Origin of the sequence: Streptosporangium amethystogenes, from assembly GCF_000721075.1 — a bacterium.
Classification (GTDB): domain Bacteria; phylum Actinomycetota; class Actinomycetes; order Streptosporangiales; family Streptosporangiaceae; genus Streptosporangium; species Streptosporangium amethystogenes.
Genome location: NZ_JOEQ01000046.1, coordinates 1 through 47,968, shown reverse-complemented (window position 1 = coordinate 47,968; position 47,968 = coordinate 1). Strand labels below are relative to the sequence as shown.

Here is a 47,968-nt window from a genome sequence, read left to right as displayed (position 1 = left end):
CAGGGCGCGCGGGTCACGATCACCGCCGGCAGGCTGAGCGTCACCGACGGCCCGTTCGCCGAGGCGAAGGAACTGATCAGCTACGCGCTCTACCAGGTCAGCTCGAAGGAGGAGGCCGTCGAGTGGACCTCCCGTTTCCTGGAGATCCACCGGGATCACTGGGCGGGCTGGGAGGGTGAGGCCGACGTGCTGCGCGTCTTCGGCCCCGAGGACTTCGCCGCTCCCGCCTGATCCCACCGCCGTGCACGAACCCCCGGCCAGGAACCCCTGGCCGGGGGTTCGTGCGTGCCTGGCACCTTCGCGTCCGGACGTAGCCACGGGCCGGACGCGTGCACCGGGAGTCGTCAGCGGGGTCGCCGGCGTCGGCGGCAGCCGAGGTCAGGCGTCCTCCGGAAAGGAGCGCGCGGCCGTGACCTTCGCTCGGGGCCACGGGATCCGGCTGATACCGTCTCCCAGATCGGAAAGGCGGGCAATGGGTTTTGGTGAGTTGATCGTGCCCAGCGGACTGGAACAGGTCATCGGTCCGGAGGAGCTCTTCTTCTCCACGACGGACCGGCGCGGGCTGATCCGCAGCGGGAACTCGGTCTTTGTCCGGACCTCCCGGTTCTCCCTGGACGAGCTCACCGGGGCATCGCACAGCATCGTGCGCCACCCCGACATGCCGGCCGGGATCTTCCAACTGCTGTGGGACCGCATGCTCGCCGGGCGCCCGGCGGGAGCCTATGTGCGGAACCTGGCCAAGGACGGCAGTCACTACTGGGTTTTCGCCACCATGACACCCTCGGCAGAGGGTTTCCTGTCGGTTCGGATGGCACCGCGGGCCGGACTGTTCGAGGAGGTCAAGCGCATATACAAGTATGTCGCCGACGCCGAACTCGAAGCGGCCGAGCACGACCGGATGAACCGGCGTGACGTGGCGCTGGTCGGCAGGGAGCAGATCGAGCGGCTGCTGGGAGAGCTCGGATTCGGCTCGCACGACGACTTCCTCACCGAGGCGCTGACCGCCGAGGTGGCGGCGCGCGGCCGGTTGGCTTCCGCGGCCTATGCCCGGCCCCGGGCGCGGGGACCGATCGCGGAGGTGCTGGCCGGGGTCGGAGCGCTGGAAACGCTGCTGACCGACCTGGTGGAGCGGCTGGAGAGCTACCGGGTGTTCAGTGACCGGCTCATACGGTCGTCCACCCAGGTGCTCGACGTCGCCCGCCGGCTTGACGAGGTGGTCGCCAGAGCCCAGGTCGCCTCCGAGACGGTCGCCGACACCGTACCGGTGCTGAGCAACGTCGCCAGGGTGATGGCCACGCCGACGCGCACCGCGATGGTCACCCTGGAGCGGCTGGTGCCCAGACTCGCCGCGCTGCGCTCGTACGTCACGGACCTGCGCTTCCGGATCGTGCTGGCGAGCCTGCACAACAACATGGTCGCCGCGTTCGCCGCCGAGGTCGCGGACGGTATCGCACCGCTCACCTCGCTGAGCGAGGTGCCCCAGCTCTGCGATGCCGTGCAGGAGAGCGTGCTGGAGATGTCGGCCAGGGCACAGCAGGTGAACCGGACACTGTGCGAGATCGTCGCCGAGATCACCGAGGCGGGCGCGCGGCTCACGGAGTTTCGCTGGTTCCTCGGGAAGTGGCGGATGCTCGTCCTGCGTCACCGGGTCGAGGGCGCACTCGCCGATCTGGTGCGGCCGATCGACGACGAGTTCGCCGCGATCTGGGACGGCCTGGACATGCTGCAGGAGCTGGGCAGGGAGTTCGAGGCCTCGGCCGTGCCGTTCAATGTCCAGGAGCTGGAGGCGCAGCTGGCCCGGATCAGGGCCGCGGCCACCGAGTACCGCGACGCGTGCTGAGCCGGGTCCGGCCGTGAGGTTCGCGCTGATCCTCGTGAAGTAGGGCGTATGGGCCACAATTGGTCTCGTGCAGTTCGGGATCCTGGGGTCGTTGGAGGTGCGGACGGAGGAGGGGGAACCCGTCTCCGTCGGCGGCCCCCGCTCGCGCGCGCTGCTGGCGCTGCTCCTGCTCGACGCGGGCCGGCCGGTCAGTGTGGACCGGTTGATAGACGGTCAGTACGGTGACGATCCGCCGGCCGGTGCGGCCAACGCGATCCAGGCCCAGGTGTCCCGGCTCCGCCGCGGCCTGCCTCCCGGCCTGATCACGTTTCACCAGGCCGGATACCGGCTCGCGGTCGACCCCGATGACGTCGATGCGCACCGGTTCGAGCGGCTCGCACGCGAGGGGCACAGGTTACTGATCGCAGGCCGGCATGAGCATGCCACGAGGGTGCTCAGTGAAGGGCTGGCGCTGTGGCGAGGGCCCGCGCCGGTCGGCATGCCGCAGGCGGCCCGGTTGGAAGAGCTACGGCTGGCGGCGCGGGAGGACCTGGTCGAGGCCGAGCTCGCGCTCCCGGAGGGCACCTCGATAGCCGAGTTGCGGCAGTTGGCGGCCGAGAACCCGTTGCGCGAGCGGCTGTGGGGCCAGCTCATGCGGGCGCTGCACGCCTCCGGGCAGCCGGCCGCGGCGCTGGCCGTCTTCGACGAGGCTAGGCGATTGCTGGCGGACGAGCTCGGCGCCGACCCGTCGCCGGAACTGGCGGCGCTTCACCTGGCGATCCTGCGCGGCGCGGAGCGGCCCGGGCAGCCGGTACGGCACCGGCTGCCCGGGCAGCTCACCGGCTTCGTGGGTCGCGAGGCCGAGCTGGACCGGATCGACTCGCTGCGGGACTCCCGCCTGGTCACCCTGACCGGTACGGGCGGCACCGGCAAGACGAGGCTGGCCATCGAGGCGGCCCGCCGCCGGACGCGGGACGTGTGCTTCGTCGATCTGTCCACGCTCGACGACGGAGATCAGATCCCCCTGACGGTACTCGGCGCGCTCGGTCTGCGCGAGGCGCGGCTGCGGCCACCGGTGCCGGGTCGGCTCGACGCCACGGACCGGCTCGTGGCGGCCCTGGCAGACGAGGAGCTCCTGCTCGTCCTGGACAACTGCGAGCACCTGATCGCGCCGGCCGCGGCGCTCGTCCGGCGGCTGCTCGACGCCTGCCCGGGGCTGGCCGTGCTGGCCACCAGCCGCGAGCCGCTCGGGATCACCGGTGAGATGCTCGTCCCGCTCTCGCCGCTGGCCGTACCGCCCCCCGGCACGGACCTGGACAACGCCCTCGGCTATCCCTCGATACGGCTGTTCATGGAGCGGGCCGCCGCGGTACGTCCCGGCTCCGTCATGAGAGGCTCCGTCATGAGAGCCGAGGTCGTCGAGATCTGCGTCATGCTGGACGGGCTGCCGCTGGCCATCGAGCTGGCGGCGGCGAGGCTGAGGTCGTTCACGGTCGAGGAGATCGTCGCGCGGCTGAAGGAGCACGGCCGGTTCGCGCTGCTGTCACGCGGTGATCGCACCGCGGCGGCACGGCACCGGACGCTGTACGCGGTGGTGGACTGGAGCTGGAGCCTGCTCAGCCCCGAGGAGCAGGCGCTGGCCGCGCGGTTCTCGGTGTTCTCCGGCAGTTCGTCCCTGGAGGCCGTCGAACGGGTCTGCGGATCCGGCGAGGTGCTGGCCGACCTGGTGGACAAGTCACTCATCGAGGTGGACGACGGCCGTTACCGGATGCTCGACACGATCCGCCTGTTCTGTGCGGAGCGGCTGGCCGAGGCGGGGGAGCGGGAGCGGGCGCGCGCCGAGCACGCCGCCTACTTCCTGGAGCTGGCACAGCGCGCCGACCCGTGGTTGCGCAGGGCCGAGCAGCTCGAATGGCTGGCCCTGCTCTCCGCCGAGCAGAGCAACCTGCGGGCCGCGCTGGGCCGTGCCGTACCGGATGACCCTGAGATGGCGCTGCGGCTGATCGCGGCCCTGGCGGCGTACCAGTGGCTGAGCGGGCGGCGGGAACAGGCGGTCTCGTCGGCGCTCCGGCTGCTCGAACGGTTCGGCACCGAGCCGCCCGAAGGGCTGGAGGAGGAGTACGTCCTGTGCGTGTTGCAGGCCGTACCGCATGTCCTGCCGGAGCAGTGGGCGAGGGCCGAGGAGGTCCTGCGGTCGCTGGACCGGGAGTTGCACCATCCCTTCACGTCCGTGCTGTGGGGCATGGTCGCGGGGCCGCCGGCTCCAGGATCCGTCCTGATGTGGGAGCCGCTGCTCGGCTCCGACCCGTGGAGCCGAGCCGTGACCATGCTCGGGACGTCCCTGATGCACCTGCTTGACGGCCACGTGGCCGATGCCGAGGGAGAGCTGGAGTCGACGCTGGCGAGCTTCCGTTCCGTGGGCGAGCGCTGGGGGATGGCACAGGGGCTCGAATGGCTGGGAATGATCGCCGGCTGGCGGGGGGACTGGGCACGGGCCAGGCGGCTCTGGGGGGAGGCCCTGGATCTGCACGAACAGCTCGGCGCTCTGGACGAGATGGTGGACGTGCTCTGCCGGAGGGCCGACGGGCTGCTGCGCGAGGGCGATGTTCCCGCGGCCCGCGCCGACCTGCGGCGTGCCACCGAGCTGGCGCGCGGGACGAGCGCGTCGCGCCGATCGTCGCCGATCGAGCTGGGCTGGGGGGAACTCGCCCGGCGGTGCCGCGATCACACACGGGCGCGCGAACACTACGCGGCGGCGCTGGACGTCGTCGGCTCAGGCGGCTATGTCACCGAGAGCATCGCGTCGCTCGTGTTCACCGCGCTGGGACGGCTGGCCGAGGCGGAAGGCGACCGCGCGGAGGCCGGGCGCCGTCACGGCGAGGCGCTCGCGCTGACACGCATGCCACCGGTGGTGACGATGGATCTCGCCCATGTCACCGAGGGGTACGCGGGGCTCGCCCTGCTCGAAGGCGCGGCGGAGCGGGCCGCGTTCCTGCTCGGTGTGGGGGTGGCGTTGCGCGGTGCGGTCGTCGCCGGCGACCCTGACGTCGCGCGGGTCGCCGTGGGCGCCACCGAGCTCATCGGTGCGGAGGCCTTCGCCGCGGCGTTCGCCAGGGGCGCCGCGCTGAACCGGGACGACGCGCTGACGGCCGTCTCCTGACCGTCAGCCGGCTGTCTGTGGCCTGTCAACGCTCCCGGCGAGGCTAGGAGGCATGAGGAACAGCAACGTCCTGATCTCCGGCGCCAGTATCGGCGGCCCCGCTCTCGCCTACTGGCTCAACCGCTACGGCCACACCGTGACCGTGGTCGAGAAGGCTCCGGCCCTGCGCCTCGGGGGCCAGGCGGTCGACTTCAAGGGCGAGACCCACCTGTCGGTGCTGGAGCGGATGGGCATCCTGGAAGACGTACGGCGGTTGCAGACCGGCGGGACCGACCAGGAGATCGTTGACGCGAACGGCCGCAGGCTGGCGGTGATGCCCGGCGAGTTCACCGGTGGCGAGCTGGAGATCCCGCGCGGGGAGTTGTCCCGGCTGCTGTACGACAGGACGCTCGCCGCCGGGTGCCGGTACGTCTTCGGCGACTCCATCACCTCGCTCACCGAGACCGAGGGCGGCGTCCACGTCACGTTCGAGCGCGGTGCTCCGCGGACCTTCGACCTGGTGGTGGGCGCGGACGGCATCCACTCCAACGTTCGCCGGCTGGCCTTCGGCCCCGAGTCCGACCATGTCCGCTTCCTGGGTCACTACTACGCCCTGGCCGACCTTCCACAGCGCTTCGGGAAGACCGCGAAAATGTACAACGAGCCCGGCAGGATGGTCGCCGTCGGAGGGCCCGGAGCCGATGCCTTCTTCGCCTTCGCCTCGCCGCGGCTCGACTACGACCGCTACGACGTGGCGGCGATGAAGCGGATCGTGATCGACGCCTATGCCGGGATGGGCTGGCAGACCAGCGAGGTCCTCGACGCGGTACGGCAGGCGGACGACTTCTACCTCGACTCGATCAGCCAGGTCCGGATGGAGCACTACGCCAGGGGCCGCGTCGTGCTGCTCGGTGACGCCGCCTACGGCAACACGCTGGGCGGTTTCGGCACCGGCCTGGCCATGGTCGGCGCGTACGTGCTGGCCGGAGAGCTCGCGGCGGCGGACGGGGACCACCGGGTCGCCTTCCGGCGCTACGAGGAGGGGTTCCGCGGTTATGCCAGGATCGCCAAGAACGGCAACGCCGGCCCCTTCCTCGCCCCCGGCACCCCGGGCCGGATCCGGATGCGCAACTGGACTTTTCGCTACGGATTCCTGCTGAAGCTGATGCTGTGGCTGACCGACAGGTTCGCGACCAACATAACCCTCAAGGACTACCCGTCGATGGTGCGCCGCTGACCCGGCGCACGTCAGGTGGAGGGTGCCGGGGCGCCCTCGCGGTCGAGCGGCGCGTACATCGCGCTCCGCCTGTCGAAGAGTCCCACCGTGGCGAAGTAGATGTTGGCGATCACCATGAGTGTGATCGACGTGCCGGCGTACAGTGCGCTGCCGAGCGCGGGGACGGCGTCGACCGGCAGCGTGTAGGCCATGACCACGCGCGCCGCGGAGTCGAGGAGGGTGCCGGCGCCCCACAGGACGGTCGTGACCCGCCAGGCCCTGCGGAAGCGGGGGAGCCGTTCCCACAGCACGTCCCACGGCTCGCCGGTGCCGCGGACCGGGAACCTGTGCTCCAGCAGCGGCCGGCTGAACAGGAAGGTGAGCGGCATCCCGGCCCGCAGGCTGGCCAGGAACCAGAGCCCGACGGCGGCCGTCAGCCACCCTTCCCTGGCGAGCAGGAACCGCTCGCTGCCGCTGATCAGCGAGGCCCCCACGCCCAGCACCATCATGGCCGTCATGAAGACGGAGAGCCCGTCGACCCTGCGTTCCCTGACCAGCAGGTAGGCGCCCATGGCCGCGGGCACCACGGCCGTGACGAGCAGGGACAGGTAGACGCTCATCCCGGCCGAGCGCAGCACGTAGTACAGGACGGCCGGTACGAGCAGGTCGACCAGCAGGCGCAGCAGCGTGCGCCGCCTGCCCGGGGCGCTCACGGCCCGCTCCTGGTCGCGAGATCGAACAGCGTCACCAGCTCCTCGGCACAGGCGGCGAGGTCGAGATCGGGTCTGGCCTCCAGCAGGAACGGCAGGCCGTCCAGGGCGCGTTGCACGGTCGCCGCCATGACGAAGGTGTCGAAGTCGCGGAACTCGCCGCCGCGCTGCCCGTCGCGCAGGATGCGCACCAGGTGGCCGAGGACCTCGTTCTCGTCGCCCCCGTCATAGGAGCGGCTCGCGCCGTCCTCGTCGCGGAAGTTGAGGAAGATCTCCATCATCGCCCGCATCCGTGCGCGGTTGTCCGCGACGTAGGCGACCAGCGCGGTGATGTAGGTGCGCAGCGCGTCACGGGCACAGGTCACGTCGGCCATCCGCCCGGCCATGAACCGTCCGATGTGATCGTAGAACTCGGCGACGGCCGCGCTCATCAGCTCGTCCTTGCCGGCGAAGTGGTACGAGATCAGGCGGGTGCTGCTCAGGCCCGCCCGTTCGGCGATGCGGGCGAAGGACGTCTGGCCGTAGCCGAGCTCGGCGATCGTCTCGATGGTCGCCGCGATGATCTGGGAGCGCCTGGCCGCGCCGGTGAAGGAGTGCTCGGCGGGTGTTTCCCTGCCCTTCCTTACTTGCATGAGTAAAAAATACGTCATGCGAGTAATTCGGGCAAGTGTGCCGAGCCCGGTAAGGCCGGCTGTCCCGTCCGATTCGCGCGCCGCTCGCCGGCCGGTGAGCGGCACGCGGTCCGTGCGCGCCCGCGCCGTGTCCGGGGCCCTCGGAACGACGGGACCGAGAGGTGTCGCGGGTGCGGGCGAGATGGTTGGATCGGGAGGCATGGTGGTTGGTGATCCTCATCGGGTGGTCGAGGCGGTCTGGCGGATCGAGTCCACGCGGGTGATCGCGGGGCTTGCCCGGATGGTGCGCGATGTCGGCCTGGCCGAGGAACTCGCGCAGGACGCCCTGGTCCTCGCACTTGAGCAGTGGCCGAGATCCGGCATACCTGATAATCCCGGAGCCTGGCTCATGTTGACCGCCAAGCACCGGGCGATCGACATGATCCGCCGCAGGACCCGCTACGAGCACAAGCTCGAAGAGGTCGGCAGGGACGTGGAGATCCGTCAGGAGGCGGCCGAGGCCGAGCTGGACGACGCCCTCGACGACCACATCGGTGACGACGTGCTGCGCCTGCTCTTCACCGCCTGCCATCCGGTGCTGTCCACCGAGGGACGTCTGGCGCTCACCCTGCGCCTGCTCGGCGGCCTGACCACCGAGGAGATCGCGCGCGCCTTCCTGGTGCCGGAACCGACGGTCGGGCAGCGGATCTTCCGGGCCAAGCGCACCCTCGCCGAGAAACGGGTGCGCATCGAGATGCCGGCCCCGGCCGAGCTGGGCGAGCGCCTCGCGTCGGTGCTGGAGGTCGTCTATCTCATCTTCAACGAGGGCTACTCGGCGACCGCCGGTGACGACTGGACGCGTCCCTCGCTCTGCGAGGAGGCACTGCGCCTGGGCCGGATCCTGGTGGGTCTGATGCCGCGGGAGGCCGAGGCTCACGGCCTTGTCGCCCTGATGGAGATCCAGGCGTCGCGCCTCCGGGCCAGGACGGGGCCGGACGGTGAGCCGGTCCTGCTTCCCGACCAGGACCGGAGGCTGTGGGACCGGCTGCTGATCCGCCGGGGGCTGGAGGCGCTCGAACGTGCCGAGAAGCTCGGCACGCTCGGTCCCTACGGCCTGCAGGCCGCGATCGCGGCCTGCCACGCCCGCGCGCGGTCCACCGACGACACCGACTGGGAACGGATGGCCGCCCTCTACCGGGTGCTCGTCCACCTCACCCCCTCGCCCGTGGTGGAGTTGAACCGCGCGGTCGCGGTGAGCAGGGCGTACGGCCCGGCGCGGGGCCTGGAGATCGTGGACGGGCTGGCGGCGGAGCGCGCGCTGAGGGACTATCCGCAACTGCCCGCCGTACGGGGTGATCTGCTCGCGAGACTGGGCCGCCTCGACGAGGCACGCGCGGAGTTCGAACGGGCCGCCGAGCTCACCCGCAACGAGCGCGAGCGGACCCTCTTCCTGGCCCGGGCGGCCGCCACCCACGAATGAGCGAAAGCGGTACCGCCGGCCGGAGGCGCCGGTGGCCAGGATGATCTTCTCTGAGCCGGGCGTCTCTCCTCCGGCTAGGATGTGGAGCACCGCTCCAATAATGATCGGAGCGGTGCTCCCTTTGTCGGCGGCTGGAGAGCACATCGCATGGCCGAGGTGATGCGCGCCGATGCGCGCCGCAATTACGAGCAGTTGCTGGCCGTAGCCAGGGAGGCCTTCGCCGAGCACGGGACCGACGCCTCACTCCGGGACGTCGCCCGCCGGGCGGGCGTCGGCATCGGCACCCTCTACCGGCACTTCCCCACTCGGGAGGCCCTGCTCGAAGCCCTCATGAGCAGTGGCTTCGACGCCCTCCAGAGCAGGGCGGAAGAGCTGCTGGCCGCGTCCTCGCCCCGTGACGCGCTGCTCGTCTGGCTGCGCGAGCTGGCCGTCGGCTCGACCACCTACCAGGGTCTTCCGGCGTCGGTCATGGCCGCGCTGCGGGAGGAGGGCTCCGAACTGCACGCCTCCTGTCACGCGATGCGCGCCTCCGGGGGCCGGCTTCTCGCGCGGGCCCAGGAGTCCGGTGCGGTCCGCGCCGACCTCGTCATCGGCGAACTCCTGGCCCTGGTGGCGGGCATCGCCTGGGCGAGCGAGCAGTCGACCGGCCACGACCTGATCGAGCGTCTGCTCACCCTGTCCGCCACAGGCTTCGCCGCGGACCGGTCGCCGGGCTCCGCTCCGGCCTGACCGGGGGCGTCCGTGCGCGGACGATCGAGTCTTCGGGGCAGGGAGGGGCCTACCTGGGGGCGTCCCAGGTGTTCGACGGGCTCTGGCCGGTCGGCACGGTCGGGCTGAACCGTACGGGCAGGGCCTCCAGGCTGCGAACCCACAGCGAAGGGCGCCACCGTAGCGCGTCCGGTTTCACGGTGAGATAGACGTCGGGCAACCGGTCGAGGAGCACCTCCACGGCCGTCTTGGCGATGATCTCGCCGAGCTCGGGCGCGGGGAAGGGGCAACCGTACTCGCCGTGGCTGAAGGACATGTGCGCCCGGTTGGCGCCGGAGCCGGCATGGGCGGCCGGTTGCACCTGCGGATCGGCGTTGGCCGCGGCGACGCCGAGCACCAGCAGGTCGCCCCGGCGAATGCGCCGCCCGGCCAGCTCGCAGTCCTGCACGGCCCAGCGTGAGGGCAGGTTCGGCGAGGGCGGATCCTTCCACAGCACCTCGTTCAGCGCCTCGCCGACGCTGCTGCGGCCACCCTGCAGGTTCATCGAGAAGTGGTCGTCCACCAGCATCAGCCGCAGGGTGTTGCCGATCCAGTTGGCGCTGCTGTCGTGGGAGGCGATCATCAACACGATCAGGTCCTGGACGATCACCTCGTCGGTGAGCCGCGCGGCGTGTGCCAGCAGGTGCGAGGTGATGTCGTGGCCCGGCCGGGTGCGCTTGTCGGTTATGAGCCGGCCTATTTTGTCCAGAATTCGGGGAAGCGCCGAAGCGGCCTCCTCGCTCCCGCCCAGCACGTGGTTGACGTCCTTGACCAGGTCCGGCAGGTCGGTCTCCGACAGCCCGAACAGCCGGGTGACGACCTGAGCCGGAATCCGGTAGGCGTACTGGGAGATCAGGTCGGTCTGGCCGTCCCCTGAGAACTCGTCGATCGCGAGGTCGGCGACCTGCTCGCAGATCAGGGCCAGCTCGGTGCGGTCGACGGTGTCCAGCGCGTCGCTGATGGCGCCACTCCGCCGCTGGTGCTCGACCCCCTCGGAGTACATCACGGACGGCTGCCATGTCACGTACGGGAGCGACGGCCAGTCCGGAGGGAGGTGATCCCGCATGTTCCAGCGCCTGGGGTCGCGGCCGAACAACTGCGGCTGGCTGGTGACATGGTGCAGCTCGCGGTAACCGATCACGAACCAGGCGGGCATGTCGTCGAGGAGAATGGGGACGATGGGCCCGTGCTTGCGGCGCATCTCCTGGAACATCGCGGTCGGGTCGTCGTCGATCAGTGACGCGTGCAGCCGTACGGCATCGGCGTGGTCGGCATATCCCTCCAGCGGCTCCCGTCTCCGCTCGGGATTCCGAGGCGCGGGCGGGGCGGCGGACGGGGCTGTGGAGTCGGGCAGGGGAGGGGAGTTCGTCACGGCATGCTCTCTTGGGCGGGCGACTGGTCGTGGGTGCGGGTGAGGTGCTCCATGAGCGTGATCAGCACGTGCTTGCCCGAGGACCGCTCCCGCGCGTCGCAGTCGATGAGCGGGACCTCGGGCGACAGCGCCAGCGCCTCGCGCACCGCCTCCAGGGAGGGCCCGTCGGTGAAGCGGTTGACGGCGACGACGAACGGGGTCCGGTGGTGCTCCAGCCGGTCGATGGAGTACCAGGAGTCCTCCAGGCGGCGGGCGTCCACCAGCACGACCGCGCCCAGGCTGCCGGCGAACAACTGGTCCCACACGAACCAGAACCGCTGCTGACCGGGTGCGCCGAACAGGTAGAGCACCATGCTCGTGTTCAGCGTGATCCGGCCGAAGTCGAAGGCCACCGTGGTGGTCGTCTTGGTCCGTACCCGGCTGGCGTCGTCGATGCCCACGCTCGCCTGGGTCATGACCTCCTCGGTGCTCAGCGGACGGATCTCGCTCACCGAGCCGACCAGGGTGGTCTTTCCCACGCCGAACCCGCCGACGACCACGATTTTCAGGGCATCCGCGGCGGTCGTGCGCAGCGGCGTTCTCTGGTCAGAGGTTGTGGAGTGCAACGAGCACCTGCCTCAGGATTTCGGGATCCGGTCGTCCGGCCTGTGCGGCGACCGACGGATGACGGACGGTGATGCGACCGGTGTCCAGCAGGTCGCGCAGCAGGATCTTCACCACGCTGACCGGCAGCCGCAGCTCCGCCGAGATCTCCACCACCGCCGTCGGCCGCTGGGCCATCCGCAGGATCCTGATGTGCTCGGACTGCATACCGGGGGTGGGCGCGCACTCGCTGACGATGAGGGAGACGGAGTCGAAGGTTTTCTCGTCGGCGCTGGTACGCCCCCCGGTGACCGTGTAGAGCCGGTCCGGGTCTTCTTGGTCGATGGCTCGCCGTGTCATACGCGGTCGTCGCTGTTCTCCGTTTGCCGCGGTGCCGCGGTGAGGTACACCCCGATCTGCTCCACCAGTTCGTTCATGTTGTGCGCGATGAGCCCCACCTCGCCGTCCTCCTCGGCCACCACGGCCAGGTGGGCGCCGTCCCCGGCCGGCACGATGAGCAGCAGTCCGCCGGCGAACTCCACCATCGCCTGCCCCGCTCCGATGCCGTCCCCGAACTCGGCGGAGGCGCTCAGCGAGAGGCTCTGGATCCCGGCGGCCAGGGCGGAGAGCTGGTCGGCCCCGTCCCGGCCGAGGCCGGCGGTGAAGCACATCTTCAGGCCGTCCCTGGTCAGCACCAGCACATGCCTGATCCCGGGGGTCTTCTCCTTGAGGTTCTCCAGTAGCCAGTCGAAGTCACGGTCGGTGGTGTGCGAAGCGTCGGTTGTGCTCATAGAAACGACGGGGTGCCCCTTCGGCGCGTGCGCGGAAGGGACGGCCCCTGCCTCCTCATCTGTGAATCCAAAGATGTCCGGTGGTCGGCGGACGCGTGTCAGGAGTCGCCCGGGGCCGAGGAGGGGGCTGGGGAGGGGGAACGCCCACGGCCGCCGGCCTGGCGGAACGCGGCGAACCTCGCCGCCGAGTCACGCCCCTCGCGCACGGGCTTGGCAGGCGATGTCTGCCGCGCCCTGGTCGCCTCGGCCAGCGTCTGCCCCCGGCGCCGCCTGGGCAGCGGATCCTCGGACTCGTCGGCCGGCCCCTCCTGCGCGGGTACGGCCGGCGCGGGTACGGCGACCTTCACAGGGCGGCGGACCGACGACTCGACGACGGGCGGCACGGTGGCCAACAGGGGCTGAGTGATCAGCAGGCGCGGGATCAGCATCACGACCCCCATGCCGCCACGGGCGGACGGCCGGAAGCTGACCGTCAGGCCGTACTTGTCGACCAGGCGCCCCACGACCGCCAGGCCCAGCCGGGTGCCGGACAGCGTCCGCAGGTCGAGCGGCTCGGACACGAGCCTGGTGGCGTGCTGCCGCTCGCGCGGGCGCATCCCCAGACCACTGTCCTCGATCGTGATCACGACGCCGGCGTCCTCCTCGTCCACGTACACGTGAACCTCGGTGCCGTGCGCCGAGAACGTGGCGGCGTTGTCCATCACCTCGGCCAGCGCGTGCATCACACCCTCCGCCGCGTATCCCGCGACGGCGACGGTGCTGGTGGAGTGCAGCCGGATGCGCCGGTAGGCGCCGATGCGGCCCATCGCGCCGCGCAGCACGCTCTCCATGACGATCGGCCGGGTCCATCGCCGCCCGGAACGGCCGCCGCTCAGCAGGGCGATGTTGTCCGCCAGCCGGCTCAGCTGGGAGACGCGGTGGTCCAGGTCCAGCAGGTCGGCGAACGCCTCCTCGTGCTCGCCGTACCGCTCCTCCAGCTCGCGCAGCCGGGCGAGCAGGCTGGTGGCCTGTGCCTGCACCCGGGCCGCGGCCCCGGCGCACGCCGCCATCACGGCGGTGCCCCTGCGCTCGCTCTCGGAGAGCTGCCGCGCCGTCTCGCTCAGCAGGTCGCGCAGCGGGCCGGGCCCCGGCTGGTGTGTCTCGGCCAGTGCGGCGCTCACCGACATCCGGTTCGTCTGGATCCGCCGGACCAGATCCGGCAGCGTGTCGTCGGTCAGCCGGGAGATCTCGTCCTCGGTCGCCTCGCGGTACGCCCGGGCGGTGGCGAGCTCGCGTTCGATCAGCTCAAGCTCGTGCCCGGCCGCGTCGAGCAGCCGGCGCAGCGGGCCGTCCGGGGGCTGCGGCAGCTGGGAGAGCGCGTCGGCGGCCGAGACGCCGCCGCGCACCTGGCGTCCCAGCGAGGGCAGCGACTCCTCGGCCATTCGCAGCACTTCCCGCTCCAGCCAGGTGAACCGCGCGCCGGCCCACTCGGCCCGCTCACGCAGCCGGCGACCGGTGCCGGCGTAGTGGACGATGGCCGCGGCGGCGCCGGACAGCAGTACGGCCGAGATCCCGCCGACGAGCGCCATCAGCTCTCTGGCCTCGTAGGGGACGGCGGACACCGCCCACAACCACATGCAGGCCATAATGATCATGGTGCCGAGAGAGGCGATGACCGCCAGTTCCCTCGGTGAAAGCCTGCTCCGGGTCCGGTGCGGTACATCTACTGACATCGGCGTCCTTGGGGGGTGGCGGCAAGGCGTGACAAGGCCGCGTTGAACTTGCTGTTCCCCCTGCGATATCGGTCAACCGGGTGGTGCCGCTTCACGGCAGAGCGCGAACAGGCACACACCGTAGCACCACGCCTACGGCTAAGAACAGACAGTCACTCTCGAACCACGCATTTCCATTCTAATCAACCGTGAGTCAATGTATTCGTCGATTAATACTTTCTATTCGGACATTTGCTTATATAAGGTCATGATTTTCCGTGGAGTCGGCGGGATGCGGTCTCGTCGGCCCGGGGATCCGGGGCACGCGTCCGTGCCCGGAGAACGGCGGATCTCGATCGGTGGCCGGGGACCGTACGACACGAGGCCGTGGGCCTCCCTGCGACAGTGGAGACCCACGGCGTGGGGGTGAAGTGCCTGATCAGCGGGGAGAGCGCGTTGACCACCGCTGATCAGGCGGGCTCAGGGCACCTCAGGGGTAGGAGACGAGCTTGGAGGGGATCGTGTCCGTGCCGAAGGCCGGGCCGCCGGTGCCGTTGATCACATGGTTGATCCGCCCGTTGCCGCCGAGGGAGACGGTGAGCAGGCTGTGGAACTTGACTCCCGGCTTCACCGGGGTCTCGAACGCGTTCTCCACCTGGATCGTCGGATCGACGTTGAAGTAGACGTAGCTGCCCAGTCCCCAGCCCTCGTGGGTGTTGACCGCAGGGCCGACCTTGTAGGCCGCCCAGCCCTTGGTGTCGCCGTTCATGTAGGCCGCCTGGTTCGGCGGGTCGTACGCCTTCTCGTTCTGGAAGAAGATCGTCCGGCCGCGCTCGCCGTACCACTCGACGTCGTACTTGCGGTAGTGCTCGACGAACAGGCCGGTCGCCAGGACGTCGTCGCCGTTGACGATCAGGCCGGTCTCGGCGGTGTTGACGTTCCAGCCGATGCCGTCGCCGTGGTCACCGCGCCACAGCCAGGTGTGGTCGATGATCACGTCGTCGCTGTTGACGACCACGCTGGTGGTGGCGTTGCCGGCGAAGGCGCCGCCGATCCGGACGAACACGTCCTGCAGCGTGGTCGGATTGGCGGCGTGGTCGGCGCTCGACCCCGGCGGGCCGACCTCGATGAGCACGTCGGACTTCTGCGGGCCCGCGTCGACCAGGAAGCCGGCGAGCCGCACGCCGTCCACGTCGGCGACCTTGACCGCGCCGACGCCGCCGTCGGGGATGATCGTGGCCAGGCCGAGACCCAGGACCACGGTGTTCGCCCGGGTCACGTTGATCGGCTGGTCGACGTGGTAGATGCCGGGGGTGAGCAGCAGGTGCAGGCCCTGGCTGAGCGCGGTGTTGATGGTCGCGGCCGTGTCACCGGGCTTGGCGACATAGAACTGGCCGAGCGGGATCGAGCTTCCGGGAGTGGCGCCGTTCGCCCAGCTCACGCCGCGCGCGTCGGTCCGCTTGGCCGGGACGAACACCCGGTACTCGTTGCCGGAGACGTAGAGGTACGGCTTCTCGCGGCTGATCGGGGTGTTGTCCAGTGTGGTGTAGGACTTGTCGGCGAAGGCGGTGGCGGGAGCGCCCTGCACCCCGGAGAAGACCATGTTCCACACGCCGTTGAGCCAGCCGCCGACGGAGCTGTCCCGGGTGTACCACTGCTGCTGCGAGTACGGGCCGACGGTGCCGTCGATCTTGCTGTCGGCGATGTAGCCGCCGCTGGCCCAGCCGTAGCCGGTGGGGGCCAGGTTGAGCGCGCCCTTGATGTGCATGCGGCGGAACGGCGCGGCCTGGGAGACGGCCCACTGGTTGGTGCCGCCGGGCGGCTGGACCGACAGGTTCTCCGTCGAGCGCCAGAAGTTCTGGGTCGCGTTGCCGCCGAACCAGCCCGCGTCGACGGTCACGCCGTTGACGGTGACGTCGTCGGGGGACTGTCCCAGACCCATGATCGAGGTGTAGAAGCCGACGTTGGCGTTCACGTTGTAGGTGCCCGGCTTGAACAGGAAGGCGTGGCGCCCGGTGCCGAACTGGGCCGACTCCTGCTGCCGGAAGACGGTGTCGAGTTGGCTCTGGATGCCGGCGCTGGACATGGACGGGTCGAAGACGTGAACGTTCGGCCCCAGGTCCCCGCCGCCGGGGATCACCGGGCCGTCAGACGTGGTGTAAACGGCGAACTCCCACAGTGAGTATCCGTAGCCGGTGGCTCGGGTGGTGCCCTGCATCCGGACGTACCGGGCGGAGCCGCTCACCTCGTGCGACTGAACGCCACCGGTGGCGCCCGTAACGGACTTCAGGTCGTTCCAGGTGGTGCCGTTGGCCGACCCCTGGAGCTTGAAGGCGCTCGCGTACGCGGCCTCCCACCTCAGGTCGATCCTGCAGATGGTCTGGGCCGAGCCCAGGTCCACCTGGATCCACTGCGGGTCGGCGGCCACGCTGGACCAGCGGGTCCCGTTGTCGCCGTCGAAGGCGGCGCTCGCGGGGGTTCCGCCGTTCTCGGTGGACGACGCGGTCGAGGGCTTGTTCAACGCGGCGTTGGTAGCCCCGCACTGGCCCACCGGGCCCGAGCCCCCACCGAAGACCTGGAACTCCCACAGTGAGTATCCGTAGCCGGTGGCTCGGGTGACGCCCTGCATCCGGACGTACCGGCCACTGCCGGTGACGTCCCAGGTGTCGATCCCGCCGTCACCGCCGGTGACGGTCTTCAGGTCCGTCCACGTGCTCCCGTTCTCGGACACCTGGATCTTGTATCCGCTGCCGTACGCGGCCTCCCAGTTCAGCACGATCCTGCTGATGCCGGACGAGGCGCCCAGGTCCACCTGGAGCCACTGGGAGTCACTGGCCGCGCTGGACCAGCGGGTGCTGGTGTTGCCGTCGACCGCGGCGGCCGGCGGGGTGCCGCCGTTCTCGGTCGAGGAGGCCGTCGCGGTCTTGCCCTGCGACAACAACGTGTCGGCGAAGGCCGGGCTCGACGGTACTGCGAGCAGAGCCGCCACGACTGCCGTGGCAGTCCATAAGGCGGCAGGACGGAACAGACCTCTCATGCTTGTCTCCACAGTGGATCCGGGGGGTGGAAGGTCCGACAGCAGATGAGGCGCGACTACGGCACCCGTAAATCAACGCCTTATTTCTACACTTAATTTAACTCGTCGGAAACATGAGGTCAATAGGTCGCGCGTCATGGATGGGATGGATCGGAGGTCCTGCCTCCGCGGGTGGGAGCCGAGGTCAGGGTGCTGTTCCCGCGAAGCCCCCGGGCTCTGCCGGATCTCGCCGCCGTGTCGGATCCACCGCGGGCCGATCTGCAAGATCGCGTACTGGGCGCCGGTCGAGGGCGTCCCGGCGAGTATCCGCCGCGTCGGCGGACCTCGAGGATACTGGCTTAATTAATGAGATTAAGTAATATCAATGCGGATTGATTATTAATCAATAGGAATTCTGGCGTGCGGAATATTTGTGGTGCCATGAAAGCTTCCGCGTTGTCCACCGCGGTTGTCGCATTGGTGAAGGCGGGCCGGACTGCCTGGCAGCGGGACGTGTACCGCAACACCGTGTAGGTGGGCGCACACACGATCACCACACCGGCAGGCCCCCCGGCCTGCCGGTGAGTCGTGAGGTCAGACGCGGGGCACGACGTGGCCGAAGCGGAACACCCGGGCCGGGTCGTAGTGGTCCTTGAGGGCGACGAGCCTGCGCAGTGTCGGCTCCGGCCAGGCGCGGGCCAGGTCTTCGGGGGCGAGCATCGCCCCGTGGAAGTTGAGCTGCGTCCCGCCGGTCAGCCAGGGAGCCAGGGAGCCGAGCACGGCACCGCCCACGGCCGGGATGACCGTGTCGAGCAGTTCGGGAACGGGGGCGCCGATCACCATCACGCCGAAGGCGGCGTCCCGTCCGCCCACGGCGTTCGGCCGGCGCGGCTCGCGGCCCAGCGCCCCGCCCAGCTGGCGCAGCTCAACGACGGCCAGCGGCACGTCGACCGTCGGGCCGGCCGCTGCCAGGAGCGCCTCCACGGTCTCCGCACCGAGCTCGCGCAGCAGGGCGCCGCGCTCCCAGGTCGGCATGGGGTGCACCGGGTCCTGGTGCACGGAGTCGATCGCGCCGAACGGCATCTGTGCGATCTCGCCGAAGATCGGCTCGGCGACGGCCCGCATCGGGGCGAGAAGAGCCTCCGCCTTGTGGGCGTCGCCGAGGTGGGCGAAGCGCAGGTGGGTCACGAAGCGGCCACGCAGCTGCGGAGGGAGCTCGGGCATCGGGGGCAGGCGCAGCATCGCCACCGAGGTGGTCGTGGCCTCCGGCAGCGTGCCGGCCCAGGTCCGGTAGGCGTGCAGGACGGCGGGGGTGTCCTCGGCGCTGAAGTAGAGGCCGCCCCCGTACAGGGTCGACACCGGGAACAGGTCGATGACCATGGAGGTGACCACGCCGAAGCTGCCCTTGCCGCCGCGCAGTCCCCAGAACAGGTCGGGTTCGGTCTCCGGGTCCGTCACCCGGACCAGGCCGTCCGCGGTCACCACGGTGATCTCCCGTACGTGGTCGGCGGCGAAGCCGAAGGTCCGCGAGATCGGGCCGATGCCACCGCCCAGCGTGTAGCCCACCGCCCCGACGCCTGTGGACGAGCCGCTCAGGGGTGCCAGGCCGTACGGGGTCGTCTGCGCGATGACGTCCGCCCAGCGGCAGCCCGCGCTGACCCGCGCGGTGCGGCCGGAGGGCTCGACGGTAACCTCGCGCATCCTGGAGGTGTTGATCAGCAGCGCCCCGTCGGAGGCCTGGACGGCGCCGTGCCCGGTGGCCTGCACGGCGACGGGAAGGGAGTGGTGGACCGCGAAGCGGACCGCCGCCATGACGTCCGAGGTGCGGGTGGCGCCCACGACGACGGCCGGGTGGTGCCGGACCGCGGTGTTGAAAGTCGCGATCTCCTCGTCGTAACCGTCCTGACCGGGAGAGAGGACAGGGCCGGCGACCTGGCCTCGCAGGACTTCCAGCTCTCCGCCGAGATACCCGGCTGTGGAAAAGACGGTGCTCATGAAGGTTCTCCCGATGGTGTGAGACGACTCGCGGCGTGGGGCGAGGTCGCAGGGCCTCGATCGGCCCGGTCCTCCAGTTATCGCAGCCGGCACTTGGAGACGGCTGGGTTGTCACTGGGCGCCCGGCGGCCGCGGCGATCGAGTGGTGGCCGCCGGTCCCGGCCGAGGCCCTAGAGGACTCCAAGTCTTTTCCTAGACGGCGATGAGACGCTGCGTGCATGTCGTCGTCACTGGAGTCCCAGCCCTCCAGCATCCTGCTGTTACGGGAGGTCCTGGCACACGCGGGTGCGACGGGTCCCGATCTGCTCGACGAGGCCCTGGAGGAGGCCCTGTCCGAGGTGTCGGTCGCTCGCTGCCGGGTGTACGTGCTGGTCGATCTGGCACGGCCCGTGGACGATCCGCCGGTGGCGGGTGCCCTCGTCGAGGTGGGGCAGCCCGCCCGTGACGCCCGCCTGCGAGCCATGGTCGTCGCCCTGCCACACCGGGGACAGGGTCTCGGCCGACGGCTGCTGGGTGACCTGCTGACGGAGATGCGCGCGGACGGCGTCCAACGGGTGCGCTACCGTGTGGCGGTGACGGATCCGGGAACGTTCTCACTCCTTGGCTCCTCCGGTTTCGTCGCCGCCGACAGAACCCCCATCGCGGCCTGCCGATACGATGGGCCCGCGATCGAGGCGCTGGCGGTCACCTGGCTCGTGCGGGAGTTGTGATGCTCGCGAACGGTGGCGAGGTACCGGATACCGTCCAGGCCGCGACGCGCCTGGATTTCCGCATCCTCGGACCGGTGGAGGTGGCCGACGGCACCGGTGCGGTCCTCGACCTCGGATCCCGCAAGCAACGGGCCGTGCTGACGCTCCTGGTGCTCAACGCGCCCCATGTCGCACCCCTCGACCAGATGATCGACCGGCTCTGGGCCGACGAGCCGCCGTCCAGCGCGACGGGAACGCTCCAGGCGTACATCTCCCAGCTCCGTAGGATCCTCGAACCGCTGCGCAGCCCTCGGTCCCCCGCTCGCGTCCTGCTGACCCGGGAGCCTGGGTACCTGCTGGACATCTCACCCGATCAGGTGGATGCCAACCGCTTCAGCCGGGCCGTCGAGGAGGCACAGGCCGCCCTGGCCGACGGGCGGGCGGGGGAGGCCGAGCGGTCGCTGGACGCGGCACTCGGCACCTGGCGAGGCGAGCCGCTCGCCGACTTCTCCGACCGCTCCTTCGTGGGGCCTACCGTGGCCCGCCTCACCGAGGTGCGCCTGTTGGCGCTGTCCACGAGGGCCGAGGCGTGGCTGCTGCTCGGCAGGTTCAGCGAGGCCGCCGTCGAGGCCGGGCATCTGCTCGATCTCGATCCCTACCGGGAGGGGGCCTGGGCGCTGCTCATGCGCGCCCTGTACCGCGACCGCAGGCAGGCCGAGGCGCTGGCCGCCTACCAGCGCTGCCGCACCCTCCTCGGTGACGAGCTCGGGCTCGATCCCAGCCCTGAACTGCGCCGTCTCGAACAGGCCATCCTTGACCAGGACGAGTCTCTCGAAGGCTCCTGGCCGTCGATCGCGCGAGGGGAGGAGATCTCGCCCGCGAGCGGGGGACCGTCTCGCGGAGAGGACGTCGTGGCTCCCCGGACGGCAGGGGAGTGGCGAGCCTCGGTCCCGCGCGGGCGCAGGCTCGTGGGCAGGGAGCCCCACCTGCGCCGGATCCGGGAGCGGGTGCGGGACACGGTCCGTGGTGCGGGAGGTGTGCTGCTGGTCAGCGGCGAGTCCGGTGTCGGCAAGACCCGTCTGGCGGAGGCCGCGGCCGAGATCGCCGGGGAACTGGGCGTCACCCCGGTGTGGAGCCGGTGCGTCGAAGGGCGCGGCGCGCCCGCGTTCTGGCCGTGGATCCAGGTGCTGACCACCCTCGAAGAAGAGGCGGAGGCCGGTGCCGGAGGGCTTGAGGCTGTGACCCGGGAGGCGGCGGGGGTCGAGAGCGTGATCCGCCGGTTGACGGGCGCGGACGGGGCCTCGGTCGCGGACGATCCCGACACCGCGCGCTTCCTGCTCTACGACGCGGTGGCCAGGGCGCTGGCACGACGGGCGGGCGCGGCGCCGGTGCTCATCCTCATGGAGGACGTCCACTGGGCGGACGCCGCATCCCTGAAGCTGCTGACCTTCCTCGGCGGCGACCTGCACCGGGTGCCGTTGCTCGTGCTGGCGACCCTGCGCCCCGAGGCCGCCGAGGCCGCCGAGGCACGGCCGACGCTGACGGACGCGCTCGGCGATCTGACCCGGCAGCGCGGTACCGAACGGATGAGCGTCACCGCGTTCACGCGGGAGCAGGTCGCCGACTACCTGGACGACGCGGGTCCCGACGATCTGGACCGGGCCGGCCGTGCGGACACCGGTCCCGACCCGGCCCTGGCCCGCGCGCTGCACGACCGTACCGGTGGCAACCCCTTCTTCCTCGGCGAGGTGCTCCGCCTGCTGGACAGTGTCTCGCCCCTGGACCAGGTCGCCGCCGCGGACGTCACCTCCCTCTCCGTCCCCGAGGGGGTGCGCGACGTCATCACCCAGCGCGTCTCACGGCTGCCCGAGGACTCCCAGACGCTCCTGCGGGCCGCCGCGGTGATCGGCAGGGACGTCGACGCGGACGTGCTGGAAGCCGCCACCGGGATCGGCGGCGCCCGGATGATGATGCTGCTCGAACCCGCGGTGGCGACCGGCCTGCTCACCGAGGTGGCCGGAAGCTGGGACTATCGCTTCTCGCACGCGCTCGTCCGCGAGGCTCTCTACACGGGGCTGAGCCGACTGCAGCGGGCGCAGATCCACGGGCGGGTGGGTGAGGCGGTCGAGAATCTTCACCCGGGAAACCTGGAGCCGCGGCTGCCCGTGCTCGCGCACCATTTCGGCATGGCGGCCAGAATCGGTCACTCGGCCAAGGCGACGTCGTACGCCGTCAGGGCGGCGGTACAGGCGGCGGCCCGCCTCGCCTACGACGAGGCGGTCATGTTCTGGGAGCAGGCGCTCGCGGCGCTCGACCCGCAGTCCGCGGATCCGGCGTTCAGCCGCGGCGCCCTGCTCATCGAGCTGGGACGGGCGCGCAGGGTGGCAGGCGACGTGATCACGGCGCACACCGCCCTGGACGAGGCCGTGACCCTCGCCACCCGTAAGGGCGACGACGCGGCGGTGATCGAGGCGGCGACGGTCTTCGGCGGAGTGACGCTGTGGAACTGGCGCGCCTACGGCGTGGTGGACACGCGCATGATCGAGGTGCTGGAGGACCAGCTGAACCGGCTGCCGCCCGGACGGGAGGCGGTCAGGGCCGAGCTGCTGGGAACCCTCGGAGTGGAGCTCTACTACAGCGAACGGCGGTGGGAGGGAGCGCGTCTCGCGGCCGAGGCGGTCGCGCTCGCCCGGCGGGCCGGTGACCACCGCCTGCTCGCGCGCACGCTCAACAACTTCGTCATCGCCTCCTGGACCCCGGAGTACGAGGAGGAGCGCTACCGGGCGGCGGAGGAGATCCTCTCCCTCCCCGACCTGCCCCGGGTCGCCGAGATCATCGCCCGCCTGCACCGGATGCCGACCTTCCTGCGCGAGGGAAGGCTGACCGACTACGACGCCGAGCTGGCCCGCTGCCTGCGCCTGACCGGCGAGGTGCGGATGCCGGAGATCGAGACGCAGGTGACCTACGCCGCGACCGGGCGGGCGATGCTCGACGGCCGCTGGGAGGAGGTGGAGAGGCTCGCCGCGACCGGCGCCGAGAGCTACCGGCGCATCAGTCTCTGGGGCCCGGAGTACATCCACCTCCTCTGTGCCTTCTTCTCGTCCTGGGCACAGGGCCGGCACGGGGTGCTTCTGCCGGAACTGCTTGAGGCCGCCGAGGACGACTCCAACAGCCTGCTGCGCCCCGCCGCCGTACTGGCCGTGATCGAGGCGGGGGACGAGGCGCTCGCCCACCGTCTGATCGACCGGTGGGGCGTCGCCGTCGAGCATGACTGGGCGTGGCAGTTCGTCACCTGGCAGTGGGGTCTCGTCGCGGCCAGGATCGGCCGCCCCGATCCGTACGGGCTGCTGGAGGAGCTGGAACCCATCGCCGAACAGCTGGTGACGTTGGGAACGGGGTGCATCTCCTGGGGGACGGTCCATGATGTGGTCGCCCAGCTGCTCCACAGGATCGGTCGCGTCGAGGACGCCCTGACGCACGCCGAGCGAGCGCGGGAGATCCACCACCGCCTCGGGTTGTGGCACCTGGAACACCGCAGTGCCGCGCTGGCCAAGGAGATCCGCGAAAGCTGATCCCTCCGGCCGTGGGCGCGGTCATCCTCGCCGTGACCGCGCCTCCCAGTGGAGCGGTCCACCCGGCCGTACCGGTGCGGGGGTGCGCCTCCCGGGCTCGTCCGCCGTGTTCAGTCGTTCCGGTTCCGTCTGGCGGGTGTCCGCCGATCCGCCTCGTCCGCCAGTTGTTCCTCCACGATGGCGCACCAGCGGTGCCAGCGCGCCAGATCCAGGTGCTCTTCCACATCGCCCACGCCCGCGTCGGCCATGAGCTGGTGACTGCTGGCCGCCGCCTCGTGGGCGTTGAACAGAGCGTGGTGGCCGTGATTGGCGAGTGATTCGCTGACCGCCAGATTCACGGCTATCTCTCCCATCGTCCTGGGCCGGCCGTCGCCGAAGCCCTTCCCGGTGAGGTCGCGGCTCTCCGAATCGTCACTCATAGCTGCTGAGTGCCCAGCAGGTCTCGGGTCTATCTGGGAGCCGCGCTCCGATGTGGACGATTTCCGGACGTCAGAGCGGTGGGCGGCGCTGTCCCGCCGGTGCCGGGGCATGTCGCGGGACGGTCGCGAGGTTACCCTGCACGGCATGATTGAAGTGGAATTGCGTGGATGGCGACCCGACGACGTGTGGGTCGTGCTCGACGCGTTCGGCTCCCCGGACATGGCCGAGCAGGCGGCTCGGCCCATCGACACGGCCCAGGCGGCGCTGGAGTGGATGGGGGTCTGGGGCTTCCGCGATGACGCGCGGGCGTTCGCCGTGGTGTCCAACGGCGAGGTCGTGGGGAACGTCGCGGTGAGCAACATCGACGCGCACGAGACCGGCTGGGTGTCCTACTGGACGATCCCGCGTGCCAGGGGACGGGGCGTGGCCGTGGCCGCCGCCAGGAAGATGGCCGAGTGGGCGTTCGGGGAACGGGGGCTGTTCCGCCTGGAGCTGGCGCACCGGGTCAGCAACGTGGCCTCCTGCGCGGTGGCCACCAGGGCCGGATTCCGCTCCGAGGGGATCGAGCGGGCCAAGCTGAGTTACGCGGGCGTCCGCCACGACGTGGAGCGGCACGCCCGCCTGGCCACGGACTGAGCGGCGCGGTTTCGCTCGCCGGGCTCAGAGGGCTCAGAGGGCTTTGAGCCCGGCGAGGAGGTCGCGGAGCAGGTTCTCGCGGGGGATCGCGGAGGGAGCCGCGGGGAGCCGTATGGTGATCAGGTCGTGGTCGCGCAGGTCGCCGAGGAGCACCCGGAGCACTCCGACGGCCATGCCGGTCTCCCCGGCCAGCTCGGCGACGGAGATCGGCGCGCGGCAGGCGTTCAGGATCGACATGTGCTCGGGTGGCAGGTCCCGGCGCGGGGCCCTGACCGCCACCACCACGGCCATCAGGTCGAAATGGGCCCCCGCGGCCCTGGTCCTGCCGCGGGTCATCGTGTAGGGGCGGACGATCGGACCGGCCTCCCGGTCGAGCCAGCGCTCGGTCATCAGGGCCGACCCTCCGGCCCGGTGCGCTGCCGTTCGTCGTGGAACGAGGCGAGCACGCCGCTCGGGACGGCTCTCCTGCCCTCCGGGGTGGTCTCCGCGACGGGGTCGCCGGAAGCGGCCCGTTCGGCGGGTACGGTCTGGCGCACCCGTTTGGGGAGGCCGTTGCCGGAGGGAAGCCTTTCGATCTCGACCGAGTAGGTGAACCGGGGATCGAGCGGTTCGACCACCAGCTCGCTCGGGAGCAGCACGATCGCCGTGGTGCCGCCGAAGGGGGAGGGACGCAGGGAGACGCGGATGCCGTGCCGGATGGCGAGCTGCGCGACGACGAACAGGCCGAGCCGGTCGCTGTCGGCCAGGTCGAACTCCGGTGGGTCGGCCAGCCGCGCGTTGAGCCGGGCCATCTCCTCGGCGGGGATGCCGAGCCCCCGATCCTCGACCTCGATGGCGTAGCCCCTGGCGACCGTCTCGCCGTGCACGCGTACCGAGGTGTGCGGGGGAGAGAATATGGCGGCGTTCTCGACCAGCTCGGCGACCAGGTGGATCACGTCGGTGACGACCGCGCCGATCACGGACGGGCCGTGCGGAACACTGATCGTCACGCGCGGATAGTCCTCGACCTCCTCGACCGCGGCGCGGACCACGTCGTAGATCGTGACCGGTGTCCGCCATCCCCGTCCGGGGACGGCGCCGGACAGGATGATCAGGCTCTCGGAGTGGCGGCGCATCCGGGTGGTCAGGTGGTCCAGGCCGAACAGATCCTCCAGGGTCTCCGGGTCGCGGGCCCGCCCTTCCATGGTCTCCAGCATGGCCAGCTGCCGGTGCAGCAGGGACTGGCTGCGCCTGGCCAGGTTCACGAAGACCTTGTTGACGCCCTTGCGCATCTCGGCCTGACCGACGGCGGCCTCGACGGCGGTCCGTTGCACGGAGGAGAACGCCTCGCCGACCCTGGCGACCTCGGTGGTGCTGCCGACGTTGATCTCGGGTGCCTCCGAGCAGACGTCCTCGCCCCGGCGGAGCCGCCGGACCACGTCGGGCAGTCGCCGGTCGGCCAGGTCGAGGGCCGCCTGTTGGAGGTCGATGAGCTCGCCGCCCAGCCGCCTGCCGAACCGTACCGACACGAAGACGGACAGCCCGACCGCGACCAGGCCCAGCCCGCCGGCGAGGCCGACCTGGATCAGGATGCCCCTGGCGAGCGGCATGGACCGCTCGCTGATGCGTTCGCTGACCTTTCCGGCGCGGCTGTCGAAGTCATCGGAGAGACGGGCGGCGACCTCGGCCCAGGCGGGGTCCGGGACCGCCGACGTGGGGACGGCGTCCTCGATCCTCTCGAACGAGGAGTAGTCGGGGGAGTCGTGCAGGGGGGTGTAGAGGGCCTGGAACTCGGCGTCGAACTGGTCGAAGCCCAGGGAGTAGAGGAGCCTGCGGCCGGTGACCAGCTCGCTGAACCTGGCACGTTCCGAGGGGCTCATGGCCCCCTCGACCACGGCTCCGGCTATCAGGGCGGCCTGCCGGCTGAGGATCTCGCGGCTCCGCCCGACCATGACGACGGCCCGCGCCTGGTCGGTCAACTCGATGTCGGTGGATATCCGCACCTTCTCGTAGACGTCGAAGGCGGCCTCGATGATCCCGGTGTAGGCGTCGAGCGTCTGCAGCCGGGTGTCGGTGCGGGTGTCGACGCCGCTGCGGATCTCGGTGAGCCGGTCCATGGCGCGAAGGAGCCGGTTCAGCCGCTCCCAGGTGCCCGGGACGAGGTCGGAACGGGCCTCGGTGATCAGTCGCTCCAGCTCGGCTCGCGCGTCGTTCGTGCGGACGCGCTGGGCGTCCAGTTCCGCACGCGAGACGTCGACGTCTCCCAGGACGGACAGCGACATCAGCCGTTCGTGCTGGAGCGCGGTGGTCACCTTTCTGGCGGGCTGGACCGCGTACGCGTAGCCGTCGCGGATCTTGAGGAGTTCCTGGCCGCTCTGGACCGTTAGGCTGGCAGCAAACGCCCAAATGACTACAAGGGATACAATCGGTACCAAAAGTAAGGTAAAAATTTTCACCCTGATTGAGTATTTTCGACCAGCCATAATACCTCGCACTACTGAGATGCGTGGTTAACAGTCGCCAAACATAGCAATGAGGGTCACCTGGTGCTAGATGTGCATGTGGGTTACGTTGAGATGATTTATCGTGCTGTATCGGTTTGGAACCTTCCATGCCTCAGACGCGTCTCTTAGGTAGGAGGGGACCTTCGATGCAAACGATTGCGGAGCTTGTCAAAGCCGAGGCCGAGCGGGCGGGACAGTCGGCGCGGACCCACGGCGGCACGCTGGCGGTGCAGCTGGTCCGTTTCAGCCCGCGACTGGTGACGGCCGAGGTCGACGAGGGCGCCGCGTGCGTCGAGTTCCGGATCGTTGACGAGACGCTGGACTGGCGCTGCAGCTGTCCCGAGGGTCGTGACGGCGCCTTCTGCGCGCACTGCGTGGCGACGGCTCAGTCGGTCAGCACGAGAACGGACAGGAAGGACTCTCCGGGCGTGTCATCGGCGACCGCCTCGGTGAGGACGGTCCGGATGGCGTCGTAGGTCTGGCGGTCCTCGCTCCGCAGCGTCGACGGCTCCGACCAGAGCAGCAGGTGCTCGCCCGGCGGCAGCCACGACAGGTCGGTCAGCGCGTCATAAAGCGAGTCGAGGGTGTGCCCGAAACGGTCGGGCAGGTCGAGAGCCTCGGCGATCGCGTCCATCGCCTCGGCTGAAGTGGTGATCTTCGTGCCGTTCAGCGGATGCGGCGTCGCGGTGCCGAGCATGGACTCGACCTCCTCCGCCGACACCTGGCGGAACGTTCCCCTGGGCAACGCGATCACCCCTGTCCATCGCCGGAGGGGGTGTGTGGTGACTCATCATCGACCGCCCTGAGCTGCTGTTTCGTACTGCTTATCGGACATCTCACCCCGCCGAACTACCCGCGCGCGTGCCCTGGAAAACGGGACGGCGGCGTGTCTTCCCGGCCGTCCGCCGGAATGGCATTGTCTGGTTGTCAGACAATATGCTTACAATCGGCCCGTGAAACTTGCCGTGATCGGAGCCGCCGTGCTCTGGGGGACCGCGGGAACCGCGGGCCTGCTCGTCGCCGGGGTCGATCCCGTCTCCATGGCCGCCGCACGCCTGGTGATCGGTGGCCTGGTCCTCGCGGCCGTCACCGGTCCCGCGCGGCTCCCGGGTCTCCCCCGGGGCCCGCTCGCGGCGGCCGCGCTGGCCGTGGCGGCGTACCAGCTGTGCTTCTTCGCCGCGGTCAGCAGGACCGGGGTGGCCGTCGGCACGGTGGTCGCCATCGGCAGCGGCCCCGTCTTCACCGGGCTGCTGTCCTGGCTGCTCGACCGCGTGCGGCCCAGCCGCCGCTGGGCGACGGCGACCGCGGCGGCGATCGCCGGCTGCGCCGTACTCACCGGAGGGGGAGGCGAGGTGCGGGCCGACGGGGTCCTGTTAGCGCTGCTCGGCGGCCTGCTGTACGCGTTCTACGCGGTCACCGCCGCGCGGACGATCAGTGCGGGGGCGCCCTCCGACGCGGTGATGGGGCTGATGTTCGGTGGTGCGGCGGTCATCATGGTGCCCGTCCTGCTGTGGACCGGCACCGGTTGGCTCGCCGAGCCGCGCGGCCTGCTCACCGCCCTCTATCTGGGCTGTGCCACCACCGCGCTGGCCTACCTGCTGTACGGAAGGGGGCTGCGCACCACCCCGGTCGCGACCGCCGCCACCCTCGCGCTGGCCGAGCCCGCGGTGGCGACACTGCTCGGTGTCGTCGTGCTCGGCGAGCGGCTCGGGGCCGCCGCGGTCACCGGCCTGCTGTTGCTCGGCGCCGGCCTGGTGGCGGTCTCCCTGCCCGAGCGCGTCCCTCCGGCAGGCCGGGACGGAAGGGCAATAGGGTCGTCGGCGTGACCCTCCCGCTCCATCCCGTCTCCGCCGTCGGCGCGCTCGCCGACGCCCTGCGCCGGCGGGTGCTGTCCGGCGAGATCGACCCGGGCACCACGCTGCCGGAACAGGAGCTCTCGGCCCTGTACGGGGTGGCCCGCCCGACGGTCCGCGAGGCGCTCGCCGTGCTCGTGCACGAGGGGCTGCTCAGGCGCGAGCGGCACCGCAGCGCCCAGGTGGCCGAGGTGACCGTGGCCGACCTGGACGACCTGATGTTCGTCCGACGCCCGCTTGAGGAACTGACGGCCACCTCGCTGGCCGGTCGGCGGGTCGGGGAGGCGGACGCGGCACTGGCGCGGATGGCCGCGCTGCCCGCGGACGCCCCCTGGTCGGACATGGTGGCCGAGCACATGGCGCTGCACCAGGCGCTGGTCGTCGCGGTGGGCAGCCCCCGGCTGGAGCGGCTCTACGGCATGCTGGCCGTCGAGACCCGGCTCGGCCTGGTGAGGCTGCGCGCCGTCTACTCCGACCGGCACGTACTGGTCGCCGAGCACCGGAACCTGCTCGACGCGATCGGCAGCGGTCCCGCGGAGGCCGCCAGGGAGGCGGTCGCCGCGCATCTCGATCACGGCTGGGGCGATCATTAGGCACTGACTTGCACGGCTCTATTGCACGCGGAGCCCCGGAGTGGTCACAATCGCGCCCATGCACGGCAACTCAGTGCCGGACTCCTACGTATATGTCACCGAAGAAGGCGTGACCCGTCACTACGCGGACGGCAGCGTTGACGCCCTCGCGTGGGAGGACGTCGTCGAGGTGCGGGTAGTGGGCGATACGGACTCGGACATCCTGTACATCCTTCTTGATCGAGAGGGCCAGGGGTGCGTGGTGCCCAGGTCGGCGACCGACGCGACCTTCCTCGCCCGTCTCCGGTATCTCCCGGACTTCGATCTCGATCGGCTCGGTGCGGCGGTGGAGGCCGCGCGCGACGATTACGTCGTCGTATGGCGCAGTCCAGAACCACCTTCCGCTCTTCCGGATTTTGAATACGACTAATTTCACATTATTGACAAATATCAGCGGTCAAAGGAACACGTTTGATCCGCTCCGTCAAGATGCTATCTCCTTATACTTCGGCCAATAGTGGACAGTGGCCGGTATTCCCCTGCCCAATGGTGATCACTAGGATTTCCATGGGTATCCACGCTCCTGATGCATTAGGGAATGCTGTCAACTATTGAAATAAGATGCGTGGCACCTTATCCGGACGAGTCGGGGCATCTTGGGTGGGGTGGTATGAGAGTGGGAACTGAGGAGCTCGTCATCGGGCTCCTTAAGAGTCCAGCGCGCACTTCTCCGAGTATTTGGACACGCCCTTATATCCGTATTCTCCTGGTCGGAGATGTCGCGTGTTCGGTGATCTCCTGCGGGGTCGTTCTTGGAATTCGACTCTGGTTCGGTGCTTTCATCCCCGAGACGGAGGCGCTGCTCGGGCTGGGGCTCGCGCTGGTGTGGCCACTGGCCCTGGCCGCGGGGGGCGCCTACCGCAAGCGCACCTACGGTGAGGGAACGGATGAGTTCCGGACGGTTTTCAACGGCGCCGCGGGGCTGACGGCCACCGTCGCGATCGGGGCCTACGTCACCCAGACGCCGATCGCCCGCAGCTTCGTCATGGCGATGTTCCCGCTGGCCTTCATCCTCAACGCCGTCTTCCGCCACCGGATGCGCAAGCGGCTCCACCGCAGGCGCATCCGCGGTGACCACATGCGCCAGGTGGTCGCCGTCGGCCACCGGGAGTCGGTGCTCGACCTGGTGATACAGCTGCGCGGGCAGCCGCACCACGGCATGCTCGTCGTCGCCGCGTGCCTGCCCGCGGGCCCCGACCTGGTCGAGGTCGACGGGATTCCGGTCCTCGGCGGCTTCTCCGACGTCGCCGCGGTGGTGGCCGAGGTCAACGCCGACGCCGTCGCCGTGCTGGCCTGCCCGGAGTTGGACGGCGCGGCGCTGCGCAGGCTCGCCTGGGGTCTGGAGGACGCCCGTACCGACCTGTTCGTGGCACCCGCGCTGATGGACGTGGCCGGCCCGCGCATCAGCATCAGCCCGGTCGCGGGCATGCCGCTCCTGCACGTCGAACACCCTGACTTCCGCGGTGCCAGGAGGCTGGCGAAGAGCCTGTTCGACCGGTTGGGGGCGGGCCTGGCCCTCCTGGTGCTGGGCGTGCCCATGCTGGTGATCGCCGCGCTGATCCGCGCGACGAGTCCGGGGCCCGCGCTCTTCCGCCAGGTCAGGGTGGGCAAGGGCGGGGTGGAGTTCCAGGTGGTGAAGTTCCGCACGATGGTCGTCGACGCGGAGCGGCTCAAGATCGACTTGGCCTGCGAAAACGAGTTCGACGGAGTCTTGTTCAAAATTAGGAACGATCCAAGGATCACCCGGGTGGGCGCCTTCCTGCGCCGGTACTCCATCGACGAACTGCCACAGCTGCTCAACGTGCTGCGCGGTGAGATGTCCCTCGTCGGCCCGCGGCCGCCGCTGCCCGCCGAGGTCAGGCAGTACGGCGCCGACGTGCGCCGCCGCCTGGTCGTCCACCCCGGCATGACCGGCCTGTGGCAGGTCAGCGGGCGTTCGGACCTGACCTGGGAGGAGTCGGTCCGGCTGGACCTCCGCTACGTGGAGAACTGGTCGCTCTTCCTGGACCTGCAGATCCTCTGGAAGACCTGGAGCGCCGTGATCGGCGGAGAAGGGGCCTACTAGTGAAAGCACTCGTGCTCGCCGGAGGGGCGGGCACCCGGCTGCGGCCGATCACCCACACCTCGGCCAAACAGCTCGTACCGGTCGCCAACAAGCCCGTGCTCTTCTACGGCCTTGAGGCCATCGCGGCGGCGGGCATCCGCGAGATCGGGATCGTGGTGGGCGACACGCACGCCGAGATCGAGGCGGCCGTCGGCGACGGCCGCGCGCTCGGCCTGGAGGTGACCTACATCCGCCAGCGGGCGCCGCTGGGCCTGGCCCACGCGGTGCTCATCGCCCGCGACTACCTCGGTGACGACGACTTCGTCATGTACCTCGGCGACAACTTCATCGTCGGCGGCATCAACGGGGTCGTCGAAGGTTTCGTCCGCGAGCGGCCCGCCGCCCACATCATGCTCACCAGGGTCGGCGACCCCCGGCAGTTCGGGGTCGCCGAGCTTGACGAGGCGGGCCGGGTGATCGGGCTTGAGGAGAAGCCGCCGGTGCCCAAGAGCGATCTCGCGCTGGTCGGCGTCTACCTGTTCAGCGCCGCGATCCACGAGGCGGTGGCCGAGCTCAAGCCCTCTGGGCGGGGCGAGCTGGAGATCACCGACGCCATCCACTGGCTGATCGCCGACGGGCGGCCGGTCGCTTCCACGGTCATCTCCGGCTACTGGAAGGACACCGGGAACGTCACGGACATGCTGGAGGTCAACCGGCTGGTGCTGGAGTCCCTGGAACCCCGGGTGGACGGCCTGGTCGACGGTGCCAGCCAGCTGATCGGCCGGGTGGTCGTCGAGGCCGGCGCCGAGATCGAGAGGTCCCGCATCGTCGGACCGGCGATCATCGGCTCCGGAGCCCGGGTCCGCGACAGCTACATCGGCCCCTTCACCTCGATCGCGACAGGCTGCGCGATCAGCGGCAGCGAGATCGAGTACTCGATCGTCCTGCCCAGGTCCTCGATCGCCGGAGTCTCGCGGATCGAGGCGTCCCTCATCGGCCACGACGTCGAGGTCACCCCCGCCCCCAACACCCCCAGAGCCCACCGCCTCGTGCTGGGCGATCACAGCAAGGTGCAGATCAGCTCATGACAACCTGCAGGCTGTGCGGCTCGACGAGCCTCGCCAGCGTCGTCGACCTCGGGGCGACACCGCCCTGCGAACGATTCCTCACCGAACGGCAGCTGGCGGAGCCGGAGGTCACCTACCCGCTGCACCTGCGGGTCTGCACCGGCTGCTGGCTGGCGCAGATCCCGCCGATGATCACGCCCGAGGAGACCTTCACCGAGTACGCCTACTTCTCCTCGTACTCGACCTCGTGGGTGAAGCACGCGCGGGAGTTCGTGAGCGGGGCGGTCGACCGGCTCGGGCTGGGGAGTGACTCGTTCGTGGTCGAGGTGGCCAGCAACGACGGATACCTGCTGCGGCACGTCGTCGAACGGGGCATCCGATGCCTGGGCGTCGAGCCTTCCGAGAACGTCGGCCGGGCGGCCAGGGACGCCGGGGTGCCGACTCACACGGCCTTCCTCGACGAGCGGACCGGCGCCTCGGTACGCGCGGAGCACGGGCCGGCCGACCTGGTGGTGGCCAACAACGTCTACGCCCACATCCCGGACGTCATCGGGTTCACCCGGGGACTGCGCGCCCTGGTGGCCGACGACGGCTGGGTCTCCATCGAGGTTCAGCACCTGCTCACCCTGATGGAGCACAACCAGTACGACACGATCTATCACGAGCACTTCCAGTACTACACGGTCGCCTCCGCGCGGAGCGCCCTGGCGAGCGGCGGCCTCCGCCTGGTGGACGTCGAGTCGCTGCCCACGCACGGCGGCTCGATCCGGCTGTGGGCCCGGCCGGCGGAGATCGCGGGCGAGCCGGGCGAGCGGGTGGCCGCGCTGCTCGCGGCGGAGAAGGCCGCGGGCCTGCACGAGCTGTCGGGGTACACCGAGTTCGGCGAGCGGGTGGCGCGGGTGCGCAGGGACCTGCTGACCTTTCTCCTCGACGCGGCCCGCCAGGGCCGGACCGTCGTCGGCTACGGGGCGCCCGGCAAGGGCAACACCCTGCTCAACCATTGCGGGATCCGGCCCGACCTGCTCCCCTTCACCGTCGACCGCAATCCGTACAAACACGGCAGGTTCACCCCCGGCACCCGCGTGCCGATCCTGCCGCCCGAGCGGCTCGCCGAGGAACGGCCCGACTACGTGCTGGTCCTGCCGTGGAACCTCCGCGAGGAACTCGTCGAGCAGCTGTCCTTCGTACACGCCTGGGGAGGCCGGCTGGTCTTCCCCATCCCCAACCTGGAGATCGTCGAGGTGAACCCGTGAAGGTCGTCCTCTTCTGCGGCGGATACGGCACCAGGATGCGCACCGGCACCCCCGGTGACGCGCCCAAGCCCATGCAGCTGGTGGGGCCTCGGCCGCTCATCTGGCATGTGATGCGCTACTACGCGCACTTCGGGCACACCGAGTTCATCCTCTGCCTCGGCTACGGCGCGCACCACATCAAGGACTTCTTCCTGAACTACCAGGAGACGACCTCCAACGACTTCGTGCTGCGCGGCGGCCGGGTCGAGCTGCTGTCCACCGACATCTCCGACTGGTCGATCTCGTTCGTGCAGACCGGGATCGCCTCCCCGATCGGCGAGCGGCTGCGCCGGGTCCGCGACCACCTGGACGGCGAGGAGATGTTCCTGGCCAACTACGCGGACGTGCTCACCGACGCGCCGCTGCCGGAGATCGTCGACCGCTTCACCATCTCGGGCGCGGGCGCGTCGATGATGGTGGTGCCGCCCTCGGACACCTTCCACTGCATCGAGCTGGGCGAGCGCGGCACGGTCGGTGGGATCACCCCGGTCAGCGAGATGCCGCTCTGGGTCAACGGCGGCTACTTCGTGCTCCGTCAGGAGATCTTCGACCACATCCCGGCGGGCGGCGACCTGGTCGCGGACGGCTGTGCCGAGCTGGCCAAGCGCGGCAGGCTGCTGGCCTACCCGCACCGCGGCTACTGGCGGCCGACGGACACGGTCAAGGAGCGGGTCGCCCTCGACGAGGCGTACTCGCGCGGTGACCGGCCCTGGGCGCTCTGGGAGCGCGAGCACCTGGCGGTGCCGACCACGTGATCCGCTTCAGACCGGCCCAGGCGGGCCGGATCGCGCTGCTCGCCGCGCACTGCGACGACCTCGCCATCGGGGCGGGCGGCAGCCTGCTGACCCTCTGCGCGGCGCGTCCCGGTATCCGGGTGGACGCCCTGGTGCTCTCCGGCGGCGGGACCGAGCGTCAGGACGAGGAGCAGGCGGCGCTGACCGCCTTCTGCCCCGGCGCCGACCTGCGGCTCACCGTACTCAAACTGCCCGACGGGCGGCTGCCCGCGCGTTGGGAGGAGGCCAAGGAGGCGGTGGAGGAGCTGCGCGTGCGCACCGACCCCGGTCTGCTGTTCGCGCCGCACCCGGCCGACGCCCACCAGGACCACCGGACGCTGGCCGAGCTGGTGCCCACGGCCTTCCGCGACCACCAGGTGCTCGGCTACGAGATCGCCAAATGGGACGGCGACCTCGGGCGCCCCTCGGTCTACCAGCCGCTCGCGCCCGAGGTGGCCGAGGCGAAGGTGAGCCTGCTCCAGCGCCACTACCCCTCGCAGCGCCACCGCCCCTGGTACGACCGCGAGGCGTTCCTCGGGCTGGCCCGCGTCCGCGGGATCGAATGCCACGCCCGCTACGCCGAGGCGTTCCACGTCAACAAGCTGACCCTTGACCTGTCTGGAGGTTGAACCGGATGCGCGTGCTGCTGACCGGGCACCAGGGCTACCTGGGGAGTGTGATGGCCCCGGTGCTCGTCGCCGCGGGCCACGAGGTGACCGGGCTCGACTCCGGGCTTTTTGCCGGATGCCTGCTGGGTCCCGCGCCCGGTGACCCGCCGGGACACGCGGTCGACCTGCGGGACGTCACCCCCGACCTGCTGGCGGGGGTGGACGCGGTGGTGCACCTCGCCGCGCTCTCCAACGACCCGCTGGGCGCGCTGGCACCCGAGCTGACCTACGACATCAACCACCGCGCCGCGGTGCGCCTGGCGAGGCTGGCCCGGGACGCGGGCGTGCGCCGGTTCCTGTACGCCTCCACCTGCTCGGTCTACGGCGCCTCGGGCGATGACCTGGTCGACGAGGACGCGCCGCTGCGCCCGGTGACCCCCTACGCCGACTCCAAGGTCCGGGTCGAGAGCGACCTGTTCAAGCTGGCCGACGGGGACTTCAGCCCGGTGTTCCTGCGCAACGCCACCGCCTTCGGGCTCTCGCCCAGGCTGCGCGCGGACATCGTGCTGAACAACCTCGCCGGACACGCGCTGCTGTCCGGGGAGGTCAGGGTGCTGTCCGACGGCACCCCGTGGCGCCCGCTGGTGCACGCCGCCGACATCGCGAGCGCCTTCGCCATGGCGCTGGCCGCCCCGCGCGACGCCGTCCACGCCAGGGCGTTCAACGTCGGCACCGAGGAGAACAACCTGACGGTGGCCCAGATCGCCGCCGAGGTCGCCGAGGCGGTGCCGGAGGCCCGGGTCGTGATCACCGGGGAGACCGGAGCCGACCCGCGCTCCTACCGGGTCGACTTCTCCCGCATCCGCGCCGCGCTCCCCGGCTACCAGGCGCTGTGGACGATCAAGGCGGGCGCACTCCAACTGGTCGAGGCGTACCGGCGGTTCGGCCTGACGGCGGACGACTTCCAGCGCCGCTTCACCAGGCTGGCCTGGCTGTCCGCCCGGCGCGAGGCGGGCACCGTCGACGGCGCGCTGCGCCCGCGCCGAGTGGCGGGGGCGGTGCACGATGACCGATGACGGCGAGGGGCGCGGGATGCACGCCCTGGTGGAGCGGCTCTATCCGCTCTGCCGGAGCATCACCGGCGACGGCGTGCGCCGCACCCTGGAGATCGTCGCGGAGTCCATCGGCCTGCACCTCCACGAGGTGCCGACGGGGACCCAGGTGCTGGACTGGACGGTGCCCAGGGAGTGGAACATCCGCGACGCCTACGTCAAGGACGCCTCCGGTGCCAGGGTCGTCGACTTCGCCGCGTCGAACCTGCACGTGGTCGGCTACAGCGTCCCGGTGTCGGCCACCATGACCCTGGACGAGCTCCGGCCCCACCTGCACACGCTGCCCGAGCAGCCGGGGCTGATCCCGTACCGGACCGGCTACTACGCGGAGACGTGGGGGTTCTGCCTGGCCCACGACACCCTCGAGGGCCTGGCCGACGGGCGGTACGAGGTCATGATCGACTCCACCCTCGCCGACGGTCACCTGACCTACGGCGAGCACGTGGTGCCGGGCAGGGTCGATGAGGAGGTGCTCGTCTCCTGCCACGTGTGCCATCCGTCGCTGGCCAACGACAACCTGGCGGGCGTCGCCGTGGCGGTCGGGCTCGCGCGGCGGCTGGCCGAGGCCGACCCGTGGTACACCTACCGCTTCCTGTTCGCTCCCGGCACCATCGGCGCGATCACCTGGCTGGCGCGCAACCGGGAACGCGCGGGGCGGATCAGGCACGGCCTGGTGCTGGCCTGCGCGGGGGATCGCGGCCCGCTGACCTACAAGCGCAGCAGGCGGGGCGACGCCGAGATCGACCGCGCCGTGCGGCACGTCCTGCGGACGTCGGGGCGCGACCACGCGGTCGTGGACTTCTCCCCCTACGGCTACGACGAGCGGCAGTTCTGCTCGCCGGGCTTCGACCTGCCCGTCGGCTCGCTCACCAGGACCCCCTACGCGGGCTACCCGGAATATCACACCTCCGCCGACAATCCGGATTTCGTCTCCCCGGCGGCGATGGCCGACACCCTGGAGACCTGCTGGGAGGTCACCCGGGTGCTTGACGGCAACCGCTCCTATCTCAACCTCAGCCCCTACGGAGAGCCGCAGCTGGGCAGGCGTGGCCTGTACGGGTCACTGGGCGGGCGCAGCGACACGCAGGAGGCCCAGCTGGCGATGCTGTGGGTGCTGAACCTCTCCGACGGGGAGCACAGCCTCCTGGACGTCGCGGAACGATCCGATCTGCCCTTCGCCGCGGTGGCCGACGCGGCACGGGCACTGTGCGGCGCGGGACTGCTCAAGGAGTACGGGAAATGACACTGCAACGGGCCGGCATGGGTCCTGGAACGCTCAACCTCCGGGTCGGCGAGACGGTGGAGGTGCTCAGCGAGGCCGAGATCATGGCCACCCTGGACGAGCGGGGAGAGCTGGACGCGCTGCCCTTCATGCCGGAGATGCTGGCCTTCTGCGGGCGGAGGCTCACCGTGCACAAGGTGGCGCACAAGCTCTGCGACACGATCAGCCGCAGCGGCATGCGGCGGATGGAGCGGGCGGTGCACCTGACCGGGGCCCGCTGCGACGGGCAGGCGCACGGCGGCTGCCAGACGGCCTGCCAGTTCTACTGGAAGGAGTCCTGGCTCAAGCGGGTGGATCCGGACTCCCCCCGCACTCCGGTCACCGAGCACGATCTCGCCGCGGGCCGGCCCCTGCTGCCGATCCTGCAGGCCGCGACCAGGAAGGAGCCGGGGCCTGGCGGGGAGGAGCGCTTCTCCTGCCAGGCGACCGAACTGCTCCGCGCCGCGCCCACCTGCCTGCCGTTCAAGGACGTCGGGCAGTACGTCGCCGACGTGCGGACCGGTAACGCGGGCCCGGTCTTCATGCTCCGCGCGGTTCTCGTCGGGTTGTTCAACCGCTTTCAGGACCGCAGCGGACGGGTGCTGCCACGGTGGCTGCGGATCAGGGGCGGCCTCAAGTGGGGCTTCGTCCGAGGTACGGCCGTCGGCGGGACGCCGACCGCCACGCTCGACCTCCGGCCGGGAGAGCTCGTCCGGATCAAGTCCAAGCGGGAGATCGTCAAGACCCTCAACCGGGACCTGCTCAACCGTGGCATGGGGTTCGAGGAGGAGATGTCGCGCTACTGCGGGCAGACGGCCCGGGTGCTCTCCAGGGTCGATCGATGTCTCGACGAGAAGACCGGCCGGATGCTCCAGATGAAGAGCCCCTGCATCATCTTGGAGGGTGTCGTCTGCGCGGGCGCGTACAGCGTCGGCTGTCCCCGGGAGTTCGTCCCCTTCTGGCGGGAGATCTGGCTGGAGCGGATCGAGGAGCCGGCCTAGCGGTCCGGCGCACGCCGAGGTGCTGGACCCGGTTCGGTAAGCAGGTGCTGAGAGGCGACAGGTGGAACAGAGGCAGGATGGGGAACCGGCGGCGACGGACGGCGGTCCCGGTGACCCGGGAGAGACCGCCGCGGGGGGCGGTTCCGGCGACTCGGGAGAGACCGCCGCGCGGGTCGGGGCGATCGGCGAGCAGGCCGGTCGCGGGCTGCGCTGGAGCCTGGTGGGCAACCTGGTGATCAAGGCCGGCTCGTTCGTGGTGAGCCTGGTCCTCGCCCGCCTGCTGGTCCCGGAGGACTTCGGCGTCTTCGCCATCGCGCTGGCGGCCAGCCAGTTCGTCATCCACATCAACGACGCGGGCGTCATCGCGGCGACGGTGCAGTGGCGGGGCAGGCTTGAGGACATGGCGCCCACCGCGACGGTCGTGGCCATCGTGTCCAGCACCGCCCTGTACGGGGCCTTCTGGGTGATCGCTCCGTTCTTCGCGGAGCTGTCCGGGAGCGCGGAGGCCACCTGGGTCATCCGGGTGCTCGGCGCCACCAACCTCGTCTACGGCCTCACCGCCGTACGCAGTGCGGCGCTGCTGCGCAGGTTCGAGCAGGACAGGCTCACCAAGGCCAACCTGGTGGGATTCCTGGTGAACGCCGCGATCTCCATCACGCTCGCCCTCAATGGCGCCGGGGCCTTCAGCTTCGCCTGGGGCCAGCTCGCGGGCGCCTCGGTCACCGGGGTGCTGGTGGTCGCGTTCGCCAGGCTGCGGATCCGCCTCCGCCTCGACCGCGCGGTCGCCAGACGACTGCTGATCTTCGGACTCCCGCTGTGCGCGAGCCTCGGCATCGAGGGCGTGCTGCTGAACGCCGACTCCGTCATCGTCGGTGACGCCCTGGGGGCCACGTTGCTCGGCTTCTACCTGCTCGCGCTCAACATCTCCAGCTGGGTGCCCGGCCTGATCGGCACCGCCGTCCGCTACGTCGCGCTGCCCGGCTTCTCGCGGCTGGCCGAGGAGGATCCGAAGGCGCTCTCGCTCGGCGTGCAGCGGGCGGTTCCGCTGCTGGTCTCCATCGTGCTGCCGGTCGCCGTGACGATGGGGACGCTCGCCCCCGCCATGGTGGTCTTCCTGTACGGCGAGCGCTGGGCGCCCTCCGCCGAGGTACTGCGTTTTCTGGCCGTCGTGATGGCCGTGCGGATGCTGACCGCCCTGACGACCGACATCCTGGCCGCCCTCGGTGCCACCAGGGCCACCGTCTGGCTCAACCTGAGCTGGGTCGCGGTACTGCTGCCGGCGCTGACGGCCGGCGCCCGGCTGGACGGCATTCGCGGCGCGGCGATCGGCCACGCGACGGTCGCCCTCCTGGTCGCGCTGCCGCTGGCGACGCTGGCCCTGCACCGGGCCGGGGTGGAGTTGCGACCCGTGGCCTCCTCACTGGTACGCCCGTTGCTCGGCGGTGCGCTCGCGGCGGTCGTCATGGCGTCGCTGGCCCGGCTGACCGACGGGTTCCCGTTCGTCGAGCTGTGTGTGGCGGGCGGTGCCGGGCTGCTCGTCTTCGTCCTCGTCGTCGTGCCGAGGGCGGTGCTCAGGCAACTGGGCGGACGGGTGACCGGGCTGATCCCCGCACGCCCGCGCTGATATCGACTCGCTGATGTCGATGAGAGAACCGACCCAGACACAAAGGAAGCAAAATGGTGGGAACCGACACGCTGGTGTCCGTCGGACTGCCGGTGCGCAACGGTGCCGCGAGGCTCGGGGGCGTGGTCCGGTCGGTGCTGGCGCAGGACCACGAGAACATCCAGCTGGTGATCTCCGACAACGCCTCCACGGACGAGACCGAGGAGTACTGTCGCGACCTGGCGGCGTCCGACAGCCGGATCACCTACCACCGGAACCCGGAGAACATCGGGCTGCTCAACAACTTCATCCGGGTGGGCCGGCTCGCCCGGGGGACGTTCTTCCGCTGGGTCGGTGACGACGACCGGCTGGATCCCGGCTGTCTGTCCCGCTCCCTGCGGGCCTTCGCCGAGGACGAACGGCTCGTCCTGGTCACCACGGGGGTGGCCTACACCGGCCCCGACGGGGTGACCGCGAGTGCCTCCTACGACGGCACGGGACTGCGTTCCGACGATCCGGTCGAGCGCTTCGGCGAGATGCTGCGGATGCTCAACGAGAGCCATCTGCTGATCGACCCGCTGTACGGCCTGATGCGGCGTGTTCCCGTGGTGGACATCCCCCGGCGCAACATGCTCCGTGAGGACGAGGTGTTCGCCGCGAAGCTCGCGCTGGCCGGACCGTGGGGTCACGTCCCCGAGGTGCTCGCCCACCGCAACTGGCGGCCGGAACGCATCGGTCTGGTCGGCCGGCGCCTGGGCGTGCCCGGCTGGCAGGCGTACTTCTCCTCGACCCTGCAGTATCTGGAACTCCTGCGCCTGCTGCGCGAGGGCGACCTCACCGCGGACCAGCGCCGCCGCGCCCGCACCGCCGCGCACCGGATGTACGCGCGCCGCCAGCGGCGGACCGTGTCCCACCGCGGTCGCAAGCTCGTGCGGCTGGCAGGCGATCTCGTCGGCCGTACCCCGGGGCGCCCCTCGGCGGGAAGCTGACCGCCTCGAAGGACACCGCTCAGGATCGACACCGTACAGATGGGAGACCGCTCGCCAATGACCACCGTCTTCTCCAACAGCGTCGTGGACGACGAGACCCGCAGGGGCCTGCTCTACGGGGGTGAGGTGTTCGTCTACTCCGCGACGCCCTCCTCCGGCCGGCTCGTCGACCTCGCCCGCGAGCTGATCGCCGAGGCGTTCGGGGGCCGTGATCCCGAGACCGCTCAGTTCGACCTGCCGGTCGAGGAGTTCGCCGCCCTGCTCGCCGATCTCAAGCCGCGGTTCATCCACCATGCCGAGTGCAAGAAGCTGCTGCCAGCCGTCCTTGAGGAACTCGGCTGCCCGCTCGACCGGACCTACTTCGACGTCCCCCGGCTGCGGACCTCCACCTCTGACGACTACCTCACCTCCGGCATCTCCTACGCCTTCCACCCCCATCGCGACTGCTGGTACTCCGCGCCGTTCAACCAGCTCAACTGGTGGATCCCGATCTACCCGGTGGTGCCGGAGAACGTGATGGCCTTCCACCCCCGATACTTCGACCACCCGGTGCGCAACGGCAGTGCCCGGTACGACTACGCCGAGTGGAACCGGACCAGCAGGCTCACCGCGGCCCAGCACGTGCGCACCGACAGCAGGGAGCAGCCCAGGCCCGAGGAGCCGATCGAGCTCGACCCGCAGGTGCGGGTGGTGCCCGAGCCCGGTGGAGTGCTGCTCTTCTCCGGTGCCCAACTGCACTCCACGGTCCCCAACACCTCGGGCCGGACCCGCTTCAGCATCGACTTCCGGTCGGTGAACATCGACGACGTGCGTGCGCGCCGGGGCGCGGTGAACGTGGACGCCGCGTGCACCGGAACCACCCTGCGTGACTTCGTACGCTGTGCGGACCTCGATCCGATGCCGGAGGAGCTGGCGCTGGAGTACGAGGCCGAGGCACTCACCCGGCCGCGGTGAGATCCCGTGACAGCCTGGCCCGGGCCGCCGCGAGCAGGGCGGCCCGGCTGCGATGGCGCTGGAAGGGCAGCTCGAAGACCGCCGCGAACAACCGGGCCACCAGCAGGGTCACCGGTATGGCCAGCGCCAGGGCGACCAGGAACGCCGGAAGGCCGGCGGGCACGCGAGGGGTGACGACCAGCTGGTGGACGGCCACCACGATCGGGGCGTGGATCAGGTACAGCGTGTAGGAGAAGGAGCCCAGAGCCCGGATCGGGCGCAGGTCCAGCAGCCGGACCAGGAGCGCCGGCCGGCCGGTGGCCACCGCCGCGAGCAGCAGGGCCACCGCGGGGCCGAGCGCGATGTCGATCCAGAAGTAGTGCGCCACCGTCCAGACCGAGCCCCGCGCGACGATCACCGCCAGCACCGGGGCCGCGGCGAGCGGCGCGAGCCAGTGCCAGGGCAGCCGTCGTGCCCGTTCACCCGCGCCGACGACACCTGCGGCGACCACGCCCAGGGCGAAGAGCACCGCGAACTGGGGAGTCAGCCGCATCAGCATGTCCACCGCGGGCACGCTGGGCGCGAGCAGTCCGATCGCCACCACGACCGCGGTGACGAGCCCGGCCATCACCGCCGCGCCCGCCCTGCGCAGGATCAGCAACAGCAGCGGAAAGGCCAGGTAGAGCTGGGCCTCGATGGCGATGGACCAGAAGGCCCCGTTGGGACTGGGCGCACCGAAGACGTCCTGGAGCAGCAGGCCGTACACGACCACCGATGTGGCCGTGGGCGGTCCCTCTCCCGGCTGGGCGACCAGGGTCCACGCGACCACCAGGCTGAACGTCAGGGCGGCCCAGTAGGGCGGCAGGATGCGCCAGGCACGGCGCTGGGCGAACCGGCGCACGCCGCCGAGCCGCCATCCCGAACGCGCGGGAGAGACGGCCAGGGAGAAGCCCGACAGGACGATGAACACGACCACCGCGAAGTGTCCGTAGAGCAGCCAGCCGAGCCAGCTCGGACCGGTGTTGGCCGGATACCCGGGAAAGGACATCAGCCAGCAGTGGTGCACCACGACGAACAGGGCCGCGATGCCGCGGATCCCGTCCAGCCCCGCCAGCCTGCCGCGCTCCCCGGGCGGTCGCTCCGGATTATCGATGGGATTATCCTGCCCGTCCTTTTCAGGTGATTTCACCTGATCAACTCCCATCTCGGGCCGATGTCGGACTCACTCAGTCGCCCTTTTCGGCCTATCGACGGGTCTATCGTTGTATGGTCGCCAGACGTAACATCAAATGAGGAAATGCCGAACGGCCTGATTCTGTTTCCGGCCGATGTAACGGGAAGCATGTACTTCCCGATTCGTAACCGTGCTGTCTCGGGGATCGGCGATGCCCCGTCGCGAACAAGGGGCGGAAAAATATGGACTTCTGGAAAGCCATATTCGGTCTCGTCAGACGCGGAACCGTCGGTCCTCCCCTGGTCCTGTCCGCGCTCGTCGTGGCCGTTCTGGTCTTCTTCCTGATGCCCACCTCGTACGTTTCGAGCGCGTCGATGGTGCTGGCCACCCCCGTCACCGGTGGAACGCTCCCGACCGAATCCACCAGGCCGCTCGGACTGACCAATCCGCTACTGCAGTTCAGCGACGGTCTCCGGGTCACGGCGGGCATTCTGATCCTGTCGCTGAACACCCCGGAGATCGCGGCCGAGCTGGGGGTGGCGGAGGACGGCAGCACCAAGATCACCATCAACGACGGCCGTACGAATCCGAACCTGCTGGGCATCAGCACGAACGGCCCGTTCGTCTACGTGGAGGTCGAAAGCACCTCCGCCGCCACCGCCCGGGACGTGGTGGCCAAGGCCAAGGAACGCGTCCGGAAGGAGTTGGCCACCCGCCAGGACGAGCTCAGGGCCCCACGGTCCACCTTCATCTCGGTCATCGACGTGGTGCCCTCCACCACCCCCGAGGCCAAGCTCTCGGCGAAGGTGACGGCCGCGGGCGGGGCACTGTTCCTGGTGTTCGTGATCGGTATCGCCATCGCGTACGGCCTGATCCAGGTGCGCGGGAGCGGACGGCCCACCGACCCTGCCGATCACCCGAAGCGCGCGGACGGGGTGTGGGAGACCGAGACGGTCAACCGGTGATCTCGGCGCATCGCCTGATGGCCGCCTGCCGTACGTCCCACGGCGTCTGGGACTTCGCCGAGATCATCATCGCCACCGCCTCGGGGCCGAGCCGATCGGCGAACGCGACGGCTCCCTCGTGGTCCAGTGGCGTCCGTTGCCAGTTCTTGTGGCAGATGGTGGTGTTGGAGGGCGGAGGCTCCGTGGTCCCGCTCAGAACCTCGTCGACGAAAACCCCGTAGAGCATGAACTCCGAGATGTGCAGCCGGGAGTTGAACGCGTCCAGCCAGTGCCGGCCGGTGGTCTCGGTCATCCGTCGCTGCATGGCCCGGACGGTGGCGGGAACCCAGAAGTTCATGGCCGTCACGTAGTCGGTCAGCGGGGGCGGCGGGGCGGGAGGAAGACCGAGCAACTCGCGGGAGACCTGGTGCCACATGACGTGCCGCTCCATGTCGGGGGTCACCCCCTTCTCCTCCCGGTGCAGGCAGAGCCGCCCGTCGACGGTGAAGCTCGCCGGGCTCGTCGGGCGGACGAGCACCACGTCGGAGTCGGCGATCAACACGACGTCCACATCGAGCCGAGCGGAGAGCGCGATCTTGAGCGTCTGCTGCATGACCCAGCCCCTGACCGGGGGCCACGGTCTACGGGAATTAACCCACAGGGAATAAGGGGCCAGACGTATGTAGTATTTCGGAAGAAGCTCGTTGTACGTCCAGATGCGACAACGAGGACCGGCGAACTTGGCGAAAACGCTCGTACAAACCGGAGAGATGATCACATGGTGCACCGTCTCGTCCGAGGTGTGTTTCAGCACCGACCGGTGCAGATCAGCGAAAAGTTCCGCGTCGGGCCCGTAGGTCGGAGTGATGACGGCCAGCTCGGTCATGGACGATGAACCCCAGTCCTGTGGCATCGATGGTCACGAATCACCCACAAGCAGTATCGTCACATTAACTAATTCGTTACGGTGTGCATTCCGCATATCTTCCAGCTCGTTTCGAGTAACACCCTGCTTCGGTCCGGGCGATGACCATTGGCGGGCTGCCGCACGGTCGCCCGGTTCGGGAGAGGAAGCGCATGGACTTCTGGGGGACGGTCCTCGTCGTGTTCCGGCGCTGGTACGTTTTCCTGCCGGTCTTCGCGCTGTCCGTCGCCGCCGCCGCGGGCCTCTACTCCACGGTCCCGACGACCTACGTCTCAAGCGCGGTGCTCATCCTGACCACGCCGACCACCGGCGGAAGCCTGCCGACCAACCCGGACATCCCCAACGGCCTGACCAACCCCATGCTCAACTTCGACCACGGGCTGAGCATCTCCGCCTCGATTCTCATCGCGGCGATGGGGACGCCGGAGATGGCGGCGGAGATCGGCGTGCGGGACGGTGGAGAGGTCACCTTCAAGGTCACCAACGGGGGCAGCAACCTGGAGTCGCTCGCCACTGGACCGTTCCTGTTCATCGAGGGAGAGGGGCACTCGGCGGCGGCCGCGCAGGACATCGTGCGGCGGGTCATCGCACGGGCGAAGACGGAGCTGGATCTCCGGCAGAAGGCGGTGCGGGCTCCCTCGGCGACCTACATCACCACCTACGAGGCGGTGCCGCCGACCACCCCGCTGGCCCAGCGAGGGCGGAAGCTGCGCGCGGTCGCCGCGGCGGCGGGCGTGGGCGTCATGGCGAGTCTGTGTGCCACGTTCATGGCCGAGAGCTTCCTGCACAGGCGGCGGCTCCGGCGTCCACCCGGTACCCCGGAGCACACCCGGGTGGCGGCGGCGCTCAACGGCCGGCTGCCCGCCGACCCGGCTGTGAGGCACTGACCCGATGGCGGACCGGCCCGCCCTGCCAACGCGACGGCGCGCCGACGCCGCGACCCTGGCCTGCGTCTTCGCCGTGGCCCTGCTGGTCGTCCCGGCCCGCATGGTGTTCCGGGGGCTGCCGCTGTCGATCACGCCGGCCAGCCTCGTCGCCCTCGCCGCCACCTTCCTGTGCCTGTGCGCGCACCTCACCCTCACACTGGGGATGGCGAAGGGCCGAAATCCGGTGCGCACCGCACTGCTGGTCTTCCTGACCGCGATGGTGGCCACCTTCGGCTACGCCACTTTCGGATACATGCCCTCCGACGAGCTCAACCTCGCCGATCACGCCCTGATCCTGCTGGTGGCGAACGCCGGCCTCGCGCTCCTGGTCTGTGACGGGGTCCGCGGCACCGCCCGCCTGGACTTCGTGCTCCAGACCGTCGTGGTGGCCGGGGCGATCATCGCGGTGATCGGGGCCTGCCAGTTCCTGCTCGATCTGGACCTCACCCGCTACATGGAGTTTCCCGGGCTCCGTTACACCGCGGAAGACGGATTCATCACCCTGAGATCCGACTTCCGGCGGGTCGCGGCGACGACCGGCCATCCCATCGAGTTCGGCGTCGTGTGCGCGATGCTCCTGCCGATCGCCGTCCACTACGGATTCCAGGCCCGCGAGCGCTCCGAGCCCGCTCTGCGCTGGTGGGTGTGCTCGGGGCTGATCGGGATGGGCCTGATGTTCTCGGTCTCCCGATCCGCGGTGCTCGGGCTGGTCGGTGTCGCCGTCGTCCTGTTCCTCGGCTGGCCCGCCCGGCGGCGGTTGCAGGCGCTGGGGGTCGTCTTCGGGTTCCTGGTCCTGATGAGGATCATGGTTCCGGGACTGCTCGGCACGTTCTACGGCCTGTTCGCGAACTTCGGGAACGACGACAGCATCCGCTACCGCACGCACGACTACGAGGTCGCCGCCCACGAGATCGCCAAGCATCTGTGGCTGGGACGTGGAGCGGGCACCTGGTACGCCCCGAAACACCAGGTATTCGATAACCAGTACATCCTGTCCACGGTGGAGACCGGCCTGATCGGCGTCGGGGCGATCGTCGGCATGTTCGCCTGCGCGTTCTACGCGGGGCTCCGGGCCCGGCACCTGAGCACCGATCCCGGCACCCGCGACCTCGGTCTCACCCTCGCCGCCTGCATGGTGGTCCCGCTGATCGGGGCGGCCACCTTCGACCTGATGGCCTTCGCCACGGCCACCGGCCTGTCGTTCCTGCTGATCGGTGCCGCGGGGGCGCTGCTGCGCGCCGCCACCGAGCCGGCCGCCTCTCGTCCGCGCGAACCCGGCGCGTCCTCGGGCGCCCCCGGTGCCGGGGATCCGACCGGTGCGGATCGCGACGCGGGCGGTCAGGCCGTGCCCTGACCGCCCGCGCCCCCTGTCAGCGTGTTTCGAGACGCCTCAGCCGTCACACCTCAGCGGGCCGACGGTGGAGGTGATCCGGTAGTTCCGGTCGATCGTCACCAGTGAGTTTCCGGCCCAGTCGATGGCCTTGCAGTCGGCCTCGACCGGTCCGTAGATCCAGGATTTGTCGACCAGTTTGTTGTCGCGCACGACCAGTTCTCCGCGTGCGTTCTTCAGTTGGATGCTGTAGGTGCCGCCCATCACGAGGTTGTCGGTGACGGAGGCGTCCACGATCTGCTTGTCGACGAGGAAGATGGGGGCGGTGACGTCCTTGGCGTCGCGTTGGTCGACGGTGTTGTGGTCGAAGACCAGGCCTTTTCCGGTGTGGTAGGTCTGGATGCCGTCGGAGTGGTCTTTGGGGTTGGAACAGAGGTGGACGTAGGAGTCGGTGATGACGATGTCGTCGCCGGAGGCTCGGAAGCCGTCGCTGTGGCCGCGGACGTGTACGCGGGTCGCGGTGTATTTGTCC

At 70.1% G+C, this 47,968-nt stretch carries 42 protein-coding genes; 26 read left to right on the top strand and 16 right to left on the bottom strand.

Going from position 1 to position 47,968, the window contains the following annotated elements; translation table 11 throughout:
* The 4 genes from IG98_RS45910 to IG98_RS0139360 form a co-directional block, all read left to right on the top strand.
* Nucleotides 1–231, top strand: a 231-nt coding sequence (locus IG98_RS45910) for a YciI family protein (protein ID WP_037972498.1), incomplete at its 5' end; no start/stop codon positions are given.
* A gap of 262 nt (nucleotides 232–493) precedes the next feature.
* Nucleotides 494–1,840, top strand: coding sequence for a PAS domain-containing protein (locus tag IG98_RS0139370; RefSeq protein WP_245651907.1), 1,347 nt, complete (start codon nucleotides 494–496; stop codon nucleotides 1,838–1,840).
* 67 nt (nucleotides 1,841–1,907) lie between these two features.
* A complete protein-coding gene (locus IG98_RS0139365) occupies nucleotides 1,908–4,979 on the top strand; it encodes an AfsR/SARP family transcriptional regulator (RefSeq protein WP_030924699.1) in 3,072 nt (1,023 codons plus the stop codon).
* Between the two features lie 52 nt (nucleotides 4,980–5,031).
* On the top strand, nucleotides 5,032–6,195 hold the full coding sequence (locus tag IG98_RS0139360; RefSeq protein WP_030924697.1) for an FAD-dependent monooxygenase: 1,164 nt from the start codon (nucleotides 5,032–5,034) through the stop codon (nucleotides 6,193–6,195).
* A gap of 11 nt (nucleotides 6,196–6,206) precedes the next feature.
* Here IG98_RS0139360 and IG98_RS0139355 read toward each other — a convergent pair whose 3' ends face one another.
* Both IG98_RS0139355 and IG98_RS0139350 read right to left on the bottom strand, forming a co-directional pair.
* Nucleotides 6,207–6,887, bottom strand: a complete 681-nt coding sequence (locus IG98_RS0139355; protein WP_051753516.1) for a VC0807 family protein — start codon at nucleotides 6,885–6,887, stop codon at nucleotides 6,207–6,209.
* Nucleotides 6,884–7,516 (bottom strand): TetR/AcrR family transcriptional regulator, encoded by a 633-nt coding sequence (locus tag IG98_RS0139350; protein ID WP_030924691.1) that lies wholly within the window; start codon nucleotides 7,514–7,516, stop codon nucleotides 6,884–6,886. Before IG98_RS0139350 ends, IG98_RS0139355 begins: the two co-directional genes overlap by 4 nt.
* 199 nt (nucleotides 7,517–7,715) lie before the next feature.
* On the opposite strand from IG98_RS0139350, the gene IG98_RS0139345 reads away from it, so the two are divergent.
* Together IG98_RS0139345 and IG98_RS0139340 are read left to right on the top strand one after the other, a co-directional pair.
* On the top strand, nucleotides 7,716–8,975 hold the full coding sequence (locus tag IG98_RS0139345) for an RNA polymerase sigma factor (RefSeq protein WP_030924690.1): 1,260 nt from the start codon (nucleotides 7,716–7,718) through the stop codon (nucleotides 8,973–8,975).
* 147 nt (nucleotides 8,976–9,122) lie between these two features.
* Nucleotides 9,123–9,704: a TetR/AcrR family transcriptional regulator gene (locus IG98_RS0139340; protein ID WP_030924687.1), complete on the top strand. Its 582-nt coding sequence runs from the start codon at nucleotides 9,123–9,125 to the stop codon at nucleotides 9,702–9,704.
* A gap of 49 nt (nucleotides 9,705–9,753) precedes the next feature.
* Here the strand turns inward: IG98_RS0139340 and IG98_RS0139335 are convergent, their stop codons facing one another.
* The 7 genes from IG98_RS0139335 to IG98_RS0139305 all read right to left on the bottom strand — a co-directional run bounded on the left by IG98_RS0139335 (nucleotide 9,754) and on the right by IG98_RS0139305 (nucleotide 19,169).
* Nucleotides 9,754–11,094 carry a cytochrome P450 gene (locus tag IG98_RS0139335; RefSeq protein WP_051753515.1) on the bottom strand — a complete coding sequence of 447 codons (1,341 nt, stop codon included), beginning with the start codon at nucleotides 11,092–11,094 and terminating at the stop codon, nucleotides 9,754–9,756.
* Nucleotides 11,091–11,699, bottom strand: coding sequence for a GTP-binding protein (locus IG98_RS0139330; RefSeq protein ID WP_030924681.1), 609 nt, complete (start codon nucleotides 11,697–11,699; stop codon nucleotides 11,091–11,093). The genes IG98_RS0139335 and IG98_RS0139330 overlap by 4 nt, the downstream gene beginning before the upstream one ends.
* Nucleotides 11,680–12,036, bottom strand: coding sequence for a DUF742 domain-containing protein (locus IG98_RS0139325; RefSeq protein WP_030924679.1), 357 nt, complete (start codon nucleotides 12,034–12,036; stop codon nucleotides 11,680–11,682). The genes IG98_RS0139330 and IG98_RS0139325 overlap by 20 nt, the downstream gene beginning before the upstream one ends.
* A complete protein-coding gene (locus tag IG98_RS0139320) occupies nucleotides 12,033–12,467 on the bottom strand; it encodes a roadblock/LC7 domain-containing protein (protein WP_030924676.1) in 435 nt (144 codons plus the stop codon). Before IG98_RS0139320 ends, IG98_RS0139325 begins: the two co-directional genes overlap by 4 nt.
* A 98-nt stretch (nucleotides 12,468–12,565) precedes the next feature.
* Nucleotides 12,566–14,179 carry a sensor histidine kinase gene (locus IG98_RS45905; protein ID WP_063766366.1) on the bottom strand — a complete coding sequence of 538 codons (1,614 nt, stop codon included), beginning with the start codon at nucleotides 14,177–14,179 and terminating at the stop codon, nucleotides 12,566–12,568.
* A gap of 469 nt (nucleotides 14,180–14,648) precedes the next feature.
* Nucleotides 14,649–17,147: a discoidin domain-containing protein gene (locus tag IG98_RS0139310; RefSeq protein WP_245651906.1), complete on the bottom strand. Its 2,499-nt coding sequence runs from the start codon at nucleotides 17,145–17,147 to the stop codon at nucleotides 14,649–14,651.
* A gap of 621 nt (nucleotides 17,148–17,768) precedes the next feature.
* Nucleotides 17,769–19,169 carry an FAD-binding oxidoreductase gene (locus IG98_RS0139305; protein WP_051753513.1) on the bottom strand — a complete coding sequence of 467 codons (1,401 nt, stop codon included), beginning with the start codon at nucleotides 19,167–19,169 and terminating at the stop codon, nucleotides 17,769–17,771.
* A gap of 218 nt (nucleotides 19,170–19,387) precedes the next feature.
* Here IG98_RS0139305 and IG98_RS47815 point away from each other — a divergent pair, with 218 nt between their 5' ends.
* Together IG98_RS47815 and IG98_RS0139290 are read left to right on the top strand one after the other, a co-directional pair.
* On the top strand, nucleotides 19,388–19,879 hold the full coding sequence (locus IG98_RS47815) for a GNAT family N-acetyltransferase (RefSeq protein WP_051753512.1): 492 nt from the start codon (nucleotides 19,388–19,390) through the stop codon (nucleotides 19,877–19,879).
* The gene (locus IG98_RS0139290) at nucleotides 19,879–23,430 is read left to right on the top strand and encodes an ATP-binding protein (RefSeq protein ID WP_051753511.1); all 3,552 of its coding nucleotides are present in this window, start codon (nucleotides 19,879–19,881) and stop codon (nucleotides 23,428–23,430) included. The genes IG98_RS47815 and IG98_RS0139290 overlap by 1 nt, the downstream gene beginning before the upstream one ends.
* Nucleotides 23,431–23,540: 110 nt before the next feature.
* Here the strand turns inward: IG98_RS0139290 and IG98_RS0139285 are convergent, their stop codons facing one another.
* Nucleotides 23,541–23,849, bottom strand: coding sequence for a hypothetical protein (locus IG98_RS0139285; RefSeq protein WP_030924660.1), 309 nt, complete (start codon nucleotides 23,847–23,849; stop codon nucleotides 23,541–23,543).
* A 145-nt stretch (nucleotides 23,850–23,994) separates the two neighbouring features.
* On the opposite strand from IG98_RS0139285, the gene IG98_RS0139280 reads away from it, so the two are divergent.
* Entirely contained in the window at nucleotides 23,995–24,486 is a 492-nt protein-coding gene (locus IG98_RS0139280) for a GNAT family N-acetyltransferase (protein WP_030924658.1), read from the top strand.
* 33 nt (nucleotides 24,487–24,519) lie between these two features.
* Here IG98_RS0139280 and IG98_RS0139275 read toward each other — a convergent pair whose 3' ends face one another.
* The 3 genes from IG98_RS0139275 to IG98_RS45895 all read right to left on the bottom strand — a co-directional run bounded on the left by IG98_RS0139275 (nucleotide 24,520) and on the right by IG98_RS45895 (nucleotide 27,714).
* The gene (locus IG98_RS0139275) at nucleotides 24,520–24,876 is read right to left on the bottom strand and encodes a DUF742 domain-containing protein (protein WP_030924655.1); all 357 of its coding nucleotides are present in this window, start codon (nucleotides 24,874–24,876) and stop codon (nucleotides 24,520–24,522) included.
* The gene (locus IG98_RS0139270; protein ID WP_051753510.1) at nucleotides 24,876–26,777 is read right to left on the bottom strand and encodes a sensor histidine kinase; all 1,902 of its coding nucleotides are present in this window, start codon (nucleotides 26,775–26,777) and stop codon (nucleotides 24,876–24,878) included. The genes IG98_RS0139275 and IG98_RS0139270 overlap by 1 nt, the downstream gene beginning before the upstream one ends.
* 577 nt (nucleotides 26,778–27,354) lie before the next feature.
* The gene (locus IG98_RS45895; protein ID WP_211264305.1) at nucleotides 27,355–27,714 is read right to left on the bottom strand and encodes a barstar family protein; all 360 of its coding nucleotides are present in this window, start codon (nucleotides 27,712–27,714) and stop codon (nucleotides 27,355–27,357) included.
* A 208-nt stretch (nucleotides 27,715–27,922) separates the two neighbouring features.
* On the opposite strand from IG98_RS45895, the gene IG98_RS0139260 reads away from it, so the two are divergent.
* The 14 genes from IG98_RS0139260 to IG98_RS0139195 all read left to right on the top strand — a co-directional run bounded on the left by IG98_RS0139260 (nucleotide 27,923) and on the right by IG98_RS0139195 (nucleotide 42,158).
* Nucleotides 27,923–28,795, top strand: a complete 873-nt coding sequence (locus IG98_RS0139260) for a DMT family transporter (protein ID WP_030924649.1) — start codon at nucleotides 27,923–27,925, stop codon at nucleotides 28,793–28,795.
* Nucleotides 28,792–29,415, top strand: coding sequence for a GntR family transcriptional regulator (locus tag IG98_RS0139255; protein WP_030924646.1), 624 nt, complete (start codon nucleotides 28,792–28,794; stop codon nucleotides 29,413–29,415). The genes IG98_RS0139260 and IG98_RS0139255 overlap by 4 nt, the downstream gene beginning before the upstream one ends.
* A 58-nt stretch (nucleotides 29,416–29,473) precedes the next feature.
* Nucleotides 29,474–29,824 (top strand): hypothetical protein, encoded by a 351-nt coding sequence (locus tag IG98_RS0139250; protein ID WP_030924644.1) that lies wholly within the window; start codon nucleotides 29,474–29,476, stop codon nucleotides 29,822–29,824.
* A gap of 360 nt (nucleotides 29,825–30,184) precedes the next feature.
* Nucleotides 30,185–31,519, top strand: coding sequence for a sugar transferase (locus tag IG98_RS0139245; RefSeq protein ID WP_245651905.1), 1,335 nt, complete (start codon nucleotides 30,185–30,187; stop codon nucleotides 31,517–31,519).
* Complete coding sequence (locus tag IG98_RS0139240) at nucleotides 31,519–32,586, top strand: glucose-1-phosphate thymidylyltransferase (protein ID WP_030924638.1); 1,068 nt, start codon at nucleotides 31,519–31,521, stop codon at nucleotides 32,584–32,586. The genes IG98_RS0139245 and IG98_RS0139240 overlap by 1 nt, the downstream gene beginning before the upstream one ends.
* Nucleotides 32,583–33,818 carry a class I SAM-dependent methyltransferase gene (locus tag IG98_RS0139235; RefSeq protein ID WP_030924635.1) on the top strand — a complete coding sequence of 412 codons (1,236 nt, stop codon included), beginning with the start codon at nucleotides 32,583–32,585 and terminating at the stop codon, nucleotides 33,816–33,818. Before IG98_RS0139240 ends, IG98_RS0139235 begins: the two co-directional genes overlap by 4 nt.
* Nucleotides 33,815–34,612: a sugar phosphate nucleotidyltransferase gene (locus IG98_RS0139230; protein ID WP_030924634.1), complete on the top strand. Its 798-nt coding sequence runs from the start codon at nucleotides 33,815–33,817 to the stop codon at nucleotides 34,610–34,612. The genes IG98_RS0139235 and IG98_RS0139230 overlap by 4 nt, the downstream gene beginning before the upstream one ends.
* The gene (locus IG98_RS0139225) at nucleotides 34,609–35,259 is read left to right on the top strand and encodes a PIG-L deacetylase family protein (RefSeq protein ID WP_030924632.1); all 651 of its coding nucleotides are present in this window, start codon (nucleotides 34,609–34,611) and stop codon (nucleotides 35,257–35,259) included. Before IG98_RS0139230 ends, IG98_RS0139225 begins: the two co-directional genes overlap by 4 nt.
* A gap of 5 nt (nucleotides 35,260–35,264) precedes the next feature.
* Nucleotides 35,265–36,314, top strand: coding sequence for an NAD-dependent epimerase/dehydratase family protein (locus IG98_RS0139220; RefSeq protein WP_030924631.1), 1,050 nt, complete (start codon nucleotides 35,265–35,267; stop codon nucleotides 36,312–36,314).
* Complete coding sequence (locus tag IG98_RS0139215; protein WP_030924629.1) at nucleotides 36,304–37,593, top strand: DUF4910 domain-containing protein; 1,290 nt, start codon at nucleotides 36,304–36,306, stop codon at nucleotides 37,591–37,593. The genes IG98_RS0139220 and IG98_RS0139215 overlap by 11 nt, the downstream gene beginning before the upstream one ends.
* Nucleotides 37,590–38,612: a hypothetical protein gene (locus tag IG98_RS0139210; protein WP_051753508.1), complete on the top strand. Its 1,023-nt coding sequence runs from the start codon at nucleotides 37,590–37,592 to the stop codon at nucleotides 38,610–38,612. Before IG98_RS0139215 ends, IG98_RS0139210 begins: the two co-directional genes overlap by 4 nt.
* A 61-nt stretch (nucleotides 38,613–38,673) precedes the next feature.
* Nucleotides 38,674–40,236, top strand: a complete 1,563-nt coding sequence (locus tag IG98_RS0139205; RefSeq protein ID WP_084195984.1) for an oligosaccharide flippase family protein — start codon at nucleotides 38,674–38,676, stop codon at nucleotides 40,234–40,236.
* 53 nt (nucleotides 40,237–40,289) lie between these two features.
* Entirely contained in the window at nucleotides 40,290–41,204 is a 915-nt protein-coding gene (locus IG98_RS0139200; RefSeq protein WP_030924624.1) for a glycosyltransferase family 2 protein, read from the top strand.
* A 57-nt stretch (nucleotides 41,205–41,261) separates the two neighbouring features.
* Nucleotides 41,262–42,158, top strand: coding sequence for a phytanoyl-CoA dioxygenase family protein (locus tag IG98_RS0139195; RefSeq protein ID WP_030924621.1), 897 nt, complete (start codon nucleotides 41,262–41,264; stop codon nucleotides 42,156–42,158).
* On the opposite strand, the gene IG98_RS0139190 is transcribed toward IG98_RS0139195, so the two are convergent.
* Nucleotides 42,142–43,326, bottom strand: a complete 1,185-nt coding sequence (locus IG98_RS0139190) for an acyltransferase family protein (RefSeq protein ID WP_030924618.1) — start codon at nucleotides 43,324–43,326, stop codon at nucleotides 42,142–42,144. The genes IG98_RS0139195 and IG98_RS0139190 overlap by 17 nt on opposite strands.
* A 227-nt stretch (nucleotides 43,327–43,553) precedes the next feature.
* Here IG98_RS0139190 and IG98_RS0139185 point away from each other — a divergent pair, with 227 nt between their 5' ends.
* Complete coding sequence (locus IG98_RS0139185; RefSeq protein ID WP_030924615.1) at nucleotides 43,554–44,276, top strand: hypothetical protein; 723 nt, start codon at nucleotides 43,554–43,556, stop codon at nucleotides 44,274–44,276.
* Here the strand turns inward: IG98_RS0139185 and IG98_RS0139180 are convergent.
* Nucleotides 44,266–45,141: a DUF6492 family protein gene (locus IG98_RS0139180; RefSeq protein WP_030924610.1), complete on the bottom strand. Its 876-nt coding sequence runs from the start codon at nucleotides 45,139–45,141 to the stop codon at nucleotides 44,266–44,268. The genes IG98_RS0139185 and IG98_RS0139180 overlap by 11 nt on opposite strands.
* Nucleotides 45,142–45,332: 191 nt before the next feature.
* On the opposite strand from IG98_RS0139180, the gene IG98_RS0139175 reads away from it, so the two are divergent.
* Together IG98_RS0139175 and IG98_RS0139170 are read left to right on the top strand one after the other, a co-directional pair.
* On the top strand, nucleotides 45,333–46,067 hold the full coding sequence (locus IG98_RS0139175; RefSeq protein ID WP_030924607.1) for a hypothetical protein: 735 nt from the start codon (nucleotides 45,333–45,335) through the stop codon (nucleotides 46,065–46,067).
* Between the two features lie 4 nt (nucleotides 46,068–46,071).
* The gene (locus IG98_RS0139170) at nucleotides 46,072–47,460 is read left to right on the top strand and encodes an O-antigen ligase family protein (RefSeq protein ID WP_051753507.1); all 1,389 of its coding nucleotides are present in this window, start codon (nucleotides 46,072–46,074) and stop codon (nucleotides 47,458–47,460) included.
* Between the two features lie 36 nt (nucleotides 47,461–47,496).
* Here IG98_RS0139170 and IG98_RS52165 read toward each other — a convergent pair.
* Nucleotides 47,497–47,968: hypothetical protein (locus IG98_RS52165; protein ID WP_037972495.1), on the bottom strand; the 472-nt coding region annotated here is incomplete at its 5' end.

What these genes read in the sequence shown, in the direction of transcription:
- IG98_RS0139360 (WP_030924697.1), top strand. Translation starts at nt 5,032, where the DNA reads ATGAGGAACAGCAACGTCCTGATCTCCGGCGCCAGTATCGGCGGCCCC.
- IG98_RS0139350 (WP_030924691.1), bottom strand. Translation starts at nt 7,516, where the DNA reads ATGCAAGTAAGGAAGGGCAGGGAAACACCCGCCGAGCACTCCTTCACC.
- IG98_RS0139345 (WP_030924690.1), top strand. Translation starts at nt 7,716, where the DNA reads ATGGTGGTTGGTGATCCTCATCGGGTGGTCGAGGCGGTCTGGCGGATC.
- IG98_RS0139340 (WP_030924687.1), top strand. Translation starts at nt 9,123, where the DNA reads ATGGCCGAGGTGATGCGCGCCGATGCGCGCCGCAATTACGAGCAGTTG.
- IG98_RS0139325 (WP_030924679.1), bottom strand. Translation starts at nt 12,036, where the DNA reads ATGACACGGCGAGCCATCGACCAAGAAGACCCGGACCGGCTCTACACG.
- IG98_RS0139320 (WP_030924676.1), bottom strand. Translation starts at nt 12,467, where the DNA reads ATGAGCACAACCGACGCTTCGCACACCACCGACCGTGACTTCGACTGG.
- IG98_RS45905 (WP_063766366.1), bottom strand. Translation starts at nt 14,179, where the DNA reads ATGTCAGTAGATGTACCGCACCGGACCCGGAGCAGGCTTTCACCGAGG.
- IG98_RS0139305 (WP_051753513.1), bottom strand. Translation starts at nt 19,169, where the DNA reads ATGAGCACCGTCTTTTCCACAGCCGGGTATCTCGGCGGAGAGCTGGAA.
- IG98_RS47815 (WP_051753512.1), top strand. Translation starts at nt 19,388, where the DNA reads ATGTCGTCGTCACTGGAGTCCCAGCCCTCCAGCATCCTGCTGTTACGG.
- IG98_RS0139290 (WP_051753511.1), top strand. Translation starts at nt 19,879, where the DNA reads ATGCTCGCGAACGGTGGCGAGGTACCGGATACCGTCCAGGCCGCGACG.
- IG98_RS0139285 (WP_030924660.1), bottom strand. Translation starts at nt 23,849, where the DNA reads ATGAGTGACGATTCGGAGAGCCGCGACCTCACCGGGAAGGGCTTCGGC.
- IG98_RS0139280 (WP_030924658.1), top strand. Translation starts at nt 23,995, where the DNA reads ATGATTGAAGTGGAATTGCGTGGATGGCGACCCGACGACGTGTGGGTC.
- IG98_RS0139275 (WP_030924655.1), bottom strand. Translation starts at nt 24,876, where the DNA reads ATGACCGAGCGCTGGCTCGACCGGGAGGCCGGTCCGATCGTCCGCCCC.
- IG98_RS0139250 (WP_030924644.1), top strand. Translation starts at nt 29,474, where the DNA reads ATGCACGGCAACTCAGTGCCGGACTCCTACGTATATGTCACCGAAGAA.
- IG98_RS0139235 (WP_030924635.1), top strand. Translation starts at nt 32,583, where the DNA reads ATGACAACCTGCAGGCTGTGCGGCTCGACGAGCCTCGCCAGCGTCGTC.
- IG98_RS0139220 (WP_030924631.1), top strand. Translation starts at nt 35,265, where the DNA reads ATGCGCGTGCTGCTGACCGGGCACCAGGGCTACCTGGGGAGTGTGATG.
- IG98_RS0139215 (WP_030924629.1), top strand. Translation starts at nt 36,304, where the DNA reads ATGACCGATGACGGCGAGGGGCGCGGGATGCACGCCCTGGTGGAGCGG.
- IG98_RS0139210 (WP_051753508.1), top strand. Translation starts at nt 37,590, where the DNA reads ATGACACTGCAACGGGCCGGCATGGGTCCTGGAACGCTCAACCTCCGG.
- IG98_RS0139200 (WP_030924624.1), top strand. Translation starts at nt 40,290, where the DNA reads ATGGTGGGAACCGACACGCTGGTGTCCGTCGGACTGCCGGTGCGCAAC.
- IG98_RS0139195 (WP_030924621.1), top strand. Translation starts at nt 41,262, where the DNA reads ATGACCACCGTCTTCTCCAACAGCGTCGTGGACGACGAGACCCGCAGG.
- IG98_RS0139185 (WP_030924615.1), top strand. Translation starts at nt 43,554, where the DNA reads ATGGACTTCTGGAAAGCCATATTCGGTCTCGTCAGACGCGGAACCGTC.
- IG98_RS0139180 (WP_030924610.1), bottom strand. Translation starts at nt 45,141, where the DNA reads ATGACCGAGCTGGCCGTCATCACTCCGACCTACGGGCCCGACGCGGAA.
- IG98_RS0139175 (WP_030924607.1), top strand. Translation starts at nt 45,333, where the DNA reads ATGGACTTCTGGGGGACGGTCCTCGTCGTGTTCCGGCGCTGGTACGTT.
- IG98_RS0139170 (WP_051753507.1), top strand. Translation starts at nt 46,072, where the DNA reads ATGGCGGACCGGCCCGCCCTGCCAACGCGACGGCGCGCCGACGCCGCG.